Source organism: Nocardiopsis sp. NPDC006832 (assembly GCF_040635885.1).
Taxonomy (GTDB): Bacteria; Actinomycetota; Actinomycetes; order Streptosporangiales; family Streptosporangiaceae; genus Nocardiopsis.
This window is the reverse complement of sequence record NZ_JBEYLC010000041.1, coordinates 1-57,102: the sequence shown is the minus strand read 5'-3', so window position 1 is coordinate 57,102 and position 57,102 is coordinate 1. Positions and strand designations below refer to the sequence as shown.

Genomic DNA, 57,102 nt, shown 5'->3' with positions numbered 1-57,102 from the left:
GGGATCGAGATCCCCGCGGAGGCCGCCGAGATCCACGGCATCACCACCGAACGGGCTCGGGCCGAGGGCCGCCCGACCGTCGAGGTGGTCACCGAGATCGCCGCCGCCATAGAGGCCGTCGTGGCCGAGGGCCTACCCCTGGTGGTCTACAACGCGCCCTACGACCTCACCCTGCTCGACCGCGAGATCGCCCGGCACCGGCCACCCCTGGCCGCGCCGCCGCTGGTGGTGGACCCACTGGTACTGGACAAGCGGGTCGACACCTTCCGGCGGGGTTCGCGCAAACTCGTCGACGTGTGCGCCCACTACCAGGTGCCCCTCGCCCAGGAGGAGGCCCACGGGGCCGCCGCCGACGCCCTGGCCGCGGCCCGTCTGGCCTGGCAGATCGCCGCCAGGTACCCGGAGATCGCGGAGCTGTCCATCGACGACCTGCATTCCTCCCAGATCAAGTGGAAGGCCGAGCAGTCCGCGAGCTTCCAGGAGTACCTGCGCCGCCGCAACCCCGACGCCGTGGTCGACGGCACCTGGCCCCTCACCCCCGCCCCCTGACCGAGCCCGGCCGCACGCCCTAAGGCCGTTCGCGGTAGTCGGTCGGGGTCAGGCCCGTCTCACCGGAGACGTGGGTCTCGGCGCCGGGGACCCGGTCGGTGTTGTGCGCGGCCACGGCCCGCCAACCATCGAACCCGCGTTGGACGACGAAGGTGAAGACCCCGGACCGGCGGCCCGCGGGTCCACCGTCCAGGCTCGTCTGACCGGTGATCGACCAACGGCAGTGCACCACCGCGGCGTCGTCGCCCAACTCGCGCACCCGAACACCGGACACACGAAGGGCGGAGCCGGGGAAGATCACCCGCAGACCGTAGTCGTGGGCGCGGTGGATGCTCTCGCGGTCGCGCCACCACAGGCCGACCACGTTGACGAAGTCCGCGTCCGGAACGAACAGGTTCGCGATGCCCTCCGCGTCCCCTCGGTTCCACGCCCGGGCGAAACCCGTCGGAACGTCCTCCGGGCGCTCAAGGCCGACCGTCATCTCACTCCCTTCGCGCTTTGGAGCGGCGACGTCCCCGAAGCGCGGAAACGAAAAAGGGAACACCGTCGCGGTGTTCCCTCTCGAACTGTGCCCCCTGCAGGATTCGAACCTGCGCAACCGGCTCCGGAGGCCGGTGCTCTATCCCCTGAGCTAAGGGGGCGCTGTTGCGAGGTCAACTCTAGCAGGGGTTGAGGGAGGTTCGTCCAATCGTTTCGGGGGGTCGTCCGAATGCTCCGATCCGGTGGTGTCGTCGCGCTCGGCGGAGGTAGTGTCACGATCGTGAACGCCCTTCCCGTACGGGTTCTCGTCGTCGAGGACGACGAAGTGATCCGTGAACTCATCCGCCTCAACCTCGAACTGGAGGGGTTCGAGGTGTTCACCGCCATGGACGGACAGGACTGCCTGGACCAGGTCGGTCACGTCCGACCCGCCGTCATCACCATGGACGTGATGATGCCCCGCCTCGACGGCTGGAGCACCGTCGAACGCCTACGAGCCGACGGCTACGACCGGCGCATCGTCATGGTGACCGCCCGCGCCCAGGCGGACGACCGCAGGCGGGGCGAACGGATCGGCGTCGACGACTACATCACCAAGCCCTTCGACCCCGACGAGCTCGTCGACCTCATCCGTGCCCTGCACGGTGACGGCGACGACGGCATGGGGGGACTCGCGTGACCCCACGCGCCCTGGAGGCCGTGGTGCGCCGTGCCGCGCTGCGCGCCTTCGATCTGGACGACACCGACATCCCGTTCGTGTGGCCGCGCGCGGACCAGGCCGCGGGTTCGGCCGACGCTTCCGTGGCCCTGGCCCCGCGGCTGGTGAGCCGGGTGCGCGACCGGCTCCCCGAGGGGCGCGACGACACCCACCGCCTCACGGTTTCCGCTCGTATCGTCGAGCAGGTCGAATCCCTGTCCGACGGCGATGACCCCGAGGCCGGATTCGCCGAGGTCCTCGGCGACAAACGCGGCTTCGTCAACATCACCTTCACCTGCCGCCAGCGCCAGAGCCTGCTGCGTGCGGCGGCCGACGGCCCGCGCTTCCTCACCGGACGCCCCTGGACCGGGGCGGGGGAGTGGCCCCGCACCGACCTGCACGAGGCCGGCCCCGTGGCGCAGGCGCGACGCTTCGCCCGTGCCGACGCCCGCGCCCGCATCGCCATGGCCGTGGGCGACGAGGACCCTCCCCCCGAACCGAGCGGCGAGGTGTCCTGGCGCGACCACTACCTGGACACCGATCGCACCGACCTGTACACACCCGCCGGCCGCACCCTGGGACGCATCGGCGAGGACAGCGCCCGGGTGGCGTTCTGCCGCTCGGTGCCCGACAGACCCAGGGAGAACGAGTCCACGGGTAGGGACCTACCGGTGCTGCCCTCGGCCGAGCACCCCGGGGCCTGGGCCCGCCTCACCGACGCCAACCCGGCCTTCCGACTGCGCTACGCCCACGCGCACGCGCTGACCAGCCTGAGATGGGCCCGCGACACCGGGCTCGCGGCGGCCGAATGCCGCCATGGCGCCAACGCCAAGGTGCGCGCGCTGCTCTTCGACGGCCCCGGTGTCCTGGACACCGCCGCGCGCCGAGAGGAACCCCATATCCTGGTCAGATACCTGGAAGCGTTGAGCAGTGCCTACGATGAGTGGCGGACGGGTTCCACCGTCGGTGCCGGCGGGGACGAACCCACGCGGGCCGCCCTGGACCCGGCCCTGCCCGCGGCCGTCGCCGGTGTGCTCCGCACCGGACTCTTCCTGCTCGGGGTGTCGGCGCCCACAAGGCTGTAGACACTTCGTCCGCCGCGGGTCCCAGGGGGAGATCCCAACCCCTGTGTTCCGATCTTCTTGATGGACAATGGGCAGGGTCCCCCCTGAACAGCAATACGAAGGTCCAGCCGAAAGACCCGCCATGAGCCGCTACGCCCACCCCGCAGGATCCCGCCACGCGGAGATCCTGCCGGAGGACAACCCACCGCTGCCGCCCGAGGACCTCAACTCCCTCGACGAACGCGTGTGGCCCGCCACCTCGCGCCGTCTGGACGGAGAACTGACCATCGGTGGCATCGGCGTGCGCGCCCTCGCCGCCGAGTACGGGACGCCGCTCTTCGTCATGGACGAGGAGGACTTCCGCTCCCGCGCCCGCGACTACTCCACCGCCTTCACCGACGCCGACGTGTACTACGCCGGCAAGGCCCTGCTGACCAAGGCCGTCGCCCGTTGGGTGATCGAGGAAGGGCTCAAGATCGACGTGTGCTCCGGCGGTGAGTTGGCCGTGGCCCTGGCCGCCGGCGTTCCCACCGACCGCGTCGCCATGCACGGCAACAACAAGTCGGTGGCCGAGTTGCGCCGTGCCGTCGAGGTCGGAGTCGGCCGCGTCATCGTCGACTCCCTCGACGAGATCGACCGTCTGGCGACCGTCGCCGCCGAGATCGGCGCCCGCCCCAAGGTCCTGATCCGCGTCACCACCGGCGTGGAGGCGCACACCCACGAGTTCGTGGCCACCGCCCACGACGACCAGAAGTTCGGGTTCGCGCTCAGCACCGGCGCCGCCGCCGAGGCGGTCCGTCGGGTCCTGGCCGCCGACCACCTGGAACTGGTCGGGCTGCACTCGCACATCGGTTCGCAGATCTTCGACACCTCCGGGTTCGAGGTCGCGGCCCGCCGCGTCACCCGGTTCCTCACCCGGATCCATGAGGAACTCGACGTCACCCTCGCCGAACTCGACCTCGGTGGCGGACTGGGCATCGCCTACACCTCCGACGACGACCCCCTCGACCCCAAGACCATCGCCGAGAGCCTCACCGCGATCGTGCGCCGCGAGTGCGCCGAGGCGGGCCTGCCCATGCCGCGTATCGCGGTCGAGCCCGGCCGTGCCATCGCGGGTCCCGCCGGGGTCACCCTCTACGAGGTCGGCACCGTCAAGGACGTGGAGGGCATCCGCACCTACGTGAGCGTCGACGGTGGGATGAGCGACAACATCCGCACCGCCCTGTACGGGTCGGAGTACACCGGCAGGCTGGTCTCTCGCGAGAGCGACGCCGAGGCCATGCTCTCCCGTCTGGTCGGCAAGCACTGCGAGAGCGGTGACATCATCGTGCACGACCTGTACCTGCCCGCCGACCTGCGGCCGGGCGACCTGGTGGCGGTCGCCGCCACCGGCGCCTACTGCTACTCCATGGCGAGTAACTACAACCACCTGCCCCGCCCCGCCATGGTGGCGGTTCGGGACGCGAACGCACGGGTCATCGTGCGAAGGGAGAGCGAGGAGGACCTCCTCCGCCTCGACGTAGGCTGAAACGTTCGTCACACGGGCGTCGACCGGCGTCCGGAGGGGTCGGACACGAGAGAAGTGGGAGTCACGCCCAAATGGCGATGAAGGTGGCGCTGCTCGGATGCGGCGTTGTGGGTTCGGAAGTCGTCCGCCTGGTCAACGAACAGTCCGAGGAACTGGCCGCGCGGATCGGCACGCCGATCGAGATCGGCGGGATCGCGGTACGCAGGCTCGACCGCGACCGTGGGGTCGACCCGGCGCTGCTGACCACCGACGCCACGGCGCTGGTCACCCGCCCGGACATCGACGTCGTGGTGGAGGTCATCGGCGGGATCGAGCCGGCCCGTTCGCTGATCCTCTCGGCGATCAAGTCCGGCAAGTCCGTGGTGACCGCGAACAAGGCGCTGCTGGCCGAGGATGGACAGACCCTGCACGCCGCGGCCCGCGAGGCCGGGGTCGACCTGTACTACGAGGCGTCCGTGGCCGGGGCCATCCCGCTGCTGCGCCCGCTGCGCGACTCCCTGGCCGGTGACAAGGTCAACCGGGTCCTGGGGATCGTCAACGGCACGACCAACTACGTGCTGGATCGCATGGACTCGGCCGGGTCGTCCTTCACCGAGGCCTTGGCGGAAGCACAGAGCCTGGGCTACGCCGAGGCCGACCCGACCGCCGACGTGGAGGGCTTCGACGCCGCGGCCAAGGCCGCGATCCTGGCCCGGCTGGCCTTCCACACCCAGCGCGTCACCGCCGCCGACGTGCACCGCGAAGGCATCACGGGAGTCTCCGCCGGCGACATCGCCAGTGCCCGGGACATGGGGTGCGTGGTCAAGCTCCTGGCGATCTGTCAGCGTTCCGAGGACGGCGAGTCCGTGGGCGTACGCGTCCACCCGGTCATGCTGCCGTTGGAGCACCCGCTGGCGAGCGTCAAGGAGGCCTACAACGCGGTCTTCGTGGAGGCCGAGTCGGCCGGCCGGCTGATGTTCTACGGCGCCGGGGCGGGGGGCACCCCCACCGCGGGCGCGGTCCTGGGCGACATCGTGGGCGTGACCCGTAACCGGATGGCCCGCACGTCCGTGGCCGAGGGAGGCCACGACACCGGCCTGCCGGTGCACGACATGGGCCGCACCATCACCAGCTACCACGTGGCGCTGGACGTGGCCGATCGTCCGGGCGTGCTCTCCCAGGTCGCCGAGGTCTTCGCCGACCACGGTGTCTCCATCAGGAACGTGCGTCAGGAGGGCAGCGGGGACGACGCCCAGCTCGTGCTGGTCAGCCACCCCGCACCCGATTCCGCGCTCAGCAGCACGGTCGAACGGCTCAGCACGCACCCGATGGTCCGCGAGGTGGCCAGCGTGATGCGCGTGGAGAACTTCCAGGACTGATCGAGGGCCGGGGGTCGCTCGGCGGAAAGCGACCCCCGGTGTCCGGATACTGAGATCACAGTGCCGCGACGCAAGACCTCGCAGGTCGGGTCGTACACTCGTCACCAGTGGGGACGCTCCGCCGCGGCGAGACCCCCACACCCGTCTTCCCTAGAGGGACGACTTTCCCGCGCGCCCGCCGAGGGCGCGCGTCAAGCGAACAGCAACCACCCGAAAGGGACACCGTCGTGAGCATGGCACGGGCCTGGCGAGGCCTCGTCGAGGAATACCGCGACCGCCTTCCCGTCAACGAGAACACCCCGGTCGTCACCCTCCAGGAGGGCAACACCCCGCTGTTGCCCGCCGCACGCGTGTCCGAGCTCACGGGCTGCGAGGTCTTCCTCAAGGTCGAGGGCCTCAACCCCACCGGCTCCTTCAAGGACCGCGGCATGACCATGGCGATCTCCAAGGCGGCCGAGGACGGCGCCAAGGCCGTCATCTGTGCCTCCACCGGTAACACCAGCGCCAGCGCCGCCGCCTACGCCATCCGCGCGGGCATGGCCTGCGCCGTCCTGGTGCCCCAGGGCAAGATCGCCATGGGCAAGCTCGCCCAGGCCCTCGTGCACGGTGCCCGCCTGCTCCAGGTCGACGGCAACTTCGACGACTGTCTGGAACTCGCCCGCAAGCTCAGCGTCGACTACCCGGTCGCCCTGGTGAACTCGGTCAACCCCTACCGTCTCCAAGGGCAGAAGACCGCCGCCTTCGAGATCGTCGACGCCCTCGGCGACGCCCCCGATGTTCACTGCATCCCCGTCGGCAACGCCGGCAACATCACCGCCTACTGGATGGGCTACACCGAGTACGCCAAGGACGGGATGTCCACCAGGTCCCCCCGCATGCTCGGCTTCCAGGCCAGCGGCTCCGCGCCCATCGTCGACGGGGCGCCCGTGACCAACCCCAACACCATCGCCACCGCCATCCGCATCGGCAACCCGGCCTCCTGGAAGCTCGCCGAACAGGCGCGCGACGAGTCCGGTGGCGCCATCGACAAGGTCACCGACCGGCAGATCATGGCCGCCTACAAGCTCCTCGCCTCCCAAGAGGGCGTCTTCGTCGAGCTCGCCTCGGCCGCGAGCGTCGCCGGCCTCCTACAGGCCGTCGAGGCCGGAGAGGTCCCCAAGGGCAGCCGCGTGGTGTGCACCGTCACCGGAAACGGCCTCAAGGACCCCGACTGGGCCCTGGCCGGTGCCTCCTCCGCCATCACCGTCCCCGTCGACGCCCAGGCCGCCGCCAAGGCCCTGGACCTGATCTGAGCTCCGTACCGACCTAGGTAGCCACCAGTGACCTCACCACGTCCGCGCCGGGTGTCCGTCGACGCCCCGGCCACCAGCGCCAACCTCGGGCCCGGGTTCGACAGCCTCGGGTTGGCCGTCCGGTTGTACAACCGCTTCGACGTCTCCTTGCGCGAGGACGACGAGCTCCACGTCTTCGCCGCGGGGCAGGGCTGCCGAGAGGTGCCGCTCGACCGGCGTCACCTCGTCATCAGGGCCATGGCCGAGGCCTTCGACCGGGTCGGGGAGAAACTTCCCGGCCTGGACCTGCGCTGTGAGAACGACATCCCGCACGCGCGCGGACTCGGTTCCTCGTCCTCGGCGATCGTCGGCGGGGTCGCGGCGGCGGCGGCACTGCTCGGCAGGGCCGGGCCAGACGGCGGCCCGGACCGCGACTGGATCTACCAGATCGCCGCGGACATGGAGGGTCACCCCGACAACGTGGCCCCCTGTGTCTTCGGCGGTTACACCGTGGCCTATCGCGACGACGACACCTGGGGCGTCGCCCGGCTCACCCCGGACGAACGGATCCTGCCGGTACTGTGCGTGCCGGGTTGGAAGCTGTCCACCGAACGCGCCCGCGGGCTGTTGCCGGAGACGGTTCCCCACGCCGACGCCGCCTTCAACGCCGGACGCGCCGCGTTGATGACCGCGGCCGTATGTGGCCAACCGGAATCCTTGTTCTCGGCCACCCGGGATCGGCTGCACGAGTCCTATCGCTCGCCCGCCATGCCGCGCACCCTCTCCCTCGTCGAAGACCTGCGAGAACACGAGAAACTCGCCGCGGTGGTCTCCGGTGCGGGGCCCACGGCGCTGGTGCTGTGCACGGTCGCCGAGGGACGCGCGGAGGTGAATTCGCCGGAAATCGCCCGACAGATTGATTCGATCGCTCGGTGGGCGGGTAATGATTGGGACATACGCCCCCTGCACGTTGAGCCGGCGGGGGTGCGGACCCCATCTCCCCATCCGTAGCATCTGTGTCGAGGAATAGCCGTGGCCTCAGGTGATGTTAGGCTTGGTGAAGCACCAGATGCCCCGTCACGGGGCGTGTGCTCATCCGCCACAGCGGCTTCCGCATCCCATACTCCGGCGGTCCGATCTCACGATCAGTCGGAAGCGGCGGCCAATGTGTCGAGTCAGCGGTCTCCCCGCGACTGTGCCCACGTCTTCGAAGTCCGCTCCTCCTCGGATGAGCGTGCCACGACGGTTGACGGGCATCACCTCCGAGCTATCCGCCCTGACGTCTGGCTGTACCCAGAGCCCGCCGCGATCGGGTAGGGGACCGACAACGCCGGTTTCCGACATCCACGTGGGGCACGCCCTACCCGGCCCCTGCCGGTTCGCACCATCGGGCCGGCCGATCAAGCACAACGCTGACGGCCGAAGCCCGCTCCTTGGGAAGGACCCTTAGTGAGCGACACCACCGAACTCCGAACGGACGCGGCGGTCGACAGCAAGAACGGCGCCGACGCCTCCACGGAGGCCGGCGAAGCCGCACCAACGGGCGCGTCGAGGTCGCGTGCGGCCTCGCGCGGCACCGGTCTCGCCGCCCAGAAGCTCCCCGAGCTCCAAAAGCTCGCGTCGAGCATGGGCATCACCGGTACGGGGCGCATGCGCAAAAGCGACGTGATCGCCGCGATCGAAGCCAAGCAGGGCGGTCCCGTGGCCCCGGCCAAATCGAAGTCGGCAAAGAAGTCCGACGCCGCCCCTGAGGCCGGTAAGGTCGAAGGAACCGACGACCGGACCGAACCCGCCTCGTCCACCCCGTCGGGTTCCGACGAGGTGGGGAACAAGGGTTCGGGTGTTCGGTCATCGGACCAGGCCGTGACCGAGTCCCAGGGTGGGAGGGGCGACAAGCCCTCCCGCAACCGCCGCTCGTCCCGCAAACGCGGTGACGAATCCGGTGACCAGCCCCGTTCGGTGGACGGCACCGACTCCTCAACCTCCGCGAGCAGCGTGACCAAGACATCCAGCACCCCCCAGAAGAACGGCCCCGACTCCGAGGACCGTGACAACAGGTCCGGGCAGGGTCGCGAACGCCAGCGCAACCGTCGCAACCGCAACCGTGGCGGTGACGACCAGAACACCAACAACACCGACCGTCAGCAGGGCGGCGGCGACGGCCAGAACCAGGGTCGCAGTAGCAGCGGTAACAGCAACAGCAACAGCGGCAATGACGACGACTTCGGCGGCGGCCGCCGGCGCGGTCGGCGTCGGGACCGGCGGGACCGTCGGGGTCGTAGCAGCGGTCCGGAGACCGAGCCGGTCATCGGTGAGGACGACGTCCTGTTGCCGGTCGCGGGCATCCTGGACATCCTGGACAACTACGCCTTCGTTCGTACCACCGGCTACCTGCCCGGCCAGAGCGACGTGTACGTGTCCCTGGCCCAGGTCCGCAAGTACGGCCTGCGCAAGGGCGACCACATCATCGGTGCGGTCCGTCAGCCTCGCGACGGTGAGCGACGCGAGAAGTTCAACGCCCTGGTGCGCCTGGACTCGGTCAACAACATGTCCTCGGACCAGGCCAAGGGGCGCCAGGAGTTCTCCAAGCTCGTCCCGCTCTACCCGCAGGAGCGCCTGCGGCTGGAGACCGAGCCGAACGTGCTGACCACGCGGATCATCGACCTGGTCGCCCCGATCGGTAAGGGCCAGCGCGGTCTGATCGTCTCTCCGCCCAAGGCCGGTAAGACGATGGTGATGCAGGCGATCGCCAACGCCATCACCGAGAACAACCCGGAGTGCTACCTCATGGTGATCCTCGTGGACGAACGTCCCGAGGAGGTCACCGACATGCAGCGCACGGTCAAGGGCGAGGTCATCCACTCGACCTTCGACCGTCCGGCCGAGGACCACACGGTCGTCGCGGACCTGGCGATCGAGCGCGCCAAGCGCCTCGTGGAGATGGGCATGGACGTGGTCGTCCTGCTCGACTCCATCACCCGCCTGGGCCGCGCCTACAACCTGGCCGCTCCCGCCAGCGGACGCATCATGTCCGGTGGTGTGGACTCCACCGCCCTGTACCCGCCGAAGAGGTTCTTCGGTGCGGCCCGCAACATCGAGGGCGGCGGTTCGCTGACCATCCTGGCCACCGCGTTGGTCGAGACGGGTTCGCGCGCCGACGAGGTGATCTTCGAGGAGTTCAAGGGCACCGGCAACATGGAGCTCAAGCTCAACCGGTCCCTGGCGGACAAGCGGATCTTCCCGGCCGTGGACGTGGACGCCTCCAGCACCCGTAAGGAGGAGATCCTGATGTCGCCGGAAGAGCTGAACGTCGTATGGAAGCTCCGCCGGGTGCTGCACGCCCTGGACACGCAACAGGCGATCGAGCTGCTCCTGGACAAGATGAAGGAGTCCAAGAGCAACGCCGAGTTCCTGATGCAGATCCAGAAGACCACGGTGGGGCCGGAGCGCTCGTAACCGAACGGCAGGCCCCCTTCCCGGGTTCGGGAAGGGGGCCTTTCGTGTGTCCGGGGCCGGTCGACCGAGTTCTTTTCGGGATACGGAACTCGAATATCACTACTGTGTTGCAGATCACAAAAGGGGGATGGTGGGAGCGCTCCGGCGGATCTAGTGTCGCGCCAGCCGAGTGCACACCCCGTATCAGGGAGCCGTCTGGAATGGACAACATCGCCCTGCTCAGTCTCCTCGCGCTCACCCCGATCCTCGTGGTCGGAGTCCTGCTCGTCGGGTTCCGCCTCCCCGCCATGTACGCGATGCCCGCCGGGTACGTAGTCGTGGTCGGCATCGCGGTCCTGTTCTGGCAGACCGACTGGATGGCCATCGCGGCCTCCACCCTCCAAGGCCTGATCCTCGCCGCGGGCCTGCTCTACATCATCTTCGGCGCGTTGCTCCTGCTCTCCACCCTCACCAAGAGCGGCGCCGTGGCCACCATCCGGGCCACCTTCACCGACATCAGCCCCGACCGGCGTATCCAGGCGGTGATCATCGGCTGGCTGTTCGGCAGCTTCATCGAGGGCGCCTCCGGGTTCGGTACCCCCGCGGCCGTGGTCGCGCCCCTCCTGCTCGCCCTCGGTTTCCCGGCCATGGCCGCCGTCATGGTGGGGCTGGTCATCCAGAGCACGCCGGTCAGCTTCGGCGCGGTCGGCACCCCGATCCTCGTCGGGGTCGCCGGTGGCCTGGACGGCTCGGAGCAGGTCGCCGAACGCGCCTCCGTCCTCGGCCTCACCCTGCCCGGGTTCGTCAGCGAGATCGGCCTTCAGACAGTGCTCCTGCACGCCGTGGCCGGAACCCTCATCCCCCTCTTCATCTGTTGCATGCTCTGCGGTTTCTACGGGGAGAACCGGCGTTTCTCCGACGGCTTCGGCGTTTGGAGGTTCGCCCTGTTCAGCGCCTTCGTCATGACGATCCCGTCGATCTTGTACAACTACTTCCTCGGGGTCGAGTTCACCAGCCTCCTGGGCGGCCTGACCGGTCTGGTCATCGTCGTCCTCGCCGCCCGTAAGGGCTTCCTGATGCCGAAGAGGATCTGGGACTTCCCGCCGCGGGAGGACTGGCTCGCCCGCTGGACCGGCCGGATCGAGTCCGGCAACGGGGAGGAGGTCGTCGGTCGTCGCATGGGGCTGCTCCAGGCCTGGGCCCCCTACCTGTTGGTCGCCGCCATCCTGGTTGGCAGCCGCACGATCGCCCCCGTCCAGGAATGGTTGTCCGGCATCACCATCGGTTCCGACGACATCCTCGGCACCTCCATCGCTCAGGCCGTCGAACCCCTCTACTCACCCGGGGCGACCTTCATCCTGGTCTGCCTCCTCACCTACGGACTGCACCGCATGAAGGGCTCGGAGATCCTCGCCTCCTGGAAGATGGCGGGTTCCCAGCTCGCGGGGGCGGCCGTCGCCCTGCTGTTCGCCGTGCCGCTGGTCCGTGTCTTCATCAACACCGGAGCGGACTTCGGGGGAACCACCCTGGACAGCATGCCGTTGACCCTGGCGACCGGCGCCGCGGAGCTCGGCGGCACCGCCTGGCCTCTCTACGCCCCGTGGATCGGCGCACTCGGCGCCTTCGTCGCCGGCTCCAACACCGTCTCCAACCTGATGTTCTCCCTCTTCCAGTTCTCCACCGCCGAACAGATCGGGGTCCCACCGGAGACCGTCGTGGCCACCCAGGCCGTCGGTGGCGCGGCCGGGAACATGATCACGGTGCACAACATCGTGGCCGCCTCGGCGGTGGTCGGCCTGGTCGGTCGTGAGGGTGACCTCATCCGCCAGACGTTCATCCCGTTGACCTACTACGCGGTCCTGGCCGGATCGGTGAGCTACGTGTTCATCTACGGCCTCGGAGCGAACGCGGGCACGATCGTGCTGGCCCTGCTCCTGGCCGTGCTGGTCGGCCTGGTCCTGCTACTGCGACGGGCCGACGCGAACAAACCACCGTCCAGCACGATGCGCGACGCCGAGCCCCGGAAGGGGGCTCGGGAATAGGTACTGGTCCCGGCATGGTTGTCGATCTGGCAAACTGGTAGTGAGGGTAGGTTCGTCCTCCTGTCACCGGGAGAGCACGCCACCCGATCACCTGGATCGCCGCGGCACCGGTTCGCGCATGGTTTCGACACGGCCCCACCTGTGAGGTGGGTGCCGTGGTCATGCGTCCGGCGGTCGCGCACTAGCAAGGAGAACACATGCAGGCCGACATCCACCCGGAGTACGTCGCCACCGAGGTGACCTGCACCTGCGGCGCCCACTTCGTCACCCGGAGCACCCTCACCGAGGGCAAGCTGCGCGCCGACGTGTGCTCCGAGTGCCACCCCTTCTACACCGGCAAGCAGAAGATCCTGGACACCGGTGGTCGGGTCGCCCGCTTCGAGAAGCGCTTCGGCAAGCGCAAGTAGCGCTGCCCTTCGGCCCGGTGGCACCGCTCCGTCCGCGGGGCGCGCCACCGGACCGGTCGCAGCCCCCTCATCCGGGGGAACAGCCAGGGCGGACGAGAAGACGGGAATGGGATAGTGAAGCTGGACGACCTACTCGGGGAGTACTACGAGCTGGAACAGCGGCTCGCCGACCCCGAGGTGCACGCGAACCCGGCCGAGGCGCGCAGGCTGGGCAAGCGCTACTCCCAGCTCACCCCGATCATCGAGGCCTACCGGCAGCTCAAGGCGGTCGAGAACGACATCGAGGCCGCCCGTGAGCTGGCCGCCGAGGACTCCTCCTTCGCCGAGGAGGCCGACCGGCTGACCGAGGAGGCCGAGCAGCTCACCGAGCGCCTGAGCTTCCTCCTCATCCCGCGCGACCCCGCCGACGACAAGAACCTCATCATGGAGGTCAAGGCCGGTGAGGGCGGCGACGAGTCCGCCCTGTTCGCCGGCGACCTGGTCCGCATGTACCTGCGCTACGCCGAACGGCAGGGCTTGAAGACCGAGGTCATCGACGCCACCCACTCGGACCTGGGCGGTTACAAGGACATCACCATCGCCTTCAAGAACAAGGGCAACCCCGAGCCCGGCTCGGGCGCGTGGCCCATGCTCAAGTTCGAGGGCGGTGTCCACCGGGTGCAGCGGGTGCCCGTCACCGAGTCCCAGGGGCGTATCCACACCTCCGCCGTCGGTGTCCTGGTCGTGCCCGAGGCCGAGGAGATCGAGATCGAGATCCACGAGAAGGATCTTCGCGTCGACGTCTACCGTTCCTCCGGCCCCGGCGGGCAGAGCGTCAACACCACCGACTCCGCGGTGCGCATCACCCACCTGCCGACCGGCATCGTCGCCTCCTGCCAGAACGAGAAGAGCCAGCTCCAGAACAAGGAGCAGGCCCTGCGTATCCTGCGCGCCCGCATCTACGCCGAGGCCCAGGCCAGCGCGGACGCCGAGGCCAGCGCCGAACGCAAGAGCCAGGTCCGTACCGTCGACCGCTCCGAGCGCGTGCGCACCTACAATTTCCCGGAGAACCGTATCTCCGACCACCGGGTCGGTTACAAGGCCTACAACCTCGACCAGGTCCTCGACGGGGAACTGGGCGGGGTCATCAAGGCCTTGGTGGACGCGGACACCAAGGAGAGGCTCGAAGCCGCCCAAACATCATGAACTTCCTACTCGACGAGGTCGCCCGCGCCACGCTCCGGCTGGCCGAGGCGGGCGTGGCCTCACCCCGCACCGACGCCGAGGAACTCGCGGCGTTCGTGCATGGTGTCCGTCGAGGGGAACTGCACTCGGTCGCCGACGCCGACTTCGACGCCCGTTACTGGGAGTGCGTCTCCCGCAGAGAGGCCCGCGAACCCCTCCAGCACATCACCGGACGCGCCTACTTCCGCTACCTCGAACTCCAGGTCGGGCCGGGTGTCTTCGTGCCCCGACCCGAGACCGAGATCATGGTGGACTGGGCGATCGAGACACTGCGGTCCATGGACGTGGCCGACCCACTGGTCGTGGACCTGGGCTCCGGTTCCGGGGCCATCGCCATCTCCATCGCCCAGGAGGTGCCGCGTTCACGGGTGCACACGGTCGAGATCGATCCCGAAGCGCTGCGCTGGACCCGCCGCAACGTGGAGTCCAGCGGGCACGCCGATCGGGTGACCGCCCACGAGGGTGACATGCGTACCGCCCTGCCCGAGCTCGATGGCGGGGTGGACCTGCTCATCAGCAACCCGCCCTACGTCCCGACCCGGGAGGCGCACGTCATCCCGCCGGAGGTACGCGACTACGACCCGGCCCCGGCGTTGTGGTCGGGCGAGGACGGTCTGGACATGATCCGCGACCTGGAGGCGGTCGGCCGTAGGCTGTTGCGTCCGGGCGGGGCCATGGCCATCGAACACCATGACGGTCAGGGCATCGACATTCCCCGGCTGTTCCCCGAGGACAAGGGCTGGCGTGACGTCCTCAACCGCAAGGACATGGCGAGGCGCGACCGCTTCGTGGTCATGCGCCGAGCCGACGAGGACGATTAGCCGCCCTTCGCCCTCACCCCCCAACCCCACCGTCGAACCGACATCTGTCCGGTCGACCCGTTCGAGATCGAGGTGAACCCAGGGTGAGCCGCATCTACGACTGCGCGGACGAGACCGCCCGCAAGGACGGCATCGCCGACGCCGCGTCCGCGGTACGCCGAGGCGACCTGGTGGTACTGCCCACCGACACCGTGTACGGCATCGGTACCGACGCCTTCAGTCCGAAGGCGGTCGCGCGCCTGCTGGAGACCAAGGGGCGCGGCAGGGACATGCCACCGCCCGTGCTGGTCGGTTCCATCCGGGCCGCCAGTGCCCTGATCGACGACCTGGGCAACCACGGCCGGGACCTCATGGAGGAGTTCTGGCCCGGTCCGCTCACCCTCGTGTGCACCGCCACCCCCAGCCTGTCCTGGGACCTGGGCGACACCAAGGGGACCGTGGCCGTGCGCATGCCGATGGACCCGGTGGCCCTGGAGCTGCTCAAGGAGACCGGCCCCATGGCGGTCAGCAGCGCCAACAAGTCGGGGGAGCGGGCCGCCGCCAACGCCGGTGAGGCCATCGAGCAGCTCGGCGACGAGGACGTGGCCGTCTACCTGGACGGTGGTGAGAGCGACAATCCGGTGGCCTCCACCATCGTCGACCTGACCTACGCGGTACCGCGTGTGCTGCGGTCGGGCGCCATCTCCATCGAGGAGCTGCGGGCCGTGTGCGGCACCGTCATCGGTGAGCTGCGCAAGGGTCGGGCCAAACCGAAGAAGGACGACGCCGCCGAGATCGACGCGGAGACCGCCGCCGCCGAGGCCCTCGACGACGCCGACAACGACGGCGAGACAGACGGTTCCGGCAAGACCGAGGACACCGCCGAGTCGTCGTCCACCGGCACCGAGTCCGACACGTCCGGTAGCGACAAGAACTAGAGGGGCCGGCCGTGCGGGAGTACGCGCTCACCTTCGTCATCGCCGTCGCGGTGACCTACCTGCTCGTGCCGTTGGTACGTCGGTTGGCGATCGCCTTCGGCGCGGCGCCCCCCGTGCGCGACCGTGACGTGCACACCGAACCCATTCCACGGTTGGGCGGACTCGCCATCTACGGCGGGTTCGCCGCGGCGCTGCTCATCTCGGCGCAGCTACCGCATCTGCAGAACGTGTTCGTGGCCAAGACCTGGATCGGCCTGCTGTTGGCCGGCGGGCTCATCACCGTCATCGGCGTCATCGACGACCGATGGGGGATGGACGCGCTGAGCAAGCTGGCGGGCCAGACCGCCGCCGCGGGCATCCTGGTCTGGCAGGGCGTGCAGTTGCTGTGGCTGCCACTGCCCGGCACCCAGTTGTCCCTGGGCCCGTGGCTCGGGGCGATGGTGTCGATCCTGCTCATCGTGGCGACCATCAACGCGATCAACTTCGCCGACGGCCTGGACGGCCTGGCAGCCGGTATCGTCGCGATCTCCTCGCTGGCGTTCTTCGCCTACTACTACGTGGTCGCGGTGGACCAGGGGTTCGAGCGCCAGTCCTACCCGGCGATGATCGCGATCATCCTGGCGGGCACCTGCCTGGGATTCCTCTGCCACAACTTCCACCCGGCCAGGGTGTTCATGGGCGACACCGGTTCGATGCTGTTGGGTCTGTTGCTCACCTCGATCACCATCACGGTGACGGGTCAGTTCGACGCGAACACCGCCAGGGAGGAGTTCAACTCCTCCGGCCTGGTCGTCTTCCTTCCCATCCTGTTGCCGCTGTTGGTGATCGCGCTGCCCCTCGCCGACATGGTGCTGGCGATCGTGCGGCGCACACTCGCGGGCAAGTCCCCCTTCGCCCCGGACAGGGGGCATCTGCACCACCGTCTACTGGACATGGGGCACACCCATACCCGCGCGGTGCTGTTGATGTACCTGTGGGCGGGCATCGTCGCGTTCGCCGCGGTGTCCCTGTCGATCTTCGACTCCGCGCTCATCGTCCTCTCGGTCACCGTGCTGGTGGCCACCTGTGCGGTCGGTCTCATCGCCCTGCCGCGTCTGCACCGTCGTGGGTTGTTGCCCGGGAGCCGGCGGAAGGCTTCTCGATCGCGAACAGATCACCATTCGTCAACCGATGGATAAAAGGCCGATCACGTTCGGGACGGAGGTCCTCTCGGGCGGTCCGAATGTGCCTGCTTGTGAAGGTCGAGCCGAGTGTGTTCAAGGTGACACAAGGTCCGAAGAGGCCCCGGTACGGGCCTTTCGCGCCGCGTTAAGGGTGCGTTAAGGGGTCCCTGGATTTCATACCGAAAACCTTGTGATAGCTTTCACGAGCAGGTAACCACTTAACCCCACGGAGCTTCGTCATGCAGGGACACGACGCCCGGATCCTCCGCGGCGCCGCGCTTCCGAGCGCCGCGTGCGGAGCCCTGGCCATTGCGATCTCGGCCCTGCTCGCAGGTACCGCGGGAGCTCTCGGTTCGGCCCTGGCGGTGGCCATCGTCATCGCCTGTTTCGGTCTGGGGCAGTGGGCGGTCATCCTGGTCACCCGGCGCAACAAGGACCTGTTCCTTGCCGCGAACCTCATCGGCTTCGTGGTCAAGATGGCGCTGCTGGGCATCCTGCTGGTGACCCTCGGAGGAAGCCCTCTCATCGCCGACCTCAGCACCAACGCCTTCGTCTACAGCGCGCTGGTCGTGGTGCTGGCATGGCTTGGTGGGCAGACCTGGGCCACCTCCCAGGCGAAGATCCTCCACGTGGACCCCAGTGAGAGTTCGGAGAACTCGTGATGGGGTGCCCCGCCGCGTTCCGTTGGAGCGGGCGTTATAACCTGTTCCACGGCAGGCGGAAGGCCACCTTCCAGCCGCGCCCCACATGCTATATTCCGGAGCGAGATGAGCAGCGAGCCAACCGAGAAGAAGGGCCCCGAAGCGCTACCCGCGCCACGCGAGGCCGATGGTTGGGCGCTCTTCTCCACTCTGCTTTCGGGTGTTCTCGTGTGGAGCGCGATCGGCTGGGGTGCGGACAGGCTCCTGGATTTCCAGGCCCTCTTCCTGCCCATCGGGGCGGTTCTCGGTATGGCCGGCTCGATCTATCTGATCGTCGCCAAGACGCGTCACATCTGAGCACCCCGCAGTCCCGCGTCGCCCGTTCCGCGACGACGCTAGCAGTAACAACCATCAACGAGGCTTTCTTGCGTCACGACGAAAGGATTCGCCGTGAGTGCTGACGTGCGCATTCTCGCGGCCGAACCAGGTTGCCATCTCTTCGGTGACAACGGGTGCGGGTTCGAGGCCCCCACCATCGGGATGTTCTTCCCCGAACCGTGGTTCGCCAATATCCCCCTCAGCACGGGCATCGACCTGTACCTGGTTCTGTTGCTCGTCGCGGTCGGTGCCGTCCTGCTCCTGTGGTCGTGGTTCAGCAAGAAGCTGAGCCTCGTCCCCGGCCGCAGGCAGAGTGTCGGGGAGATGCTGGTCCTGTTCATCAGGGACAACATCACCCGGCCCACCATGGGTGCCAAGGGCGACAGTTTCATCCCGTTCATGACGGGCGTCTTCACCCTCATCCTGGCCATGAACTTCACCGGGTTGATCCCCGGCATGCTGCCGGTCAACAGCAACCTCGCCTTCACCGCGATGTTCGCACTGGTCATCTACGTGATGACCATCGTGATCGGTATCAAGAACCAGGGCGGCTGGGGTTACTTCCGTAACCAGATCTTCCCGCCCGGGATGCCGAAGTGGATCTACGTCCTGGTCACCCCGATCGAGATCCTCTCGGTCTTCCTCATCCGCCCGGTCACGCACGCCCTGCGTCTGTTCGCGACCATGTTCGCGGGCAGCCTGCTTCTGGCCGTGTTCGCCTACGGCGGCTGGTACATGCTGAACCTTTCGGCCGAGCCGGTCCTCGCCGCGGTCTCCGTGGTCTTCTCCGGCGCCGCGCTGCTCGGTTACGTCGCCTTCTTCCTCTTCGAGATCGCGATCATGCTGATCCAGGCCTTCGTGTTCACTCTGCTCGCGAGCCTGTACCTCAACCAGTCGCTCGAAGCGGCTCACTAAGACCCCCTCCGAGTTCCCCCGGTCCCCCGATCGGAACAGGGACGAGGAGTGCTTAAGACCCGTCCAAACCGGCGAACTGACCTATTGCGTACCGCAACGCCGGACGTCGAGTAAAGGGAAACACAATGGACATCGCTGCGATCACCGGCAACATCAACACCATCGGTTACGGCATCAGCGTCATCGGCGCCGGTATCGGTGTCGGTATCGTGTTCGGTCTCGGTATGCAGGCCATCGCCCGCCAGCCCGAGGCCCGCGGCCCGCTGCAGACCAACATCTACCTCGGCTTCGCGCTGGTCGAGGCCCTCGCCATCCTGGGCTTCGTTCTCGCCTTCGCCGCCCCCGGCGCCTAAGGCGTTTTGCCAACCGTTTTCTGATGGCAACTGACGCGAAGGAGGGCTGACCATGTTGGTGGAGTTGGCAGCCGAGTACAACATTCTGCGGATCGACTGGGTGAAGTTCACCTTCGGTGCGATCGCGCTCGCCGTGGTCTACTTCTTTGTGGCCCGCAAGGCGGTCCCCAAGGTGATGACGGTCCTCGACGAGCGTCACGACGCCATCGAGGGGGGCATCGAGCGGGCCAAGCGCGCCGAGGCCGAGGCCGAGGAGATCCGCCAGCAGTACCGCGAGAAGCTCGAAGAGTCGCACCGCGAGTACGCGCAGGAACTCGAGAAGGCCAAGGAGCAGCGTGCGGCGATCATCGCCGAGGCTCGCGAAGAGGCCCAGGTCGAGGCCCAGCGGATCATCGAGGCCGGCAAGGCCCAGATCGAAGCCGACCGGCAGCAGGCCATGGCCCAGCTCCGCGGTGAGATCGGTGCCCTGTCCACTGAGCTCGCGACCCGCATCGTCGGGGAGTCGCTCAGCGATGGCGCGGCGCAGACCCGCGTGGTGGACCGGTTCCTCGCGGACCTGGAGCAGCAGGACGAGAGCGCGAAGCAAGCCGGGGTGCGCTGATGCGTGGTATCAGCCGTAACTCCCTGGCTGAGGCGACCCGACGCCTGGACGAGAACGTCCTGGCGTCGGCGGACGCCGCCCAGCACGCGGTCTCCCTCGGTGGCGAGCTCTTCGAGGTCGTCGCCCTGCTCGGCAACGAGCACTCCCTGCGCCGCTGGCTCGCGGACCAGGCCAACCCGGTGGAGAAGAAGACCGGCCTGATCGGTCAGATCCTTGAGGGCAAGGTGTCGCCGTCCACGGTCATCGTGGTCAACGACGTCGTGTCCCAGCCGTGGGCCGGCCCCCGCGACATGGTGGACGCTCTGGAGCGCCTGGCGGTCTACGCGACCGTCGCCTCCGTGGAGGGCACCCGTCTGGACGAGCTGGAGGACGAGCTGTTCCGGTTCGAGCGGATCGTCGTCGCCGAGCCGGAGCTGCGTGCGGCCCTCACCCGTGAGGGCGTGGCCGCCTCGCACCTGCACACCCTGATCGAGAACCTGCTCTCGGGCAAGGTGAACTCCGCGACGCTGGCCCTGGTCGACGAAGCGGTCACCCGTCCTCGGGCACGTACCCTGGAACAGGCGCTCGACAACTTCGGGCAGCTGGTCGCCGAGCGCGCCCAGCGCTACATCGCGGTGGTGCGCAGCGCCGTCCCGCTGAGCGAGGCTCACCAGGACCGTCTCCGGACGCTTCTGCGGCGCAAGTACGGCCGTGAGATCCACCTGAACACCGAGGTCGCCCCCGAGATCGTGGGTGGACTCTCCATCCAGGTCGGCGACGAGGTCATCGACGGCACCATCGCCGGGCGCATCGCTGAGGTTCAGCGCCGTCTGGCCGGCTGACACACGCGAATATACGCAAGGCAAGCACGCACGGCGCCGGCCCGGCGCCATTTGAGAGCAAGGACAACGTAGAGATGGCGGAGCTGACGATCCGGCCGGATGAGATCCGGGACGCGCTACAGCGCTTCGTCCAGTCGTACGAGCCTGACACCACCCGCGCGGAAGAGGTCGGAACCGTCACCTACTCCGGTGACGGCATCGCCCGCGTCGGTGGCCTTCCCTCGGCGATGGCGAACGAGCTGCTGGAATTCGAGGACGGCACCCTGGGCATGGCCCAGAACCTTGAGATCGGTGAGATCGGTGTCGTCGTGCTGGGCGACTTCACCGGTATCGAAGAGGGGCAGAAGGTGCGTCGCACCGGCAAGCTCCTCTCGGTCCCGGTGGGTGACAACTTCCTCGGCCGCGTGGTGGACCCCCTGGGCGCCCCCATCGACGGCAAGGGCGAGATCGAGACGACCCAGACTCGCGAGCTTGAGCTTCAGGCCGCGACCGTGATGGAGCGCCAGCCGGTCGGCGAGCCGCTCCAGACCGGTATCAAGTCGATCGACACCATGACCCCGGTCGGCCGTGGCCAGCGCCAGCTGGTCATCGGTGACCGACAGACCGGTAAGACCGCGATCGGTATCGACGCGATCATCAACCAGAAGGCGAACTGGGAGACCGGCGACCCCTCGAAGCAGGTGCGCTGCATCTACGTCGCGGTCGGCCAGAAGGGCTCGACCATCGCCAGCGTGCGCGGCGCCCTCGAAGAGGCCGGCGCGATGGAGTACACCACCATCGTCGCCTCCCCGGCGTCCGACCCGGCCGGCTTCAAGTACCTCTCCCCGTACACCGGCTCGGCCCTGGGCCAGCACTGGATGTACGAGGGCAAGCACGTCCTCATCGTCTTCGACGACCTGACCAAGCAGGCCGAGGCCTACCGTGCGGTCTCCCTCCTGCTGCGCCGCCCGCCGGGCCGTGAGGCCTACCCGGGTGACGTCTTCTACCTCCACTCCCGGCTGCTGGAGCGTTGCGCGAAGCTCTCCGACGAGCTGGGCGCCGGTTCGATGACGGCCCTCCCGATCATCGAGACCAAGGCGGGCGACGTCTCGGCGTACATCCCCACCAACGTCATCTCGATCACCGACGGTCAGGTCTTCCTGAACTCGGACCTGTTCAACCAGGGCCAGCGTCCGGCGATCGACGTCGGTGTCTCCGTCTCCCGTGTCGGTGGCGCCGCGCAGACCAAGGCGACCAAGAAGGTCTCCGGTACCCTGCGTCTGAGCCTGGCCCAGTACCGCGAGCTGGAGGCGTTCTCCGCCTTCGGTTCGGACCTGGACGCCGTCTCCAAGCAGCAGCTGGAGCGTGGTGCCCGGATGATGGAGCTCCTCAAGCAGGGTCAGTACTCGCCCTTCTCCATGGAGAAGACGGTCGTCTCGATCTGGATGGGTAACACCGGCCTGATCGACGAGGTCCCGGTCGAGGACGTTCGCCGCTTCGAGGAGGACTTCCTGTCCTACCTGGACCGCGAGCACAAGGCCGTTCTCGACACCATCCGGGACACCGGCAAGTTCGAGGACGACAGCCAGAAGACCCTCCAGGCCGCCATCGAGAAGTTCAAGCAGAGCTTCCAGACCTCTGCGGGCGGCCTCCTGGGCACCGAGGCCGAGGCCGAGGCGCTCTCCGAGGAGAAGGTCGGCCAGGAGACCATCAAGGTCGCCAAGGGCGGGAAGTAACCCATGGGTGCACAGCTTCGCGTCTATCGCCGGAGGATCCGTGCGACGAAGGCGACGGCGAAGATCACCCGTGCGATGGAGCTGATCGCCGCCACGCGCATCACCAAGGCGCAGCGCGCGGCCGAGGCTGCAGGCCCCTACGCACGGGAGATCACGCGGGCGGTGTCCGCCCTCGCCAGCCGGGTGACCGATCACCCGCTGCTGACCGAGGCCGAGAACCCCACCCGTGCCGCCGTCCTGGTCATCACCAGCGACAAGGGTCTGGCCGGCGCCTTCTCGACCAACGTCATCAAGGAGGCCGAGTCCCTCACCCAGCTTCTTCGGGAGCAGGGCAAGGAGGTTCTCACCTACATGGTGGGTCGCAAGGGTGCGGCCTTCTACAAGTTCCGTGACCGTGCGGTCGAGCGGTCCTGGGAAGAAGGCATCACCGAGCGTCCGACCTACGCGCACGCCCAGGAGATCGGCTCCGCTCTCATGGAGAGGTTCTCCCTGGACACCGCCGAGGGTGGTGTCGACGAGATCCACGTGGTCTCCACGGAGTTCGTGTCGATGCTGACCCAGCGGGCCGGGGCGGTTCGCGCTCTTCCGCTGGAGGTGGAGGAGGTCGAGGCGGAGGAACTCGAAGAGAGCCACGGTGGCGAGGCGCTGCCGCTCTACGAGTTCGAGCCCTCGGCCGAGGAGGTCCTGGACCAGCTGCTGCCGCAGTACGTGGTCAACCGGATCTACGCTTCCCTCCTCGAATCGGCCGCCTCCCAGCAGGCGTCCCGTCGCGCGGCCATGAAGGCCGCGACCGACAACGCGGAAGAACTCGTCAAGAACCTGACCAGCCTGGCCAACCAGGCCCGTCAGGCCGAGATCACCAATGAGATCAGTGAGATTGTCGGCGGTGCCGATGCACTCTCTGGGTCCAGCGCGGGAAGTGAGTAAGAGAAGTGTCAACGACAGTTGAAGAGACGACCGGCGCCGGCACCGCCACCGGTCGGATCGCCCGGGTCACCGGCCCGGTCGTCGACGTGGAGTTCCCCGTCGGCTCCCTGCCCGGCATCTATAACGCCCTGCACACCGATGTGAGCATCGGTGGCAAGGACAAGGTCGTCACCCTGGAGGTCGCCCAGCACCTGGGTGACAACCTGGTGCGCGCCATCTCCCTCGCCCCGCAGGACGGCATGGTCCGTGGCGCCGAGGTCCGCGACACCGGCGCGCCCATCAGCGTGCCCGTCGGCGACATCGTCAAGGGCCACGTGTTCAACACCCTGGGCGAGTCCATGGACGTGCCCACGGCCGAGCTCGGCGTGACCGAGCGCTGGCCGATCCACCGCAAGGCCCCCTCCTTCGACCAGCTTGAGTCCAAGACCGAGATGATGGTCACGGGCATCAAGGTGATCGACCTCCTCACCCCGTACGTGCGCGGTGGGAAGATCGGCCTCTTCGGTGGCGCGGGTGTGGGCAAGACGGTGCTCATCCAGGAGATGATCACCCGTATCGCCCGCAACTTCGGTGGTGTGTCCGTGTTCGCCGGTGTCGGTGAGCGCACCCGTGAGGGTACGGACCTCTTCCTGGAGATGGACGAGATGGGCGTCCTCCCGGACACCGCGCTCGTCTTCGGTCAGATGGACGAGCCCCCGGGCACCCGTCTGCGCGTGGCGCTCTCGGCTCTGACGATGGCGGAGTACTTCCGTGACGTCCAGGGTCAGGACGTGCTGCTCTTCATCGACAACATCTTCCGTTTCACCCAGGCGGGTATGGAGGTCTCCACGCTGCTGGGCCGTATGCCCTCGGCCGTGGGTTACCAGCCCAACCTGGCGGACGAGATGGGTCAGCTCCAGGAGCGGATCACTTCGACGCGTGGTCACTCGATCACCTCGATGCAGGCGATCTACGTCCCCGCGGACGACTACACCGACCCGGCTCCGGCGACGACCTTCGCCCACCTGGACGCGACGACCGAGCTCTCCCGGCCGATCTCGCAGAAGGGCATCTACCCGGCGGTGGACCCGCTGGCCTCGTCCTCGCGCATCCTGGACCCGCAGTACGTGGGTCAGGAGCACTACGACGTCGCCCAGCGGGTCAAGGAGATCCTGCAGCGCAACAACGACCTGCAGGACCAGATCGCCATCCTCGGTATGGACGAGCTGTCCGAAGAGGACAAGATCATCGTCAACCGTGCTCGTCGCCTGGAGCGCTTCCTCTCCCAGAACATGTTCGTGGCGGAGAAGTTCACCGGTACCCCGGGCGTGTTCGTTCCCCTGGAGGAGACCATCGCCTCCTTCAAGGGTCTGTGCGACGGCGAGTACGACCACCTTCCCGAGCAGGCCTTCCTCGACGTCGGCAACATCGACATGGTCGTGGAGAAGGCCAAGAAGCTTCAGGAAGGCTAGGACTGCGCGTCAGTGCCCCCGGCCGTGAGCCCGGGGGCGACGGGCGGGGCCAGCCAGGCGGGGCCGAGTATCGATTCGTACTCGGCCCCGCCGAACCCACCCGCTAGCCGAGGAGTTTGTGACAGTGTCGAAGAAGCTTTTCGTCGAGATCGTCTCTCCCGACCGTGAGGTTTGGGCAGGCGAGGGCGACATGGTCATCGCGAAGACCGTCGAGGGCGAGATCGGCGTCATGCCCGGCCACGTGCCGGTGCTGTCGCTGCTCGCCCAGGACGCGGTCGTTCGCGTGCTGGGGGCCCGAGAGACCGGTGAGGTCAAGGCCGCCGCCCACGGCGGGTACGTCTCGGTGTCGGGTGAGGGTCGGGTCTCCATCCTCGCCGAGACCGCCGAGCTCGCCGAGGACATCGATGTGGACCGTGCGCGTCAGGCTCTGACGAGTGCGACCGAGGAGGGCGACAGTCTCGCCGCCGGGCGTGCCCGCAGCCGTCTGCGCGCCGCCGGCGAGGAAGTCGCCTAGCGAAGCGAAAGAGGCGTGACGAGTGGTGGAGCAGCTGCCGGGAACACCGTGGTCGGAGTCCCTGTGGTGGGTGCTCCTCATCCTCGTCGCCCTCATCGTGGTGGTGGTCCTCGCCGGTGCCCTGCGACGTTTCGTCCTGGTGCGCAGTGGGGGCGCCATCGAGTGTTATCTGCGCGTATGCGGGGGCAAGGGGCGCCGGGGCACCTGGCGTGTCGGTTTCGGCCGGTACGGCACCGGTGGCTTCGGCTGGTACCCCGTCCTCTCGCTCCGACCGCGGCCGACAGTTCGACTGTCGCGCCGCGGTCTCGTCGTTGTGGGGCGTCGTCCCCGGATGGCGGGGAACGAGGGTTCCGGCGCGGAACGGGTGGACGCCTCACTGCCGGCCGACGTGACGGTCCTGGAGATCGGCTGGATCGCTGCGGACGGCGCCGACCCGGAGAAGGCGGTCTACGAGGTGGCCATGGGGGAGCGTCAGCTCACCGGTTTCCTGTCGTGGATCGAGTCGATGCCCCCGGGGACCCACTGGGAGGCCTGAGCCTTCCGGCGATGCCCTGCCCCGCCTGGTTCACACCGGCGGGGCCTCTGTGTTTCCATGGCCGCATGAGTACCATCGTTGCTTTCTCGGTTTCCCCGCTCGGTACAGGTGAGTCCGTCGCGCCCGCGGTGGCGCGCGCGGTCAGGGTCGTACGCGAGAGCGGGCTGCCCAACGAGACCTCCGCGATGTTCACCACCGTCGAGGGTGAGTGGGACGAGGTCATGGACGTGGTCAAGCGCGCGGTGGCGGCCGCCGGTGAGGGCGCGTCCCGGGTGAGCGTGACGCTCAAGGTCGATGTCCGGGACGGCGTCACCGACGGCCTGCGCGGTAAGGTCGCCGCCGTCGAGCGCGAGTTGGAGCGCTAACGCTCCCCACCGGGCTTCCAGAGGACTTCGTCGCCCTCCTCGGCCACGTGGCGGCCGAGGATGAACAGCAGGTCCGAGAGTCGGTTGAGGTACTGGGCGGTGAGCGGGTTGACGCTGTCGCCGTGCTCCTCGATCGCGGCCCACACCGAACGTTCGGCCCGTCGCACCACGATGCGCGCGGTGTGCACCAATGCCACGGTGGGGGAGCCGCCGGGCAGGATGAAGCTGCGCAGTGTGGGCAGGTCCGCGTTGTAGGTGTCGCAGGCCTCCTCCAGGCGCTCCACGTACTCGGGGAGGACGCGCAGCGGCGGGTACTCGGGGTCGGCGACGATGGGCGTGGACAGGTCCGCGCCCAGGTCGAAGAGCTCGTTCTGCACCCGGACCAGTAGCGTCCGTACGTCTTCGGGCAGTTCGCCCATGGCCAACGCGACCCCGATGGCGGCGTTGGCCTCCTCGGCGTCGGCGTATCCGACGAGTCGGGTGTCGTTCTTGGAGGTCCTGCTCATGTCGCCGAGCGCCGTGCTTCCGGCGTCTCCGGTCCGGGTGTAGATCTTCGACAGTACGACCGGCTTGTCCGTGTCCCGTTTGGTCATGGGCCTCAGCCTAGGGGAGCGCCCGTCACCGGGACCTCGCCGGTCCCGTGAGCACGAAATCCTCACTGAGGATAACTGTTCGATATCGGGGGGTGATGATGGCGCGTTTCGCTGATACCTTGAGGAATCAGGGAGCTACGGACAGTAGTTTCCGGCGGTGTTCGCGCATGATGCCCCCGGACGGGACAGAGGGGGACCGTCCGGGCGGATGGCGCGGGGGGAGACACCGCTGAGGGCGGGTGGCGTGGAACCGGGGGGTTCACGCCACCCGCCCTTTCACCTGTCAGAGCCGGTCGGTGGAGCCGAACACCGCTAGCGCACCCAGGCGTCGCCCAGACGCGGCAGGTCCACCGGGGCCGGGGCGCTGAAGGGCAGCACACCGTTCACCGGCAGCGTGCTCTCGGCGAGGAACTCCACGCCGTGCGCGCCCGCGGCCGACAGTTCGGCCACCGAGTCCCAGTTGACGTTCTCCATCGTGTCGTCCGGCGTGTGGTAGTACGGGTCGAACATCTCGCCCTCGTCACCGCCGTACCACTCGACCTGCTCCTCGGTCTTGATGCCGTCGGCGCCGGAGAACAGACCACCGGAGGGGACCCCCGCCAGCATGAAGGCCGAGTAGTCGCTGCGCCCGCTCAGCACGCCGGGCTCGCTGACCTGGCCCTGGTCCTCGAAGTAGTCCTCGAAGACCTTGGCGATGGCACCGGAGCCGGCGGGGGCGCCACCGGACTCGGGCAGGTCCATGCGGCCGTCCAGGACGAACCGGCCGTAGTTGTGCGAGCCGATCATGTCGAAGTTCAGGTAGAGGGCGATGTCTTCGACCTCCTGCTCGGACAGGCCCGCCACGTACTCGTTGGAGCCGACCAGGCCGGACTCCTCGGTGCCCCAGAAGGCGAAACGGACCTTGTTGTTCGGGTCCTCCTTCTCGGCCAGGCGCAGGGCGGTCTCCAGGACGAAGGCGACGCCGCTGCCGTTGTCGTTGATGCCCGGGCCCTCTTCGACGCTGTCCAGGTGGCCGCCGACGACCACCACGTTGTCGTCCTTGCCGCCGGGGGTCTCGGCCAGGACGCTGTAGGAGCTCTCCTGGGTGACCTCCGAGTCCACGGTGACCTGGAGTTCCAGGTCCGAGGTGGCGAGCAGGTCCGCGCCGACCAGGCCGGAGACACCGATGGCCGGGATGCCGGAGGTCTCGCCGACGGTGCCGAGGAAGACCTCGTCCTCGTTGTTGACGACCACGGCGGCCGAGGCACCGGCGTCGGCGGAGTTCTGCACCTTGTCACCGAACGGGCATGTGCCGCGGAGGGTGATGGCGATCGCGCCCTCGGGGAAGTCGGCGAAGTCGTCGGGGGAGCAGCCGCTCTCCTCGCTGTCGGTGTTGACCGCGACGGCGGGGGCCGTCACGTCACCGGCGCTGGAGTAGCTCATGGTGACGTAGTCCTCGTCGAGCTCGTAGGCGCGCTCGTCCGGGGCGGTCCGGGCGAGCACCGCGGGGGTGTTCTCCCGCCAGGACTCGTAGTCGTACTCGTGGCGGTAGGGCTCGTATCCGGCGCGTTCGAGCTGGTCCTCGATGTACAGGGCCGCGACGTCGTAGCCGGGGGTGGCGCTGGCCCGGTTTCCGCCGTTGTACTCGGCGATGGTGTCGAGGTTGGTCAGGTGGGCCTGGATCGCCTCGGCGGTCACGGCCTCCGACAGGGGCAGCTCGTCGGCGTGGGCCGGGCCGCTCGCCAGGGTGCCCGCGGTGAGGCACAGGGCGGCCACACCCGCGGTGGTGGCTCTGCGCCGTCGGGGTGAGGGGGCCGCGGGCGGCTGCCCGGGATGGTTCGGACGCACGATGCTTCCTCCCGTATGCGGGGGTCCATCGAACCGTGGAATGGGGGATGGACTCGTGGGTGGGCGGGGTACCGCTGAAGCCTCGCACCGCCAGGGGGCGGCGGCAAGGGTGGGTGCGCCACATTGCCACAATCAGCCACAGACCTTACACACGGGTGGGCACTGTGGTTGGATGGACGGCCGAAATCGACCGGAATGTCTCGACCACGGGGGCGGGGTGCGGTCGGGCGGCTACCTCTCGTTCTCGTTCTGGTGCTTGCGCGCCCGGTACTCGACGCCCACGCCGCCCATCACCGCGATCCCACGGATGTGCACGATCGGGGCGCCCGGGTCCACCACGCTGGGGGTGTTCCCCTCGATCCCGAAGCCGCCCATGATCGGCAGGCCGTGCACGCGCACCTGGACGTCGTCGGGGACGATGATCCCGATACCGCCCATCGCCGTGCCGATCCAGATGGTCGTCTCGCGCTGGGTGAACCTGGCCTCGCGCAGGTCGAGTTCGATACCGCCCATCACCGCCACCGCGGTGAACGTGCCCGGGAGGACCCAGTTCCCGGAACGGTCGGCGCCGCCCATCAGTACCAGGGAGGTCCGGCTGCTGGGCGGCATGTCCACGATCCGGCCCGCACCGTAGACGGGACGGGGTGAACGGAAGTCGGTGGGGGCCGGCATGGGCGCGGCGCCGGTGTCCGGCAGGTCTCGGGTGAGGGGGACGAGCTCGCCGAGGGTCTTGGCGCGATAGACCGCGTCCAGACGCTCCCCGTGCTCGTCGGGGTCCAGGCGGCCCTCGGCCAGGGCCTCCCGGAGACGGTGTGCGACGGCGTCACGGTCGGCGTCCGACGCCCGCATCCGTGCGTTGTGGTCCTCGTGGGGGGTGAGTTCGCTCATCGTGTCCACCATAGTTCTATTGTTCCGAGGGTCCGCGGACGCGGCATCCGGGGAATCCCCTGAGAAGGCCCTGAGATCTCACTTGTCGGGGAGCAACCCGCGACGTAGCGCCTGGGAGACCGCCGCGGTCCGGTCGCCCACCCCCAGTTTCTCGTACGCGCGCATCAAGTGGGTTTTGACCGTGGTGGCGCTGATGCGCAGGGCCCGACCGATCGCCGCGTTGGTGTGCCCGTCCGCCGCCAGACGGAGCACCTCCACCTCGCGAGGCGACAGCGCCGCCGGTTTCTCCGGTTCGGGATCGCGCCGCACGCGGGAGAACAGTTTTCCGGCCAGACGCCCACTGAGCACCGTCTCGCCTCGGGCCGCCGAACGAACCGAGTCGGCCAACTCCGCGCGCGGGGTGTCCTTGAGCAGGTAGCCGGTGGCGCCGGCCTCCACCGCGCGCAGGATGTCGGTGTCGGTGTCATAGGTGGTGAGCACCAGCACGTGGACGGCGGGGTGGTCGGCGCGGATCCGTTCGGTGGCCTGCGCCCCGTCACCGCCGGGCATGCGCAGGTCCATCAGGACCACGTCGGGTTCCAGGGCGGCGGCCCGGACCACCGCCTCGGGGCCCGAACCGGCCTCGCCCACGATCTCCAGGTCGGGTTCGGCGCTGAGCATGCCGCGGATGCCCTCACGGACCACGGGATGGTCGTCCACCAGGAGGACGCGGATCATGGTGCGGCCTTCTCTCTGCGACACGGGTCACTCCTCCGCTTCGTCGCGGGGAATGGTGAGACGGACGGTGGTGCCCCGACCGGGCGCACTGTCCAGGTCCAGGATCCCGCCGACCGACCCGGCCCGGTGACGCATGTTCGCCAACCCGTTGCCGTCGCAGGGAAGGGAGACGTCGAAGCCGGCGCCGTCGTCGGCCACCGTCAAGGAGACACCGACGTCGGTGTAGGTGAGCGTGACCCGGGCGCTGTCGGCCTCGGCGTGCTTGCGGACGTTGGCCAGTGCCTCCTGGGCGGTGCGCAGCAGACACACCCGCAGGTCGTTGGAGAGCTCCTCGGGGGAGCCCATGACCGTCGCGGTCACCTCGATGCCCAGTTCGCGGCCGAGGCGTTCCCCGATCCGGGTGAGCGCTCCGTCCAGGTCGTCGCCCTCCACCGTGACCGACCGCCGGGCGGCGACCATCGCGCGTGCCTCGGCCAGGTTCTCGGCGGCGGTCTCGCGCATCAAGGCCAGGTGCCGGCGGGCGGTCGCGGGGTCGGTGTCCAGCTCCGACTCCACCGCCTGGGTGAGGGTGATGATGCTGGTGAACCCCTGGGCGAGGGTGTCGTGCAGCTCCCGGGCCAACCGTTCGCGTTCGGTCATCGCCCCCGCCTGCTCGGACAGCCGGGCGGCCTCCTCGCGGCTTTGGCTCAGCTGTTCGATGAGGATGAAACGCTCGGCGCTCTGGAAGATGATGCGTTCGATCCAGCCACTGAACCACAGGGCGTACCCCAGGATCGCCCCGTTGACCAGCAAGGTGATTCCGACGAACTCCCAGTCCTTGCGGCCCAGCAGCCCCTCCAACAGGGAGGGACACAGCAACAGCACCGCCAGGGTGGGCACGGCGTAGGCGCTGCCCACGGTCATGAACAACGCCGGGGCGATCGCGACCAGCGAGATCAACAGCGTGGGGTTGAGGATGACCGCGGGCAGGGCCGGAAGCAGGAACAGCAGCATCAGACCCAGGGACCGCCGGTTTCCGGGCAGGTCGCTGTCGACGCTGAGCACGGGGCGGGCGAACACGAAGTACACCACCGGGACCGTGGCCATCAGCGCCGCCGTCGCCCATCGCCACCGCTCCGGCCCGCTGATCAGCGCGAGCGCGACCATGGCGAGCATCGCGACGGTGAAGGTGAGATGCCACCAGCGACCCAGATCCCACGCGTGCCACTCGACCGAGGGGCGGGTCTTGCGGCGCCGGGAGCCGGACCCCGGGTCGGCGGTGCCCTCGGCCTCCTCCGCGCCCGGATCCGTCATCACGTTCACCCGTCCTTGCGCGTCTTCCAGCGAAACGTCGTCAGTGTCACGGCCAAGCCCACCACACACCAGATCCCCAGTGCCAGGGCGACCATGGGCAGGTCCCAGGCCCCCGAAGGTTCGAGCGCGGCCATGGCCTCGGGGAAGAACGCGGCGCGCATGCCCTGGGCCATCCACAGCAACGGGAAGAGGGACGCGAGGTTCAGCAGCCATTCCGGCAGGGCCATCACCGGCACGAAGATGCCCGAGACGAACTGCAGGATGAGGAAGGGGAAGGTCACCACGGCCGACGCCGCCTGCGGGGTGCGGGCCAGCGAGCTCACCGCCATACCGAGCAGCGAGCAGGCGATGGTGCCCAGGACGAACACCCACGCCATGATCGCCCACGCCTGCACGGTGGTGGGCAGTGTGGCGTCGAAGAACAGGCGGGCCACCCCCAGGAGAAGGACCACCTGTCCCAGGGCGAGGAACAGCACCAGGATGGTCTTGCCGACGAAGTAGGCGCTGGGCGGCATCGGGGTGCCGCGCAACCGCCGCAGCATGCCGTACTCCCGTTCGGTGGCGATCGAGACGCCCAGGGTCTGGAAGCTGACCGACATCAGGCCCATGGCGATGAGGCCGGGCAGGAAGTAGTCGACGGCGGGCATCCCCATGTCGAAGAACCCGCCCATGACGGTCGCGAACAGGGTGAGGATGACCGTGGGCAGGGCGAAGGTGAACAGGACCCCCTCCCACTCGCGGGAGAAGGTGCGGATCTCCACCCATCCCCGGGACAGACCCAGGCGCAGCGCGCCGGGCGGGCGTCCCCGGGAAGGTGGTGAGGGAAGGGCGGTCGCGGTCGTGGTGGTCGGATCGGTCGTCCGGGCGCTCATCCCGAGACCTCCTCTGTCACGTGGTCGTCCTTGATCATGCCGAGGTAGACCTCCTCCAGGGTGGGACGGCGCACGCTCAGTTCCGGGATCTCACCGACGAAACGGCCGGCCAGTCCCGCGACCACCCGGGTGGGCTCATCGGTGCGGACCTCCCGGCGTTCGCCCTCCTCACGCCAGTGCACGGTGGCCTGGCGAGAGGCCCGCCCGTCGAGGGCCGCGGGGGTGTCGATCGCCCGGACCCGGCCACGCGCCATCACGCACACCCGGTCGGCCAGTGCCTCGGCCTCCTCCAGGTAGTGGGTGGTGAGCACGATGGTGGTTCCGCCGGCGGCCAGGGCCCGGATCAGTCCCCAGAACTCCCGCCGGGCCCGGGGATCGAAGCCGGTGGTGGGTTCGTCCAGGAAGAGGAGTTCGGGGCGGCCGACGATGCCCAGGGCCACGTCCAGGCGGCGCAGTTGCCCACCGGACAGGGACTCGGCGAGTTCGCGGGACTTGTGGGCCAACCCCACCCGCTCGATCACCTCGTCGGGGTCGTCGGCCAGGGGGTAGTAGGCGGCGAAGTGCCGCACGACGTCGCGCACCGGCAGCTTCGGGACGAGGGTCTCCTTCTGCCAGACGACGCCGACCCGGGAGCGCCAGGCGCGCCCCGCCAGGCCGGGGTCCTCACCCAGTACCCGGACCTCCCCGCCGTCACGTCCGCGGAACCCCTCCAGGATCTCGACGGTGGTGGACTTGCCCGCGCCGTTGGGGCCCAGCAGCGCGAAGATCTCACCGCGCTCGATGTCCAGGTCGACGCCGGCGACGGCTTCGGTGTCGCCGTAACGCTTACGGAGGTCGGTGACCTCGATGACCGTATCGCTCATACACCGATCCTCCCGAGAGCCGGAAGGCGGTGGTATCCGCTACGAGGACGGGCCCGTGTCCTCCGATGGGAGGACACGGGCCCGGGGTCTGGAAAGTGCCCTCTCAGGGGCGGGGGATCAGAACAGGCGGAGGGTGTCGGGCTCGATGCCGCGGAGTTCGTCGTAGTCCAGAACCACGCACGAGATGCCGCGGTCCTCGGCCAGGACCTTGGCCTGGGGCTTGATCTCCTGGGCGGCGAACACACCGGTGACCGGGGCCAGGGACGGGTCGCGGTTGAGCAGCTCCAGGTAGCGGGTGAGCTGTTCGACGCCGTCGATGTCGCCGCGTCGTTTCAGTTCCACCGCCACGGTCTTGCTCTCCCCGTCGCGGCACAGGATGTCCACCGGACCGATCGCGGTGGGGTACTCGCGGCGGATGAGCGTGTAACCCTCGCCGAGCGTGGTGATGTGCTCGGCCAGCAGCTCCTGAAGGTGCGCTTCGACCCCGTCCTTTTGCAGGCCGGGATCCTTGCCGAGTTCGTGGGAGGAGTCGTGCATGATCTCCTCCATCGTCAGCACGAGCTTCTCCCCGGACTTGTCGTGCGTGACCGTCCACACGTCCGGGCCGTCCTCGACGGTCTCCTCCCGCAGTTTGCACGGCGGGTTCATCCAGTTCAGCGGCTTGAACGCCCGATCGTCGGCGTGGATGGACACGCTCCCGTCCGCCTTGATGAGGATCAGGCGGGGAGCCATGGGCAGGTGGGCGGTGAGCCGGCCGGCATAGTCGACGCTGCACCGCGCGATGACAAGACGCACGGGACGTCACGTTACCGCTTCCGGTGGGCCCTTGAGGACGGTTCGAGGCGTTCCGGGACGAGACCGAAGACCTCCTCACCCCTAGGCTGTCCGGATGCTCGTGCGCAATCGTTGGGTCGTCCTGTCCATCAGCATGGTCGCGCAGGTGGCGAGCGTCTCGGCGATCTTCGGGATCCCGGTGGTCCTACCGCGGCTGCGCGAGGACTTCGGGGTGAGTACCGCCCAGGCCGGTGTGCTGGCCGGACTGCCGTCCTTCGGGCTGCTGCTCACCCTGCTGGTCTGGGGCGTGGTCATCGACCGAGTGGGGGAGCGCGGCACCATGGCGCTCAGCCTGACCCTGACCGCGGGCACCCTCGGACTGTTGTGGATCGCGCCCGGTCTGTGGTCGGTGGCGGCGGTCTTCCTGCTCCTCGGCGCGGTAGGCGGTCCCGTCAACGCCGCCAGCGGCCGTCTGGTCCTCACCTGGTTCACCGCCGGGGAACGCGGACTGGCGATGGGCATCCGACAATCGGGGTTGCCCGTGGGGGTCGGGATATCCGCGCTGGTACTGCCCGGCGCCGCCGAGGCCTGGGGATTCGTGGGGGCCATGACCCTGCCGGCGTTGCTCGCCCTGGCGGCGGTCCCCCTGGTCCTGGCCATGCCCACGGAACCGCCCCGGACCGAACGATCGCGAAGCACACCGGAAGGCGAGCGGGAGGCCGCGGACGGACCGTCTCGTTCGCCCTACCGGAAGTGGACGATCTGGCGCGTGCACGGAGTGAGCATGCTCCTGGGCGTTCCCCAGGTCACGTTGATGACCTACGCCGTCCTCTACCTCGTGCAGGAACAAGGGTGGGGCGCGCCCGCCGCCGGAGTGGTGGTCGCCGCCGCGCAGGTGCCGGGCGCGGTCGGCCGTCTGGTCCTGGGCGCGGTCTCCGACCGCACCGGTGAACGCATGCGACCCGTCCGAGCCCTCGCCGCGTCCGGCGCCCTCGTCCTGCTCCTGCTCACGTTCCTGCCACCGGCCTGGTCGTGGAGCGCGGTGCCCTTGGTGCTGGTCTGCCTGGTCCTGACCATGTGGCACAACGGGCTGACCTTCACCTCCGTGGCGGAGATCGCCGGAACCGCGTGGGCCGGTCGGGCGCTCGCCGTGCAGAACTGGTTGCAGGCGATCAGCACCACGCTGACCCCACTGCTCATGGCGGTGGTCATCACGGTGGCCGGGCTGCCGTGGGTGTTCGCGGTGGGCGCGGTGTTCGCCGCGGCGGCGATCGCGGTCGTTCCGGCCGGTCGCCGATCGTCCCCCGGGCCGACTACCAACGAGTAGGACGGAAGGGGTACCGGTGCGCGGTCTCGTGGTTCGAGGCGTCTAAAGTGGGGCCCATGGTGCAGGAATTCAAGAAGGTCGGCGTCGTTGGACTGGGCACGATGGGTGCGGGCATCGCTGAGGTGTTCGCCCGTGCGGGCTTCAATGTCGTCGGGGTCGAGATCGACCAGGCCGCCCTCGACCGCGGCCGAGGTCACGTGGACAAGTCCCTCTCTCGCGCGGTCGAAAAGGGCAAACTCACCGAGGAGGAACGCTCCGAGATCGACGCGCGCTTCACGTTCAGCGCGTCCCGCGAGGACCTGGCCGACGTGGACTTCGTCGTCGAGGCCGTCCCCGAGCGCATGGACATCAAGCGCGACGTGTTCGGCGACCTCGACCGGATCTGCGCTCCCGGCACGATCCTGGCGACCAACACGTCCTCGTTGTCGGTCACCGAGATCGCCGCGCTGACCGACCGCCCCGAGAAGGTCGTCGGTCTGCACTTCTTCAACCCGGCCCCGGTCATGAAGCTGGCCGAGGTCATCACCACCGTCTCCACCGCCGACGAGACCGTCGACGTCGTCACCGAGGTCGCCAAGCGCGTCGGCAAGACCCCGATCACGGTCGGCGACCGCGGCGGTTTCGTGGCCAACGCCCTGCTGGTGCCCTACATCAACGACGGCATCCGCCTCTACGAGCGGCGGATCGCCACCCGTGAGGAGATCGACGAGTCCGTCAAGAAGGCCGCCGGCCTGCCGATGGGCCCGCTCACCCTCGCCGACCTGGTCGGCCTGGACGTGTGCCTGGCCGTCATGGACGTGCTGTGGGATGAGTTCCACGACCCGCGCTACTCCGCCTCCCCGCTGCTGCGCCGCATGGTCGCCGCCGGCCGCCTCGGCCGCAAGACCGGACAGGGCTTCTACAAGGGCAAGGACGACGCCCCCGAGCCGCAGCGCACCGGTCGTCTCGCCCAGATGGTCCGCGAGGAGGAGACCCTCGACATCGGCGAGATGCTTATCGCGGCGCAGATCGACGACGCCATGCGCATGATCGGCGACGGTTACGCCTCCGCCAAGGACGTCGACACCGCCCTGCGGTTCGGCTGCGGCTACCCGAAGGGTCCGACCGAACTCCTGGAGGACCGCGGCGCCGAGTCTGTCATCACCACCCTGGTGTCGATGGGCGAGTACAGCCTCACCACCATCGCGGTGCCCGCCCCGCTGCTCATGGATCGCCTGCCCGACGTGGAGGAGTCCGAGGGCCACGGCGGCTGCGCCTGCCACTGAGCGGTGTCCACTCAGCGCCTCCGCCTCACCTCGGCCGTCATCGCACCCCAGGGTGTGATGGCGGCCACTGTCGTCTCTCTTCTACCCTTGAACGGTGAGCCCGCGCCGAAACAGCCCCCGCCGTAAGTCCGGCCGCAAGTCGGCGGCCGGTCCCCCCGACGAGGACGCCCTCATGCTGCGTATCTCCGGGGGGCAACGCCGCGAGACCGGACCGGACGGTGAGTACGTCACCCGTCGCATACCCGGATCGGCCGCCACCAAGGTCTACCGTTGTCCCGGTTGCGCCCAGGAGATCCCCACCGGTATGCCGCACGTGGTCGCCTGGCGCCCCTACGGCGACGGCGGCGATCGGCGTCACTGGCACTCCTCCTGTTGGGAACGGCGCTCCCACCGCTCACCCAGGGCCCCCCGATACTGATTCCGGACCCCACCGAAGAAGGAGCCATGGAGATCCGAGCCACCACGGTGCTGCCCGCCGATCGGCGCCCCATCACCCTGCACACCGCCGACGGCCTCGAACTGGTCGGGGAACTGGCGATGCCCGAGGGTGGGAAGCCGGCCGCCACCATCGTGTGCCTGCACCCGCTGCCCACCGCCGAGGGCATGATGGACAGCCACGTGCTGCGCAAGGCGTCCTTCCGGCTGCCGGCGTTGGCCAACATCGCGGTCCTTCGGTTCAACACCCGGGGCACCACCTCCCGGCACGGCACCAGCCAGGGCGAGTTCGGCGAGGGAGAGACCGAGAAGCACGACGTGCTCGCCGCGATCGAGTTCACCGAGTTCGAGGAACTCCCCCGACCCTGGCTCCTGGGCTGGTCCTTCGGTACCGAACTCGCGCTCAAGTGGGGCTGCGACCCCCAGGTGAAGGGCGCCATCCTGCTGTCCCCACCCCTGCACCGGGCCGACGAGTCGGACATGGCGGTGTGGGCCGAGTCCGGTAAGCCGGTGGTGGCGCTGGTCCCCGAACACGACGACTACCTCAAGCCCGACGAGGCACGTGAACGCTTCGCCCCGCTAACCCGGGCGGAGATCATCGGGGTGGACGGAGCCAAGCACCTGTGGGTCGGTGAACCCTATGTGCGCCGAGTCCTCGACGAGATCGTCCAACGGGTCAACCCCGAGGCGTCTCCGCTGCCCACCGAGTGGGATGGCCCCTGGGAGAAGGACACCGTGTAGCCTCGCGCCTCCACACATGACGAAGGGCCCGGAACCCCCGCGGGGGACCCGGGCCCTTCACCGTGTCAGACGGTCACGGCCACGAAGGTCGTGACTACTCCTGCCACCAGTCCTCGTCGTCGGCGCCCTTACCGGAGTGGGCCGGCTGCTTGGCCTCCTCGGCCGGAGCCGCCGGAGCGGGCTCCTGCTGGATGGCCGCGGGCGCGGCGGCGGCCGGAGCGGCCGGCGCCGGAGCGGCGCCACCGCCACCGAGCAGCTGACGCAGCTGCTGCAGGTGCGACTGGATGCTGTCGCGCTGGCGGTTGAGCTCCTCGACCTCCTTCTTGGCGATGGCCATGATGCGGTTGGCCTCCGCCTTGGAGTCGGAGACCTGGTGCTCGGCCTTGGCCTTGGCGTCGGCGTCGATCTGGCCGGCGTTCTTCTTGGCGTTGCCGACCAGCGTCTTGGCGTGGTTCTCGGCCTCGCGGCGGGTGTGCTCGGCCTGCTGGCTGGCCTTGGTGGCGCGCTCCTCGGCGCTACGGGCGCGCTCCTCGGCCTCGCTGACCATCTGCTGGGTGGCGGCCTGGGCGGCGGCCAGACGCTCGGCGTCCTGACGCTCGGCCTCGGCACGACGGTCGGCCAGCTGCAGCTCGAACTGGTCCTCGGTCTCGGTACGGCGGGCCTCGGACTCGGCGTAGGCGCGCTCGGCGTTCTTGCGCAGCTCCTCGGCCTGGCTCTTGGCGGACTGGATCGTCTCGTCGCGCTCGCGCTTGGCCGCGGCGCGGGCCTGGGCGCACTCACGCTCGGTGGTGGTGCGCAGCTTGGCGATCTCGCCCTCGAAGGTGGCGCGCTTCTCGGCGATCTCGTGGTCGACGGCGGAGCGCTTCTTCTGGACCTCGCGCTCGGTGGTGGAGGCCAGCTCGTCGGCCTCACGGCGGGCCGTGGTGCTGATCTCCTCCGCCTCGGACTCGGCGGACTGGCGCTGTTCGTCGGCCTCGCGCTGGGCGAGCGTGCGGACCTCGGTGGCCTCGGACTCCGCGGCGGCGCGCATCTCCGCGGCCTCGATCTTGGCGGCCGAACGAATGTCGTTGGCGTCGATCTGGGCGCCCTGGACGAGCTCGTTGGCCTGTTCCTCGGCCAGACGGAGCAGCTCCTCGATGCGCGAGCCCAGACCGGAGTAGGTGGGACGCTCGCGCTCCTGGAGCTGGCGCTGCTTGGAGTTCAGCTCGGCCTTGTACTTCTCGGCCGCGCCGTTGGCCTCCTTGACCTCTTGGCGGAGCCCGTCGAGGTAGTCCTGCACCTGGTTGCGGTCAAAGCCACGCAACACCACGTCGAACTCGGGCGGAGCGTTGTCTTCGTCGAAGATGTTGTTGAGCTGGGTGTCGATGTTGTTTGACGACATGTGGCGGAATCCTGAACGGGTGCGAGACGGCTACTTGTACTTGCGTACTGCCGGGGACGGCAGGAGGGAACTGCGGTGCCCCCGGGACGGTGTGAGTCCGAGGTACGTGCGCCGAGGGTGTGGGCGGATGGGTGCGATGGTCGACTCCGCCCGGATACGAGGGCCGATCCGGTCGGTGTCGTTGGTGGTTATGGCCGCCCCGGTTCACGACCGGACTGCAAGACATGGACCAACGCCGGAAGAAAAGTACATCCGGCAGCTAGCCGACTTTATCAAGCGTGCAACACCGGGGAAGGGGGTTTGGTGTAACTTCCGGTGGGGTCCAAGGTCGGCCGCTCTCGCGGAAGTCAATACGTGATGCGTTCGGGACGTCACCGTGACTTCGTCGGCCCGGTCGATCATGGGGCGTTCCCTCAGTGCGAGCCTTGCACCAATTCGGTCAGAACGCCACCGCAGTCCTTCGGGTGAAGGAAAACGATCCGTGAACCGGCGGTGCCGGCGCGCGGTTCGGCGTCCAGGACCCGTACCCCGCGCTCACCGATCCCCGCCGCGCTCGCGGCCACGTCGGCGGTGCCGAACGCGAGGTGGTGCACGCCCTCGCCGTTGCGCTCCAGGAACTTGGCGACGGGGGAGTCGTCGCGGGTCGGCTCCAGCAGTTGGAGGTAGGTGGCGCCGCCGTCGTCGGTGCCGTTGACCCGCAGCATCGCCTCGCGTACACCCTGCTCCTCGTTCACCTCCTCGTGCTCGACCTCGAAGCCGTACGTGCGCCGGTAGAAATCAATGGAGGCGTCCAGGTCCTTGCAGGCGATACCCACGTGGTCCAGACGGGTCAGCCCGGAGAACGGGCCGGTGGGAACGGGTGCGTCGCTCACGGGTGAACCTCTCGAACGTCGATGTGATCCGTGTGGGTATCGTTGCAGACCAGGTGCGTCACCCATCACTTGGAGGCCAGTTAAGATGCCCGGTTCCGTCATCGTCGGTGGGGCACGGACCCCCACCGGCAGACTCCTCGGCTCCCTCGCCGGGTTCTCCGCCGCAGACCTGGGCGGCTTCGCGATCAAGGCCGCCCTGGAGCGCGCCGGCATCAGCGGTGAACAGGTCGGATACGTGGTCATGGGACAGGTGTTGCAGGCCGGCGCCGGCCAGATCCCGTCCCGTCAGGCCGCCGTCAAGGGCGGCATCCCCATGGACGTCCCCTCGGTGACCATCAACAAGGTCTGCCTGTCGGGTCTGGACGCGATCGCCCTCGCCGACCAGCTCATCGGCGCGGGCGAGTTCGACGTCGTGGTCGCCGGCGGCATGGAGTCCATGACCAACGCCCCGCACCTGCTGCCCAAGTCCCGTAAGGGCTACAAGTACGGCTCCATCGAGGTCCTGGACGCCACCGCGCACGACGGCCTCACCGACTCCTTCGAGGGCGACTCCATGGGCGCCTCCACCGAGCGCCACAACGGCAAGCTCGGCATCGAGCGCCCCGAGCAGGACGCCTTCGCCGCCCGCTCGCACCAACGCGCCGCCGCCGCGGCCGAGAAGGGCCTGTTCGACGAGGAGATCGTCCCCGTCGAGATCCCGCAGCGAAAGGGCGACCCGGTCGTCTTCTCGCATGACGAGGGCGTTCGCGCGGACACCACGGCCGAGAGCCTGGGCAGGTTGCGTCCGGCCTTCGACCGCGAGGGCACCATCACCGCCGGTTCCTCCTCGCAGATCTCCGACGGCGCCGCCGTGGTGGTCGTGATGAGCCGGGCCAAGGCCGAGGAGCTCGGCGCCCCGATCCTCGCCGAGATCGGTGCGCACGGAAACGTGGCCGGCCCCGACAACTCCCTGCACTCCCAGCCCTCCAACGCCATCAAGCACGCCCTGGGCAAGGCGGGCAAGAAGGTGGAGGACCTGGACCTCATCGAGATCAACGAGGCGTTCGCCGCGGTGGGCCTGAAGTCCACCGAGGACCTCGGCGTCTCCGAGGACATCGTCAACGTCAACGGCGGCGCCATCGCGATCGGTCACCCGATCGGCGCCTCCGGTGCCCGTATCGCCCTGCACCTGGTGCACGAGCTGCGCCGGCGCGGCGGTGGCCTGGGTGCCGCGGCCCTGTGCGGCGGCGGTGGCCAGGGCGACGCCCTGCTGTTCTCGGTGCCCGCCGAGTAACTCCCGAACGACGTCCGAACGAATCTGTGCGGCCAGGGCCACCCCCGAACGGTCGCACGGCGCACCTGTCCACCGCGGGGCGGAAGGCCATGAGCCTCCGCCCCGCGCGGTACTTCCCGAGGAGTCACATGAACGCCCCCCAGCTGGTCGAACGGGTCCGCGGTGGTGACCGCAGGGCCCTGGCCCGCGCGATCACCCTGGTGGAGAACGGCGCCGAGGGACTGCGTCCCATCATGGCGGGGTTGGCGCCCCACACCGGTCGGGCCCATGTGGTCGGCTTCACCGGGTCGCCGGGGGTGGGCAAGTCCACCACCACCAACGCCGTGGTGCGCGCCGCGAGGGCCCAGGGCAGGTCGGTCGCGGTCCTGGCGGTGGACCCCTCCTCGCCCTTCACCGGCGGAGCTCTGTTGGGTGACCGGGTGCGGATGCAGGAGCACTCCGCCGACCCCGAGGTGTACATCCGTTCCATGGCCAACCGGGGCCATCTGGGCGGGCTGTCGTGGGCGACGCCGCATGCGCTGCGGGTGCTGGACGCGGCCGGGTTCGACGTCATCCTCGTGGAGACCGTGGGAGTGGGCCAGTCGGAGGTCGACATCGCGAGCCAGGCGGACACCACCGTGGTGTTGAGCGCCCCAGGGATGGGCGACGCGGTCCAGGCCGCCAAGGCCGGGGTGCTAGAGGTCGGCGACGTGTTCGCGATCAACAAGGCCGACCGGGACGGCGCCAGGTCGACCCTGCGCGAACTGCGTCAGATGATCGCGATGAAGGACCGCACCGACCACGAGTGGAAGCCGCCGATCGTCATGACGGTGGCCTCCCAGGACGAGGGCGTGGGTGAGCTGTGGGAGCGCGTCGAACAGCACTTCGCCCACCTGGAGTCCTCCGGTGAGCTGGCCGAACGACGCCGTGCCCGCGCGCGGGGCGAGGTCGAGGCCATCGTGCTGGAGTTGCTGCGCGCACGCCTGGGCGGGGTGGGGGCCGACGGCGGCCTGGACACCCTGGCCCATGAGGTGGCCGTGGGAGATCGCGACCCCTACACCGCCGCCGACCTGCTGCTCAAGGAGTTGGGCGCCGACCCGCTTCCGTGACCGGGGCGAGGACCTCGCGCAGGACACCGGCGAACCCGTTCGGGTCCTCCACGAACCCCCCGTGGTCCCCTGGGAACACCACGGGGACGGTGCCGAGCAATTCCGCCAAGGCCCGGGTGGTCCGGTCGGTGATCAGACCACCCGAGGCCGCCCCCAACGCGGGGACCACCCGTGCGGACCCGGCGGTGATCCGCGCGGGGTCGACCCGGTGGTGGACGGTGCCCCGGAGTTCGTGGACGTAGAACCGGCGGTCGTTCGGATCGTCCTCTTCCCCGGCGGGGTTCGCGTCGGGCCCCGCCGCGTCCTCCTCGGACGTGGGGAAGCCCGCGTTGGCCATGAACCGGCGCCACGCCGCCCCCGCGCCGTCCCGATGGTAGGTCGCGATGATCTCCTCGGTGATCGCGAACTGTTCCTCCGCCTCCGGCAGCAGTCCGAGCAGCGGGGGCTCGTGTGCCACGATGACGCGGGCGCGGTCGGGGTGGCGCTCGGCCAGCGCCAGGGTGGTCACGGCGCCGCCGCTGGAACCGAGGAAGTCGGCCTCGGCGACACCCAGATGGTCCAAGAGCGCGACGAGGTCGTCCGCGCGCGCCTCGGGGGTGGAATCCTGGTCGGGGTCGTCGAGCACGCTACGACCGATGCCCCTCGGATCGTGGGTGAGCACGGTGTGGGTGGTGGCGAGCGCCTCCGCCAACGGCCCGAACATGTCGGCCCCCATGGGCGCCCCGGTCAGGACCAAGAGGGGCCCCTCGCCTTGGACCTCGTGGTAGAGGACTCCGTCCGGGGTCTTCAGTGTGTGCGTGCCGGTCATCTCCGGGTCCCTTCGGTCAGGGTCGTCGCCGCGGACGACCTCACCCGTATGGACCGTTGTTCCCCGCCGAACTCATCGCCCACCCGGCGAGTTTTCCGTCCGGAGAGGTTCCCGTGAAGGGGCCGGGGCGGACCGTCGCACGTCGGTCCACCCCGGCCGGGCGGCGGTGCTCCCCGGATCAGAGCACCGACGCCGTCACGACCCGTTCGGCTCCCGGCCGAACGGGAGTCTTCTCGCCTATCCGCCCAACGCCGCGTCGATCGCGGTGATGAGGCTTCCGTCGGCGTCGTCGCCGTCGATGGACCAGATCATGACGCCGCCCAGGTCGTTGTCCAGGGCCCAGTCGGTCTTCTGCGTCATGGCGACCTCGTCGTCGTAGGTCCAGAAGGTCTCGCCGTCGTAGAGCCACGCGGTACCGAGATCGTCGTCGCGGTGTACCTCGAAGCCGCTCAGATCCTTGAGGGCCTTCCAGTCCTCGGTGCCGTCCGCGTAGGTGCCGGGGGCGGGCCCTTCAGCGGACTGGAACAGCCCGTCGTCGTTCGGCCCGGGCTCCACGCCCGTCCACCCCTGGCCGTAGAACGGCACGCCCAGAACGATCTTGGCGGGGTCGACCCCGCGCTCCAGGTACGCCTGGAGGTTGGTCTCGGCGGAGATCACGTCACCGGGGTCGTTCGGGTCGGGCGCCAGGTTGGACTGGTGATTGGTGACCGTCTCCCAGGTGCCGTGGTAGTCGTAGCCCTGCACGGTGACGAAGTCGAAGTCGGTCATGACCTCGTCCAGCTCGTAGCCGGTGTCCAGTCGCCAGGCGCCCGCGGGCATGAACGAACTCAGTTCGAAGTGCCGGCCGGTCTCCTCGCCCAACTCGTCGAGCTGTTCGCGGAACTCGCGGACCAGGGCGGTGAAGTTCTCCCGGTCCTCGGGTCGCACCACGTTGTCGGGGTGGCCGTCGGATCCGGGCCACTCCCAGTCCAGGTCGATGCCGTCGAAGATCCCGTAGGCGACGCCCTCGCCACCGGTGCCGTCGATCTCGGGGAGGTTCCCGCGCAGGTACAGGTCCACGCAGGAGCTCACCAGACGCTCACGGGACTCGGGGGTCGACACCGCGTCGGAGAAGTTCTTGGACCAGTTCCAGCCGCCCAGGGAGATGTCGACGGCCAGCTCCGGATACAGCTCCTTGAGCTTGCGCAGCTGGTTGAAGTTGCCGCGCAGGGGCTGGCCGGGACCGTCCGCGGCACCGTCGACGCTCTCCGAGGCGGGGACCACCCGGCCGTAGTCGGCGAGGGCGTCGCCCTCCTCGGGCTCGTCGGTCATGAAGCACTCGCCGTCGGTGCTCACGTTGCCGAACGCGTAGTTGATGTGGGTCAGCTTGTCGGCGCTGCCCGATTCCACCAGGTCACGGACGTGGTAGTCGCGTTCCCGCGGGCCCCACTGGGTGAAGTAGGCGACGTTCATCGCGTCGTGCCCGGGGCCGGGGGAGGGGGTGCCCGCGCAGTTCGCGCCGTTGATCGTGCAGTCCGACAGGTGGGTGGCGCCATCGGAGTGGACGCCGTTGAACGCGAAGCCGTAGGTGCCGCCGGCGGGGACGACCGCGCCCCAGTGCGGGGGAGTGACGGTGTAGCCCTCCCCCGAGGAACCCGTGAGGGAGGCGTTCCACAGTTCGTGGACCGCGCTGCCCTCGGGGAGGTCGAATTCGAGGGTCCAGTCGACGAGGTCGGTGTCGGAGGCGTTGTGGACGGTGATCTCGCCGGTGTAGCCGGTGTTCCAGCGGGCCGACTCCACGTAGGTCACGGTGAGGTCGGAGGCGTCGGCCTCCTGCGCGGCCGCGGGGGACGAGGCCAGTGCGAGCGGTACCGCGAGAACCGCCGCGGCGGGAACCGCGAGTGTGTTCCTGAGTCGTCGTGCGCTCACGTCGGGGTCTCCTGGGGGGCTTGTCAGCGGCCGAGTGTGGGGGCGGGGCCGTACTGACGTGGGGGGATTAATTTTTAGGAAACTTAACTAATAATTCCGGGCGGCGTCAACGCCCGCGCGACGGGTTTCTTGGGACGATCCGCGAAGTCGCAGGTCGCCGGTGGGATTTTCGAGGACGGTCGGATCCGTACCCGCTTCGCGGCGGGACCCGGTGCCGAGCGCACCGCCTAGAGTGACGGCGTGGGAAACCCTTTGAACCTTCCGTTCGACCCGATCGAACGCGCGCACGACAACTGGAGCCAGAGATGGGGCGCCTCGCCCGCGATGGCGGCGGTCACCTCGCTCATGCGCGCGCAACAGATCCTCATCGGTGAGCTGGACGGCACCCTCAAGCCGTTCGGCCTGACCTTCGCGCGCTACGAGGCGCTGGTCCTGCTCACCTTCAGCGCCTCCGGATCGCTGCCCCTGGGCAAGATCGGCGAGCGCCTCATGGTGCACCCGACCAGTGTCACCAACACCATCGACCGCTTGGAGGGACAGGGCTTCGTGCTGCGCAGGCCCAACCCCAGCGATGGTCGAGGGGTGCTGGCGGAGATCACCGAGACGGGCCGCGAGGTCACCGAGGGGGCCACCCGGGCACTCCTGGGCATGGACTTCGGTGTGGGCTGCTACTCCGAGGAGGAGCTGTGGCGTATGCACGAGATGTTCGTGCGGCTCCGTGTCGACTTCGGTGACTTCCCCGCCCCGGTGGCGGAGGAAGCGCGAGGCGCCTGAGCGGCCGAACGCCGTTCGCGCCGTCGCTCGCTCTTCTGTACATACTTAGTTGGACGTCCTACTATTTGGGTATGGCGAACAGCACAGGAGACCTCACCAACGGCGGCGAGGCCCGGGACATCGAGGCCGGGCGCGAGCGCTGGCAGCGCAGGTACGACACCGCCCGCAAACGCGACGCCGACTTCACCTCCCTGTCCGGGAAGCCGCTCGAACCCGTCTACGGCCCGCGACCCGGTGCCGAGGTCCCCGGTTTCGAACGCGTCGGCTGGCCCGGGGAGTACCCCTACACCCGAGGGCTCTATCCCACCGGCTACCGCGGCCGCGCCTGGACCATCCGCCAGTTCGCCGGCTTCGGCAACGCCACCCAGACCAACGAGCGCTACAAGATGATCCTCGCCTCCGGCGGCGGTGGACTGTCCGTGGCCTTTGACATGCCCACGCTCATGGGCTACGACTCCGACTCCCCGCAGGCGCTGGGCGAGGTCGGTCACTGCGGTGTGGCCATCGACTCGGTCGCCGACATGGACCTGCTCTTCGACGGCATCCCCCTCGGCGAGACCACCACGTCCATGACCATCAGCGGCCCCGCCATTCCGGCGTTCTGCATGTACCTGGTGGCGGCCGAACGCCAGGGAGTCGACATCGGCACCCTCAACGGCACGCTGCAGACCGACATCTTCAAGGAGTACATCGCCCAGAAGGAGTGGCTGTACCCGCCCGAACCCCACCTGCGCCTCATCGGCGACCTGATGGAGTACTGCGCGGAGCACATCCCCGCCTTCAAACCGCTGTCGGTCTCGGGCTACCACATCCGTGAGGCCGGCGCCACGGCCGCCCAAGAGCTCGCCTACACGCTCGCGGACGGCTTCGGCTACGTCGAACTCGGTCTCTCCCGCGGGCTGGACATCGATCGGTTCGCCCCCGGCCTGTCGTTCTTCTTCGACGCCCACATCGACTTCTTCGAGGAGATCGCCAAGTTCCGCGCCGCCCGCCGCATCTGGGCCCGCTGGATCCGCGACGTCTACGGCGCCAAGAGCGAGAAGGCCCAGTGGTTGCGGTTCCACACCCAGACCGCCGGGGTGTCCCTCACCGCGCAGCAGCCCTACAACAACGTGGTGCGCACCGCCGTGGAGGCCCTTTCGGCGGTCCTGGGCGGAACCAACTCGCTGCACACCAACGCGCTCGACGAGACGCTGGCCCTGCCCACCGAACAGTCCGCCGAGATCGCCCTGCGCACCCAACAGGTCCTCATGGAGGAGACCGGCGTGGTCAACGTCGCCGACCCGCTCGGCGGCTCCTGGTACGTGGAGGCCCTCACCGACGAGATCGAGGCCGAGGCCGAGCGCATCTTCGCGCACATCCGCCACATGGGCGGCGGTGACGACGTCGAACACGCCATCGGCCCGATGACCTCCGGCATCCTCGCCGGGATCGACAACGGTTACTTCGGCGCCGAGATCGCCGAGTCCGCCTACCAGTACCAGCAGGCCCTGGAGAAGGGCGACAAGCGCATCGTCGGCGTCAACTGCCACACCAACACGGTCTCCGGGGAACTCGACATCCTCAAGATCAGCCACGAGGTGGAGCACGAGCAAAAGCGCGTCCTCACCGACCGCAAGGGCGCGCGCGACCAGGCCGTCGTCGACCGTGCCCTGGCCCGACTCCTGGAGGGTGTGCGGGCCGACGAGGGCAACCTCATCCCGCTCATCATGGACGCGGCCCGGTCCGAGGCGACCCTCGGCGAGATCTGCGCGACCATGGGCGAGGAGTTCGGTACCTACACCGAGGACCCGCAGTTCTGAGCGGCGTCGGCGAGCGCCGCCGCTTCCCGTCCGCGAACCCCTGACCGTTCTGGGGCCCGAGGCGGTACGGAGTCCTCGTACCGCCTCGGGATGGGGCAGGATAGGGAGTATGCAGCCTTCGGACTTTTCACCGAACAGTGCGGTCGACCTCGGGGCGCGCAAGGCGGCCTTGGAACGTGAGGCCAAGCAGCGCGCCGACGAGTCGGCCGGTCGTACCAACCCCTTCGCCGTCAACGTCGATGAGGCCACCTTCCAGCAGGTGCTGGAGAGCTCTCTGTCGGCGCCGGTCGTCCTCGCGGTCCTCGCGGGCTGGTCCGAGCAGTCCAAGCAGGTCGAGGACGCCCTGGACAACCTCTCCAGGGGCTCCGGCGGCAACTGGATCCTGGGCAAGATCGACAGCGAGGCCAGTCCTCAGCTGGTGCAGGCGTTGCGCGTGCAGGGCGCGCCGAGCATCATCATCGCCGTCCAGGGTCAGGTCATGCCCCTGATGCAGGGCCCGGCGACCGAGGAGCAGCTCCGTGAGGGGCTCACCCAGGTCTTCGGCGCCCTGGCCCAGCAGGGCATGCTCCCGCCGGGGCACCCCGGCACGGTGGACGGCGACCCCTCCGCGATGCCCGAGGACCAGGGCGCCCCCGAACCCGAGGCCGACCCGGTCGACGTCGAGGCGCAGGCCGCCCTGGAACGCGGTGACTTCGACGCGGCCGCCGCGGTCTTCGAGAAGGCGCTGGCCGCCGACCCCAAGAACGCCGAGGTCAAGGCCAAGCTGGCGCAGGTGCGCCTGATCGGCCGACTCCAGGACGTGGACCCCGAGGCCGCGCTGCAGGCCGCGGTCGACCGCCCGAACGACGTCGACGCCCAGATCGTCGTGTCCGACGTCTTCATGTACGGCGGCAAGTTCGACGACGCCTTCGACCGCCTCATCGACACGATCAAGCGCACCGCCGATGAGGACCGGAACAAGGCCCGCGAACACCTGCTGTCCCTGTTCGACCTACTGCCGGCTGGGGACCCGCGCGTGGGCGCGGCCCGCCGCAAGCTCACCTCCGCCCTGTTCTGATCGGATACCGGCCGGTGCCCGTTCTCCGAGATTTCTTGGGACGGTCACCGGCCGGAGAACTCCACCCGTTCGTGCCCGATCGTGGCAAATCATGCGGTATTTGCCGTAGCGAAGACGGGTGGGATGGTCGCCCCCTCGCCGGGTAAAAGAACTACACGGCGGGCCGCGGAGACACGGTCCACAGCACGACCGGGCAGGTGGACCATGACGACCGACCGCACCCCGCATCCCGGCGGAGCCCCCGTCGTGACGATCTCGGCCACCTTCGGCGCCGGCGGCAGCGTCATCGGCCCGGCCATCGCCGCCCGGCTGGGCGTCCCCTTCCTCGACCGCGCGGTCCCCAGCGCCGTCGCCGAACAGATCGGCTGCTCGCTCGACGAGGCCCTCCAACGCGACGACCGTGCTCCGGGCGGCTTCGAGCGACTCCTCGCCAGCGCGGCCCGGCTGCCCACCGTCACCCTCGGCAGCGTCGAAACCGCCTATTTCGGCACCATGGACGACGAGGGTCGTCTCCTCTACGACCACGAGTTCGTCGAACAGACCGAACGGGTCATCAAGGACGTGGCCCGCGCCGGCGGGGTCGTCCTCGGTCGTGCCGCCGCGGTGATCCTGGCCGACCACCCGGGCGCCCTGCACGTACGGCTGGACGGAAGCCGTGAGGCCCGCCTGCGCCGAGCCCGCCGTCTGTGGGAACTCGGGAACCGGGAGGAGTTCGGTGGCAAGGGGTGGGGCCCCACCCCGCCCACCGCGAAACTGCTGAGCGACAACGACCGCGCTCGCGCCGCCTACGTGCGCCGGTTCTACCGGGTCGATCCGGCCGATCCGGGCCACTACCACTTGGTGGTCGATTCCGCCGTGCTCTCCACCGACGCCTGTGCGGACATGGTGGTTCGGGCGGCCGAAGACCGCGCCGGAGATAGGAATTAATGCGATTTTTTCCGCAAGCGTTAATTGTCCTCTTGTGCTGACGTTCCCCCCTTGACTCAGGTAGGGTGAAGCGACTCGGTTGTGGGTTTCCAGCCAGCCCCCGGCCGTCAACCGAGCCCCCGCTTTCGAAGGCACCCCTCTACGGATGCCACGGCGGGAAGCGTCGCCGGCACGGAGAACGAACCCCCGTGTTATCGGCGCGCGAGAGCCGACCAGAGCCACCGGGGCGGATCCATGGCGTGCAGGGCCACAGCCGTTCCGGGGTCGGTACGTACGTCCACGGGAGGGGCCGCCGGTGCGCCCCGCGGACGGATGACACCAGCCAAAGCCAAGGAGCAACACGTGGCCACCCTTCCCAGCGTTTCGTACTCCATCACCGTCCGACTGGAACTGGACGCCGGAGGTAGCGCGGTCGGCAGCCTCACCAACGCGGTGGAGCAGGTCGGCGGCATGATCACCGCCCTCGACGTGGCGGCCGCTGGGCACGAGCGCATCCGCATCGACGTCACCTGCGCCGCTCGCGACACCGAGCACGCCCAGGCGATCGTCGACGCCCTCGGCGCCGTCGACGGGGTCGTCGTCCACAAGGTCAGCGACCGCACCTTCCTCATGCACCTCGGCGGCAAGATCGAGATGAAGTCGAAGGTGCCGCTGCGCAACCGCGACGAACTCTCCATGGCCTACACCCCCGGAGTCGCCCGCGTCTCCCAGGCCATCGCCGCCAACAAGGAAGACGCCCGTCGCCTGACCATCAAGCGCAACAGCGTCGCCGTGGTCACCGACGGATCCGCCGTCCTGGGCCTGGGCAACATCGGCCCCGAGGCCGCCATGCCCGTCATGGAGGGCAAGGCCGCCCTGTTCAAACGCTTCTCCGACATCGACGCATGGCCCATCGCCCTGGACACCCAGGACGTCGACGAGATCGTCCGAACCGTCCAGCTGCTCGCCCCCGGGTTCGGCGGCATCAACCTGGAGGACATCTCCGCCCCTCGCTGCTTCGAGGTCGAGGCCCGCCTGCGCGAACTCCTGGACATCCCCGTCTTCCACGATGACCAGCACGGCACCGCCATCGTCGTCCTGGCCGCCCTGCGCAACGCCCTGCGCGTGGTCGGCAAGAAGCTGTCCGAGGTCCGCGTCGTCATGTCCGGCGCGGGCGCGGCCGGTACCGCCATCCTCAAGCTGCTCATGCACGCCGGAGCGCGCGACATCATCGTCAACGACGTGCACGGCTCCGTCCACTCCGGACGCGAGGACCTGGACCAGAACCTGGGCTGGATCGCCGAACACACCAACCAGGGCGGCTACAGCGGCGACCTCAAGGGCGCCGTCGCCGGAGCCGACGTGTTCATCGGCGTCTCCGCCCCGAACCTGCTCGACGGCGAGGACATCGCCGAGATGAACGAGGACTCGATCATCTTCGCGCTGGCCAACCCCGACCCGGAGGTCGACCCCGACATCGCGCACCTGCACGCCTCGGTCGTGGCCACCGGACGCAGCGACTACCCGAACCAGATCAACAACGTGCTGGTCTTCCCCGGCTTCTTCCGCGGTCTGCTGGACGCCCAGAGCCACAACGTCACCTCGGACATGATGGTCGCCGCCGCCGAAGCCCTCGCCGACGTCGTCACCGAGGACGAACTGGGCCCGAACTACATCATCCCGAGCGTCTTCCACCCGGAGCTGTCCACCCACGTGGCCAACGCGGTCCGCGAGGTCGCTCAGCGCGGCCAGGAGACCAAGGCCTGAACAGTCTCGCCGAACCCTCCTGATAGGGCGCCCGACCGGTCGCCTTTCGGGTAAAGGTGGACCATGGACCAGTCGACTCTGACCGGGCGCCTACTGGTGGCCGCCCCCTTGCTTCAAGAGGACTCCTTCCGCCGTTCGGTGGTGTTCGTCGTAGACGACGCCGCCGACGGCACCCTCGGGGTGATCCTCAACCGTCCGCTGGAACTTCCGGTGGGCGAGGTCGTGAACTCGTGGGGCGCCTACGCCAGTTCCCCGGCGGTGATGTTCTCGGGCGGGCCGGTGGGCACCGACTCGGGTATCGCCCTGGGCAGCGCAGTCCCCGAGGACGAGCCCCCGGGTTGGTCCCCGTTGGTGGGTCCACCCCCCGGAACGGGACTGGACGGCGTGGGAGTCGTGGACCTGGACGGGCCGCCCGAGATGCTCGGCTCCTCCCTGGCGGCTCTGCGCGTCTTCGCCGGTTACTCCGGTTGGGGTTCGGGGCAGCTCCAAGGGGAGATCGAGGAGGGCGCCTGGTTCGTGGTCGACGCGTTCGCCGACGACCTTTTCGGTGCCACCCCCGAGGGGTTGTGGTCACGGGTCCTGCGCCGGCAGGGCGGAGAGATGGCCCTTTTGTCGACCTACCCGGACGACCCCACCATGAACTGAGCGCAAGCTTGTCCCCGGTGAGACTGAGACGGGCCGCGGCACCCTATACCGTGGGGTCCAGACGTTGAAAGGTGTGAGGACGATGTCGATGGACGTCCTGAACAAGGTTCTTCCGGACAGCGAGACCAGGCCGGACATCTCGCACGACGATGGTGATCGCGAGCGGTTCGCGCACTACGTGCAGAAGGAGAAGATCACCCAGAGCGCGGTGACCGGTGACCCGGTGATCGCCCTGTGCGGCAAGGTGTGGGTACCCAACCGCGACCCGAAGAAGTTCCCCGTGTGCCCGGAGTGCAAGCAGGCGTACGAGGACATGATGAAGTAGACGGCCCTTCCGGTCGCACCCGTAAGGCCTTGACCCACCCCCGCGGGTGAGCCAAGGCCTTCGTCGTGTTCGAGACGGACCGGGGGGCTAGAGTTCGCCGTCCTCGGTGCCGGCGCCGTCCGCGCCGTTGCGTCGGCGCGAGACCGCGATCGCCACGCCGCCCGCCGCCACCGCGGCCGCGGCCGCGGTCAGCAGACCGGCCAGGGCGGTACCGGTGTTGGGGAGCCCGGGCTTGCCACCGCCCTCACCGTCACCGGGGCCGGGGGTCGGCCCGCCGTCGCCACCACCATTGTCGCCGTCGCCGCCGCCGGGGACCTGAACGTCCTCGTCCACGCTCACGGCCAGCGAGATCGGGTCCAGTCGCTCACCCTCGACGTAGAAGTCGGCGAACGCGGGGACGCCTTCGGCGGTGAGGGCGGTCGGGATCGGGCCCCAGCTCAACACACCCTCGTCGACCTCGGCGTCGACACCGGACAGGTCCAGGTCGGCCAGGGCGACGTCGTCGTAGGTGACGAGTTCGGCGTCGGTCAGGGACTTGCTGACCACGTCGGCGTACAGGGTGCCCGCCTCGCCGTCGATCTCCACGCGCGGGTCGGTGACGGACATGTACAGCAGCGGGTCGGCGTCACCGTAGACGTGGCCCTCGAAGAGCACGGTGCCGGTGAGGTCGATCTCGGCGGTGACGTCGTCCAGGTTCGCCCGGCCGGTGGCGTCGGTGAACGAGAAGGTCCCGTCCTCGCCACGGGTGGCGCCTTCGGACGTGGTGATCTCACCGGCGGCGATGTCGCCCTCGATGTAGTTGCGGAAGGACTCCTTGACGCCCCAGTCGGCGCGGCCGTTGAAAACGGTCAGGTCGCCCTCGGGGAGTTCGCCCTCGCCGTTCCCGCCGTCGCCGTCACCATCGCCGTCGTCGCCGCCCTCACCATCGTCCTCGGTGGCGAAGGAGATCGGGGTCCACACGTCCTGGTCGCGGTTGCCGATGTCGGTGTGGTCGTTGAAGACCGCGACGTAGCACCGGGTCTCGACGCAGTCGTAGGTCGTCTCCTCGGCGTCGTAGGCGCCGGACACCTCGACCTCGGTGGAGAAGGTGCCCTCGTCACCGGGGGCGTCGGCACCACGCAGCCACACCGCGCCGGTGTGGTGCTCCGGGAAGGAGTCCGCCGACCGCTCGGCGGCGGTCAGGGCGACGTACACGCCCTGGCCGGGACGGAAACCGGTGCCGTCGACGGTGACGGTCTCGCCCTCGGGGTTCAGTTCCTCGGTCTTGGAGACGGTGACCCTCGGGTCGTGGGTGGGCTCACCCGGTTCACCGGGCTCGCCGCCCTCCACGGCGGTGGTGGTGAAGGACAGCGGGTCCATCGGATCACCCGCACCATAGAAGCCGGCGAAGGCCTCGACCGCGTCGGCGTGCAGGGTGCCCGCCTCGGAGGTGAGGGCGAGGGAGTCGCCGTCCACGATCAGTTCGGCGCCGGTCAGCTCGGTCACGGGGACCTCGCCGAAATCGACCAGGTCGCCGGGCGGCAGGTTCGGGTTCGCACCGTTGAATTCGCGGCTGGTGACCTCGGCGTACACGGTGGCGGAGCCGTCGCCGTCGAACTCCACGCGGGGGTCGGCGACATGGACCTCCAGGACCGCGCCCTGACCGTAGTCGTGGCCCGCGAAGACCACCCGGCCGCCGAAGCTCACCTCACCGGAGGCGTCCTCCTTGGAGACGGAGCCGTCCACGGTCGGGAAGTCGAAGGTCCCGTCGTCGTTGACACTCGCGCCGTCGGACGCGGTGATCTCACCATCGGCGATGGGGCTGCCGATGTAGTTGCGGAAGGACTGCTTGACACCCCAGGTGGCGGAACCGCCGTCCAGGGAGACGGGCGCCTCGTCGGCCATCGCGGCCGGGGCCGCCGCCACGGTGAGGGAGGCCCCGAGGGCGGCCGCGCCCACGTAGGCGGTGAGGGAGCGCAGCGCCCGGCGGGCCCTGCCGTCGCCCTCATGGTTCGTGTTGGTGCTCATGTGATCGGTGGTTCCCATCGTGTCGGGGGAGAGGTGATTCGGTCTCGATCGCGCGTCGGGACCGGGGATGGTGCGGGGGCGGCGGGTGCGCGCTGAGCGGGCGCGGCGGTACCCGCCGAGGGAGAGCGGGTCATGAGGAGGGAGGAGGGGCGGTCGTCCACAGCGTTCGAGGTGGGGGTGGTGCCTCCGCCTCCCGGTTGTGAGAGCCCCACCGTCCCCCGAGATCACGCGGTGGTCGGGTCGGTCCCACCCGCCCGGCGTCGGGTCGCCACCAGCGCGGTGACACCGGCCAGAGAGGCCACCACGGCGGTCAGCAGCAACCCCGCCAACGGGGCGCCGGTCAGGGCCAGGGGCCCGTCGCCACCGGAGCCGCCGGAACCGGAGCCGGATCCGGAGCCGCTCGCGCCGCCCGCACCGGAGCCGCCGCTCGCGCCACCCCCGCCAGAACCGGAACCCGCGCCCTCGTCGGAGCCGGAACCATCGCCGGACCCGCCACCGCCGTCGCCCGCCTGCCCCGCGAAGGTCACCGGGACGAACTCGTCCTGACCGCGGTCGCTGGAGCGGGTGTGGTCGTTTCGGGTCACCACGGCGCACTCGGTGCCTGCCGCGGTGCAGTCGGTGTTGTCGTCCTTGGCCTTGACGGCCAGTTCCACGGTGAAGCCGCCGTCGGTCCCGCCACCCGTGTAGGGGGTGGCCAGGCCCTCTCCGTAGGGCGGCGGGTTGCTGGAGATCCAGGCGGACGAACCGCCCTCGCCTTCCATGTCCACCCCACCGATGCACGGCCCGGGCGCGACGCTCGAACCGGCGTTGGCGGTGTCGCACAGGGCCACGTAGATGCCCTTGGCGGTGTCGTAGCCGGAGCCGGTGACGGTCACGGTCTCCCCGTCGGGGTCGATCCCGCTGGTCTTGGAGACGCTGAGCGACAGATCGCCCGGGGTCCGGGGCAGGGCTTGGGGAGCGTTGTGCGGGGCCGCCTGCGGCGCGCTCCGGGAAGCGCTCTGCGGCCGGTTCTCGGGAACGGCGGCGGGCACGGCGAAGACGACCGGAACCGCGGCCACGACCGCTGGTACGGCGGGGGAGACGGGTGCAAGCACCGGGGCGCTCATTCCCGCGCCGGGGTCGGAGACCACACCGTCATCGGTGGGCTCGACCGACTCACCCGTCCCATCCACCTCGTCCGTCCGCTCGGGCGGCTCGGCGTCGAGGACGACGATCTCGAAGGGATCCTCCTCGGTGTCCAGGCCCGCCTCGGCGGCGAAGTCGACACCGGTGTCGAGGGTGACGCCGAACAGGCCGCGCTCGTCCACGTCGGTGGTGACGGTGTTGTCGTCGTCGAGTACGGCGGTCTCGTCGACCTCGTCGGTGCCCCGTGCCTCGGCGGGGACGGCGCGCGTGGTGATCTCGATCCGGGAACCGGGGGTGTGCCCGATGCCGGCGACCGTGACGCTGTCGCCCTCGGGGTCGAGTCCCTGGGTTCGGTTCACGGTGGTGGTTCGGGGGTGGACTGGTTCGTCGATGGGTTCGGCGAGCACCGTCGAGGGTGCGCCGGCGACCAGAAGCGTCGCCGCGGCGACGGTGGCCAGGGGTGGGACAAGCCCACGGAGGGGAACCGCTGCTCGCATCAGGGGCCTTAGTTGTCGGGCGGGTCGGACGAGGGGCCGACCTCCGCGTGAGGTGGGGGAAACGATTTTAGGTTATGCTTACCTATGTGAAGTGAGCCTTGCCTAACTCGATCCGGCGCCGCAATAGTTGACCACTGAAGCGACGAGGTTGTCAAGGATCTGACGACCTGTCATATAAAAGGTCTTGTCGTGACCCGCTCCGCGGCCCCGACCGGCATCCCGGCTCAACCGAAAGCGATCGCCATGCCCCACGCCGTCCCCCGAACCCTCCCGCGCGGTGGTCTCGGCCCGCTCGCCCTCGCCATCGCCTGCACCCTGGCCCTGACCGCCTGCACGGGCCCCGACGCCCCCGTGGACGCGTCAGGGGACGCGGGCGGCATCCCGGACCTGTCCGAGAACCGCCTCCAGATCCTGGACGAGGTCGCGGCCCCCGAACTCCCCGTCACCGTCGAATCCGTGCTCCTCGACCCCTACCGCTCCTCCTCCGACCCCCTGGAGTACGAGGACGTCGAGGTGACCGACGCCGAACGCATCCTCCCGCTCACCGGAAGCCTCGCCGAGATCGTCTTCACGCTCGGTCTGGGCGACAACGTGGTCGGCCGCGACGTGGCCGCCACCTTCGACGAGGCCGCCGACCTGCCCGTCATCAGTGAGGGCCACGAGGTCTCGGCCGAGACGGTCCTGGCCCTCCGACCCACCGTGATCCTCGCCGACACCCAGACCGGCCCGCCCGAGGTGATCGAACAGGTCCAGAACTCCGGCATCCCCGTCGTCATCGTCGAAGAGGCCTGGTCCATCGACGAGATGTATCCCCGCTTCGAACGTGTGGCACGGGCCCTCGGCGTCCCCGACTCCGGCACCCTCCTGGCCGAACGCACCCAGGAGCAGATGGCGCAGGTGCGCGAGAGTTCCCTGGAGACCAGCGGCGATCCCCTCGTCGCCTTCCTCTATCTGCGCGGCACCGCCGGCGTGTACCTGCTCGGCGGCCCCGGCTCGGGCGCCGACGCCCTGCTCGAAGAGATCGGAGCCCGCGACGCCGGTGTCGAGATGGGCCTGACCACGGCCTTCACCCCCATCACCACCGAAGCGCTCATCGAGGC

55 protein-coding genes and 1 tRNA gene (1 of these 56 only partly in view) are annotated in these 57,102 nt (G+C 69.0%); 40 read left to right on the top strand and 16 right to left on the bottom strand.

Annotation, left to right across the window (positions count from 1 at the left end; translation table 11 throughout):
• Positions 1-549, top strand: the 3' portion of a protein-coding gene (locus ABZ717_RS19220) for an exonuclease domain-containing protein (RefSeq protein WP_358512264.1). The gene continues 153 nt to the left of window position 1, outside the view; the window shows 549 of its 702 coding nt (coding positions 154-702); the start codon falls outside the window, past its left edge; its stop codon occupies positions 547-549.
• A gap of 19 nt (positions 550-568) precedes the next feature.
• On the opposite strand, the gene ABZ717_RS19215 is transcribed toward ABZ717_RS19220, so the two are convergent.
• Both ABZ717_RS19215 and ABZ717_RS19210 read right to left on the bottom strand, forming a co-directional pair.
• Entirely contained in the window at positions 569-1,030 is a 462-nt protein-coding gene (locus ABZ717_RS19215) for an SgcJ/EcaC family oxidoreductase (protein ID WP_358512262.1), read from the bottom strand.
• 88 nt (positions 1,031-1,118) lie between these two features.
• Positions 1,119-1,190: transfer RNA gene (locus tag ABZ717_RS19210), tRNA-Arg, on the bottom strand.
• A 119-nt stretch (positions 1,191-1,309) separates the two neighbouring features.
• Here ABZ717_RS19210 and ABZ717_RS19205 point away from each other — a divergent pair.
• From ABZ717_RS19205 to ABZ717_RS19085, 25 genes are all read left to right on the top strand, one after another.
• A complete protein-coding gene (locus ABZ717_RS19205; protein WP_358512259.1) occupies positions 1,310-1,708 on the top strand; it encodes a response regulator in 399 nt (132 codons plus the stop codon).
• The gene (locus ABZ717_RS19200) at positions 1,705-2,811 is read left to right on the top strand and encodes a DALR anticodon-binding domain-containing protein (RefSeq protein WP_358512256.1); all 1,107 of its coding nucleotides are present in this window, start codon (positions 1,705-1,707) and stop codon (positions 2,809-2,811) included. The genes ABZ717_RS19205 and ABZ717_RS19200 overlap by 4 nt, the downstream gene beginning before the upstream one ends.
• Before the next feature lie 121 nt (positions 2,812-2,932).
• On the top strand, positions 2,933-4,318 hold the full coding sequence (gene lysA / locus ABZ717_RS19195) for a diaminopimelate decarboxylase (RefSeq protein WP_358512253.1): 1,386 nt from the start codon (positions 2,933-2,935) through the stop codon (positions 4,316-4,318).
• Between the two features lie 71 nt (positions 4,319-4,389).
• Complete coding sequence (locus tag ABZ717_RS19190) at positions 4,390-5,676, top strand: homoserine dehydrogenase (protein WP_358512250.1); 1,287 nt, start codon at positions 4,390-4,392, stop codon at positions 5,674-5,676.
• Between the two features lie 233 nt (positions 5,677-5,909).
• A complete protein-coding gene (gene thrC, locus ABZ717_RS19185) occupies positions 5,910-6,968 on the top strand; it encodes a threonine synthase (protein WP_358512294.1) in 1,059 nt (352 codons plus the stop codon).
• Positions 6,969-6,995: 27 nt separating this feature from the next.
• The gene (thrB, locus tag ABZ717_RS19180; protein WP_358512247.1) at positions 6,996-7,958 is read left to right on the top strand and encodes a homoserine kinase; all 963 of its coding nucleotides are present in this window, start codon (positions 6,996-6,998) and stop codon (positions 7,956-7,958) included.
• A gap of 438 nt (positions 7,959-8,396) precedes the next feature.
• The gene (rho, locus tag ABZ717_RS19175; protein WP_358512244.1) at positions 8,397-10,403 is read left to right on the top strand and encodes a transcription termination factor Rho; all 2,007 of its coding nucleotides are present in this window, start codon (positions 8,397-8,399) and stop codon (positions 10,401-10,403) included.
• A gap of 200 nt (positions 10,404-10,603) precedes the next feature.
• Entirely contained in the window at positions 10,604-12,424 is a 1,821-nt protein-coding gene (locus tag ABZ717_RS19170; protein WP_358512242.1) for an L-lactate permease, read from the top strand.
• Positions 12,425-12,621: 197 nt separating this feature from the next.
• Positions 12,622-12,831: a 50S ribosomal protein L31 gene (rpmE, locus tag ABZ717_RS19165; RefSeq protein ID WP_358512239.1), complete on the top strand. Its 210-nt coding sequence runs from the start codon at positions 12,622-12,624 to the stop codon at positions 12,829-12,831.
• A 114-nt stretch (positions 12,832-12,945) separates the two neighbouring features.
• The gene (gene prfA, locus ABZ717_RS19160; protein ID WP_358512236.1) at positions 12,946-14,016 is read left to right on the top strand and encodes a peptide chain release factor 1; all 1,071 of its coding nucleotides are present in this window, start codon (positions 12,946-12,948) and stop codon (positions 14,014-14,016) included.
• Complete coding sequence (gene prmC, locus ABZ717_RS19155) at positions 14,013-14,876, top strand: peptide chain release factor N(5)-glutamine methyltransferase (RefSeq protein ID WP_358512233.1); 864 nt, start codon at positions 14,013-14,015, stop codon at positions 14,874-14,876. Before prfA ends, prmC begins: the two co-directional genes overlap by 4 nt.
• Before the next feature lie 83 nt (positions 14,877-14,959).
• Positions 14,960-15,793, top strand: a complete 834-nt coding sequence (locus ABZ717_RS19150; protein ID WP_358512231.1) for an L-threonylcarbamoyladenylate synthase — start codon at positions 14,960-14,962, stop codon at positions 15,791-15,793.
• 11 nt (positions 15,794-15,804) lie between these two features.
• The gene (locus tag ABZ717_RS19145; RefSeq protein WP_358512228.1) at positions 15,805-16,971 is read left to right on the top strand and encodes an MraY family glycosyltransferase; all 1,167 of its coding nucleotides are present in this window, start codon (positions 15,805-15,807) and stop codon (positions 16,969-16,971) included.
• Between the two features lie 224 nt (positions 16,972-17,195).
• On the top strand, positions 17,196-17,618 hold the full coding sequence (locus tag ABZ717_RS19140) for a hypothetical protein (protein WP_358512225.1): 423 nt from the start codon (positions 17,196-17,198) through the stop codon (positions 17,616-17,618).
• Positions 17,619-17,723: 105 nt separating this feature from the next.
• Positions 17,724-17,954, top strand: coding sequence for a hypothetical protein (locus ABZ717_RS19135; RefSeq protein ID WP_358512222.1), 231 nt, complete (start codon positions 17,724-17,726; stop codon positions 17,952-17,954).
• Positions 17,955-18,059: 105 nt separating this feature from the next.
• Positions 18,060-18,890 (top strand): F0F1 ATP synthase subunit A, encoded by an 831-nt coding sequence (atpB, locus tag ABZ717_RS19130; RefSeq protein WP_358512291.1) that lies wholly within the window; start codon positions 18,060-18,062, stop codon positions 18,888-18,890.
• A gap of 125 nt (positions 18,891-19,015) precedes the next feature.
• Entirely contained in the window at positions 19,016-19,243 is a 228-nt protein-coding gene (gene atpE / locus ABZ717_RS19125; RefSeq protein WP_211714590.1) for an ATP synthase F0 subunit C, read from the top strand.
• 55 nt (positions 19,244-19,298) lie between these two features.
• Positions 19,299-19,844 carry a F0F1 ATP synthase subunit B gene (gene atpF / locus ABZ717_RS19120; protein ID WP_358512288.1) on the top strand — a complete coding sequence of 182 codons (546 nt, stop codon included), beginning with the start codon at positions 19,299-19,301 and terminating at the stop codon, positions 19,842-19,844.
• Complete coding sequence (locus ABZ717_RS19115) at positions 19,844-20,665, top strand: F0F1 ATP synthase subunit delta (RefSeq protein ID WP_358512218.1); 822 nt, start codon at positions 19,844-19,846, stop codon at positions 20,663-20,665. Before atpF ends, ABZ717_RS19115 begins: the two co-directional genes overlap by 1 nt.
• A gap of 74 nt (positions 20,666-20,739) precedes the next feature.
• Positions 20,740-22,380: a F0F1 ATP synthase subunit alpha gene (gene atpA / locus ABZ717_RS19110; RefSeq protein ID WP_358512216.1), complete on the top strand. Its 1,641-nt coding sequence runs from the start codon at positions 20,740-20,742 to the stop codon at positions 22,378-22,380.
• Between the two features lie 3 nt (positions 22,381-22,383).
• Positions 22,384-23,307: a F0F1 ATP synthase subunit gamma gene (locus tag ABZ717_RS19105; RefSeq protein ID WP_358512213.1), complete on the top strand. Its 924-nt coding sequence runs from the start codon at positions 22,384-22,386 to the stop codon at positions 23,305-23,307.
• A gap of 5 nt (positions 23,308-23,312) precedes the next feature.
• Positions 23,313-24,758 (top strand): F0F1 ATP synthase subunit beta, encoded by a 1,446-nt coding sequence (gene atpD / locus ABZ717_RS19100; protein ID WP_358512210.1) that lies wholly within the window; start codon positions 23,313-23,315, stop codon positions 24,756-24,758.
• 124 nt (positions 24,759-24,882) lie between these two features.
• On the top strand, positions 24,883-25,272 hold the full coding sequence (locus ABZ717_RS19095; protein WP_358512208.1) for a F0F1 ATP synthase subunit epsilon: 390 nt from the start codon (positions 24,883-24,885) through the stop codon (positions 25,270-25,272).
• A gap of 22 nt (positions 25,273-25,294) precedes the next feature.
• Entirely contained in the window at positions 25,295-25,807 is a 513-nt protein-coding gene (locus ABZ717_RS19090) for a DUF2550 domain-containing protein (protein WP_358512206.1), read from the top strand.
• Between the two features lie 65 nt (positions 25,808-25,872).
• Positions 25,873-26,172 carry an MTH1187 family thiamine-binding protein gene (locus ABZ717_RS19085; protein WP_358512204.1) on the top strand — a complete coding sequence of 100 codons (300 nt, stop codon included), beginning with the start codon at positions 25,873-25,875 and terminating at the stop codon, positions 26,170-26,172.
• On the opposite strand, the gene ABZ717_RS19080 is transcribed toward ABZ717_RS19085, so the two are convergent.
• From ABZ717_RS19080 to nucS, 8 genes are all read right to left on the bottom strand, one after another.
• Entirely contained in the window at positions 26,169-26,765 is a 597-nt protein-coding gene (locus tag ABZ717_RS19080) for a cob(I)yrinic acid a,c-diamide adenosyltransferase (RefSeq protein ID WP_358512201.1), read from the bottom strand. The genes ABZ717_RS19085 and ABZ717_RS19080 overlap by 4 nt on opposite strands.
• Before the next feature lie 312 nt (positions 26,766-27,077).
• The gene (locus tag ABZ717_RS19075) at positions 27,078-28,592 is read right to left on the bottom strand and encodes a M20/M25/M40 family metallo-hydrolase (RefSeq protein ID WP_358512198.1); all 1,515 of its coding nucleotides are present in this window, start codon (positions 28,590-28,592) and stop codon (positions 27,078-27,080) included.
• Between the two features lie 231 nt (positions 28,593-28,823).
• The gene (locus ABZ717_RS19070; RefSeq protein WP_358512195.1) at positions 28,824-29,492 is read right to left on the bottom strand and encodes a DUF1707 domain-containing protein; all 669 of its coding nucleotides are present in this window, start codon (positions 29,490-29,492) and stop codon (positions 28,824-28,826) included.
• Between the two features lie 66 nt (positions 29,493-29,558).
• Complete coding sequence (locus ABZ717_RS19065) at positions 29,559-30,197, bottom strand: response regulator transcription factor (RefSeq protein ID WP_358512285.1); 639 nt, start codon at positions 30,195-30,197, stop codon at positions 29,559-29,561.
• 27 nt (positions 30,198-30,224) lie between these two features.
• Positions 30,225-31,490 (bottom strand): sensor histidine kinase, encoded by a 1,266-nt coding sequence (locus tag ABZ717_RS19060; RefSeq protein ID WP_358512283.1) that lies wholly within the window; start codon positions 31,488-31,490, stop codon positions 30,225-30,227.
• 5 nt (positions 31,491-31,495) lie between these two features.
• Positions 31,496-32,362, bottom strand: a complete 867-nt coding sequence (locus ABZ717_RS19055) for an ABC transporter permease (RefSeq protein WP_358512193.1) — start codon at positions 32,360-32,362, stop codon at positions 31,496-31,498.
• Positions 32,359-33,225, bottom strand: a complete 867-nt coding sequence (locus ABZ717_RS19050; RefSeq protein WP_358512190.1) for an ABC transporter ATP-binding protein — start codon at positions 33,223-33,225, stop codon at positions 32,359-32,361. The genes ABZ717_RS19055 and ABZ717_RS19050 overlap by 4 nt, the downstream gene beginning before the upstream one ends.
• Positions 33,226-33,342: 117 nt before the next feature.
• Positions 33,343-34,020, bottom strand: coding sequence for an endonuclease NucS (gene nucS, locus ABZ717_RS19045; protein ID WP_358512187.1), 678 nt, complete (start codon positions 34,018-34,020; stop codon positions 33,343-33,345).
• 94 nt (positions 34,021-34,114) lie between these two features.
• Here nucS and ABZ717_RS19040 point away from each other — a divergent pair, with 94 nt between their 5' ends.
• From ABZ717_RS19040 to ABZ717_RS19025, 4 genes are all read left to right on the top strand, one after another.
• On the top strand, positions 34,115-35,326 hold the full coding sequence (locus ABZ717_RS19040; RefSeq protein WP_358512184.1) for an MFS transporter: 1,212 nt from the start codon (positions 34,115-34,117) through the stop codon (positions 35,324-35,326).
• A 56-nt stretch (positions 35,327-35,382) separates the two neighbouring features.
• Entirely contained in the window at positions 35,383-36,591 is a 1,209-nt protein-coding gene (locus ABZ717_RS19035; protein ID WP_358512182.1) for a 3-hydroxybutyryl-CoA dehydrogenase, read from the top strand.
• Positions 36,592-36,685: 94 nt separating this feature from the next.
• Complete coding sequence (locus tag ABZ717_RS19030) at positions 36,686-37,009, top strand: ATP/GTP-binding protein (protein ID WP_358512179.1); 324 nt, start codon at positions 36,686-36,688, stop codon at positions 37,007-37,009.
• 26 nt (positions 37,010-37,035) lie between these two features.
• Positions 37,036-37,767, top strand: a complete 732-nt coding sequence (locus tag ABZ717_RS19025; protein ID WP_358512176.1) for an alpha/beta hydrolase — start codon at positions 37,036-37,038, stop codon at positions 37,765-37,767.
• Between the two features lie 94 nt (positions 37,768-37,861).
• Here the strand turns inward: ABZ717_RS19025 and ABZ717_RS19020 are convergent, their stop codons facing one another.
• Positions 37,862-39,148 (bottom strand): DivIVA domain-containing protein, encoded by a 1,287-nt coding sequence (locus ABZ717_RS19020; protein ID WP_358512173.1) that lies wholly within the window; start codon positions 39,146-39,148, stop codon positions 37,862-37,864.
• 413 nt (positions 39,149-39,561) lie between these two features.
• Entirely contained in the window at positions 39,562-40,020 is a 459-nt protein-coding gene (mce, locus tag ABZ717_RS19015; protein WP_358512170.1) for a methylmalonyl-CoA epimerase, read from the bottom strand.
• A gap of 85 nt (positions 40,021-40,105) precedes the next feature.
• On the opposite strand from mce, the gene ABZ717_RS19010 reads away from it, so the two are divergent.
• Positions 40,106-41,293, top strand: a complete 1,188-nt coding sequence (locus ABZ717_RS19010) for an acetyl-CoA C-acetyltransferase (protein WP_358512167.1) — start codon at positions 40,106-40,108, stop codon at positions 41,291-41,293.
• A gap of 128 nt (positions 41,294-41,421) precedes the next feature.
• The gene (meaB, locus tag ABZ717_RS19005; RefSeq protein ID WP_358512164.1) at positions 41,422-42,381 is read left to right on the top strand and encodes a methylmalonyl Co-A mutase-associated GTPase MeaB; all 960 of its coding nucleotides are present in this window, start codon (positions 41,422-41,424) and stop codon (positions 42,379-42,381) included.
• Here meaB and ABZ717_RS19000 read toward each other — a convergent pair.
• Together ABZ717_RS19000 and ABZ717_RS18995 are read right to left on the bottom strand one after the other, a co-directional pair.
• Positions 42,350-43,189: an alpha/beta hydrolase gene (locus tag ABZ717_RS19000; protein WP_358512161.1), complete on the bottom strand. Its 840-nt coding sequence runs from the start codon at positions 43,187-43,189 to the stop codon at positions 42,350-42,352. The two genes, meaB and ABZ717_RS19000, sit on opposite strands and share 32 nt — an antisense overlap.
• 237 nt (positions 43,190-43,426) lie before the next feature.
• Positions 43,427-45,097: a glycosyl hydrolase family 18 protein gene (locus ABZ717_RS18995; RefSeq protein ID WP_358512158.1), complete on the bottom strand. Its 1,671-nt coding sequence runs from the start codon at positions 45,095-45,097 to the stop codon at positions 43,427-43,429.
• Between the two features lie 252 nt (positions 45,098-45,349).
• Here ABZ717_RS18995 and ABZ717_RS18990 point away from each other — a divergent pair, with 252 nt between their 5' ends.
• The 7 genes from ABZ717_RS18990 to ABZ717_RS18960 all read left to right on the top strand — a co-directional run bounded on the left by ABZ717_RS18990 (position 45,350) and on the right by ABZ717_RS18960 (position 52,373).
• A complete protein-coding gene (locus ABZ717_RS18990) occupies positions 45,350-45,871 on the top strand; it encodes a MarR family transcriptional regulator (RefSeq protein ID WP_358512280.1) in 522 nt (173 codons plus the stop codon).
• 71 nt (positions 45,872-45,942) lie between these two features.
• The gene (locus ABZ717_RS18985; RefSeq protein WP_358512155.1) at positions 45,943-47,673 is read left to right on the top strand and encodes a methylmalonyl-CoA mutase family protein; all 1,731 of its coding nucleotides are present in this window, start codon (positions 45,943-45,945) and stop codon (positions 47,671-47,673) included.
• A gap of 109 nt (positions 47,674-47,782) precedes the next feature.
• Positions 47,783-48,730 (top strand): tetratricopeptide repeat protein, encoded by a 948-nt coding sequence (locus ABZ717_RS18980; RefSeq protein ID WP_358512152.1) that lies wholly within the window; start codon positions 47,783-47,785, stop codon positions 48,728-48,730.
• Positions 48,731-48,934: 204 nt separating this feature from the next.
• The gene (locus tag ABZ717_RS18975; protein ID WP_358512149.1) at positions 48,935-49,657 is read left to right on the top strand and encodes a cytidylate kinase-like family protein; all 723 of its coding nucleotides are present in this window, start codon (positions 48,935-48,937) and stop codon (positions 49,655-49,657) included.
• 342 nt (positions 49,658-49,999) lie between these two features.
• Positions 50,000-51,403, top strand: coding sequence for an NAD-dependent malic enzyme (locus tag ABZ717_RS18970; RefSeq protein ID WP_358512146.1), 1,404 nt, complete (start codon positions 50,000-50,002; stop codon positions 51,401-51,403).
• A gap of 63 nt (positions 51,404-51,466) precedes the next feature.
• The gene (locus tag ABZ717_RS18965) at positions 51,467-52,048 is read left to right on the top strand and encodes a YqgE/AlgH family protein (RefSeq protein WP_358512143.1); all 582 of its coding nucleotides are present in this window, start codon (positions 51,467-51,469) and stop codon (positions 52,046-52,048) included.
• An 82-nt stretch (positions 52,049-52,130) separates the two neighbouring features.
• On the top strand, positions 52,131-52,373 hold the full coding sequence (locus ABZ717_RS18960; protein ID WP_358512140.1) for a DUF3039 domain-containing protein: 243 nt from the start codon (positions 52,131-52,133) through the stop codon (positions 52,371-52,373).
• Between the two features lie 87 nt (positions 52,374-52,460).
• On the opposite strand, the gene ABZ717_RS18955 is transcribed toward ABZ717_RS18960, so the two are convergent.
• Both ABZ717_RS18955 and ABZ717_RS18950 read right to left on the bottom strand, forming a co-directional pair.
• Entirely contained in the window at positions 52,461-54,380 is a 1,920-nt protein-coding gene (locus ABZ717_RS18955; protein ID WP_358512137.1) for an HtaA domain-containing protein, read from the bottom strand.
• Positions 54,381-54,604: 224 nt separating this feature from the next.
• A complete protein-coding gene (locus tag ABZ717_RS18950) occupies positions 54,605-56,002 on the bottom strand; it encodes a cell wall protein (RefSeq protein ID WP_358512135.1) in 1,398 nt (465 codons plus the stop codon).
• 243 nt (positions 56,003-56,245) lie between these two features.
• On the opposite strand from ABZ717_RS18950, the gene ABZ717_RS18945 reads away from it, so the two are divergent.
• The coding region (locus ABZ717_RS18945; RefSeq protein ID WP_358512278.1) for an ABC transporter substrate-binding protein at positions 56,246-57,102 on the top strand (857 nt) is incomplete at its 3' end.

Coding starts and splice junctions, on each gene's coding strand:
- ABZ717_RS18975 (WP_358512149.1), top strand. CDS start 48,935: ATGACGACCGACCGCACCCCGCATCCCGGCGGAGCCCCCGTCGTGACG.
- ABZ717_RS19035 (WP_358512182.1), top strand. CDS start 35,383: ATGGTGCAGGAATTCAAGAAGGTCGGCGTCGTTGGACTGGGCACGATG.
- rpmE (WP_358512239.1), top strand. CDS start 12,622: ATGCAGGCCGACATCCACCCGGAGTACGTCGCCACCGAGGTGACCTGC.
- ABZ717_RS18980 (WP_358512152.1), top strand. CDS start 47,783: ATGCAGCCTTCGGACTTTTCACCGAACAGTGCGGTCGACCTCGGGGCG.
- ABZ717_RS19190 (WP_358512250.1), top strand. CDS start 4,390: ATGGCGATGAAGGTGGCGCTGCTCGGATGCGGCGTTGTGGGTTCGGAA.
- ABZ717_RS19060 (WP_358512283.1), bottom strand. CDS start 31,490: ATGACGGATCCGGGCGCGGAGGAGGCCGAGGGCACCGCCGACCCGGGG.
- ABZ717_RS19040 (WP_358512184.1), top strand. CDS start 34,115: ATGCTCGTGCGCAATCGTTGGGTCGTCCTGTCCATCAGCATGGTCGCG.
- ABZ717_RS19000 (WP_358512161.1), bottom strand. CDS start 43,189: ATGACCGGCACGCACACACTGAAGACCCCGGACGGAGTCCTCTACCAC.
- ABZ717_RS19135 (WP_358512222.1), top strand. CDS start 17,724: ATGAGCAGCGAGCCAACCGAGAAGAAGGGCCCCGAAGCGCTACCCGCG.
- thrC (WP_358512294.1), top strand. CDS start 5,910: ATGGCACGGGCCTGGCGAGGCCTCGTCGAGGAATACCGCGACCGCCTT.
- ABZ717_RS19140 (WP_358512225.1), top strand. CDS start 17,196: ATGCAGGGACACGACGCCCGGATCCTCCGCGGCGCCGCGCTTCCGAGC.
- ABZ717_RS19020 (WP_358512173.1), bottom strand. CDS start 39,148: ATGTCGTCAAACAACATCGACACCCAGCTCAACAACATCTTCGACGAA.
- meaB (WP_358512164.1), top strand. CDS start 41,422: ATGAACGCCCCCCAGCTGGTCGAACGGGTCCGCGGTGGTGACCGCAGG.
- lysA (WP_358512253.1), top strand. CDS start 2,933: ATGAGCCGCTACGCCCACCCCGCAGGATCCCGCCACGCGGAGATCCTG.
- ABZ717_RS19050 (WP_358512190.1), bottom strand. CDS start 33,225: ATGAGCGATACGGTCATCGAGGTCACCGACCTCCGTAAGCGTTACGGC.
- ABZ717_RS18965 (WP_358512143.1), top strand. CDS start 51,467: ATGGACCAGTCGACTCTGACCGGGCGCCTACTGGTGGCCGCCCCCTTG.
- ABZ717_RS18955 (WP_358512137.1), bottom strand. CDS start 54,380: ATGAGCACCAACACGAACCATGAGGGCGACGGCAGGGCCCGCCGGGCG.
- ABZ717_RS18985 (WP_358512155.1), top strand. CDS start 45,943: ATGGCGAACAGCACAGGAGACCTCACCAACGGCGGCGAGGCCCGGGAC.
- ABZ717_RS19055 (WP_358512193.1), bottom strand. CDS start 32,362: ATGAGCGCCCGGACGACCGATCCGACCACCACGACCGCGACCGCCCTT.
- ABZ717_RS19115 (WP_358512218.1), top strand. CDS start 19,844: ATGCGTGGTATCAGCCGTAACTCCCTGGCTGAGGCGACCCGACGCCTG.
- ABZ717_RS18960 (WP_358512140.1), top strand. CDS start 52,131: ATGTCGATGGACGTCCTGAACAAGGTTCTTCCGGACAGCGAGACCAGG.
- ABZ717_RS19070 (WP_358512195.1), bottom strand. CDS start 29,492: ATGGTGGACACGATGAGCGAACTCACCCCCCACGAGGACCACAACGCA.
- ABZ717_RS19215 (WP_358512262.1), bottom strand. CDS start 1,030: ATGACGGTCGGCCTTGAGCGCCCGGAGGACGTTCCGACGGGTTTCGCC.
- ABZ717_RS19025 (WP_358512176.1), top strand. CDS start 37,036: ATGGAGATCCGAGCCACCACGGTGCTGCCCGCCGATCGGCGCCCCATC.
- ABZ717_RS19105 (WP_358512213.1), top strand. CDS start 22,384: ATGGGTGCACAGCTTCGCGTCTATCGCCGGAGGATCCGTGCGACGAAG.
- atpE (WP_211714590.1), top strand. CDS start 19,016: ATGGACATCGCTGCGATCACCGGCAACATCAACACCATCGGTTACGGC.
- ABZ717_RS18950 (WP_358512135.1), bottom strand. CDS start 56,002: ATGCGAGCAGCGGTTCCCCTCCGTGGGCTTGTCCCACCCCTGGCCACC.
- ABZ717_RS19010 (WP_358512167.1), top strand. CDS start 40,106: ATGCCCGGTTCCGTCATCGTCGGTGGGGCACGGACCCCCACCGGCAGA.
- prmC (WP_358512233.1), top strand. CDS start 14,013: ATGAACTTCCTACTCGACGAGGTCGCCCGCGCCACGCTCCGGCTGGCC.
- atpA (WP_358512216.1), top strand. CDS start 20,740: ATGGCGGAGCTGACGATCCGGCCGGATGAGATCCGGGACGCGCTACAG.
- ABZ717_RS19170 (WP_358512242.1), top strand. CDS start 10,604: ATGGACAACATCGCCCTGCTCAGTCTCCTCGCGCTCACCCCGATCCTC.
- ABZ717_RS19065 (WP_358512285.1), bottom strand. CDS start 30,197: ATGATCCGCGTCCTCCTGGTGGACGACCATCCCGTGGTCCGTGAGGGC.
- ABZ717_RS19080 (WP_358512201.1), bottom strand. CDS start 26,765: ATGACCAAACGGGACACGGACAAGCCGGTCGTACTGTCGAAGATCTAC.
- ABZ717_RS19085 (WP_358512204.1), top strand. CDS start 25,873: ATGAGTACCATCGTTGCTTTCTCGGTTTCCCCGCTCGGTACAGGTGAG.